The following is a 56,752-nucleotide window of genomic DNA, read 5'->3' on the forward strand; positions in this document are numbered from 1 at the left end:
AGGACGCCCCCGAGCGGCTGCAGTGGGCGATGAACCAGTGCCTCGCCGAGATCGGCATCCACGACGCCTCCCGCCGGGAGCGCGCCATCGCGATCGGCGAGGAGCTCGAGGTGCTGAAGGACTACCCGACCCCGCCGAACTGCACCTCGCCCTTCGCGCCGGCGTGGATCGAGGAGATGGTGCGCCGCGCCGAAGGCCGTACCGCTCAGCGGTCGCGCTGAAGCGAGTCGGCGGCGTCCATGGGGGAGTCGGTGGGAGAGAAGCCGGAACGCCACTGGGTGGTGTTCGGCTCGCCCGTCTGCAGGGTCGAGTGATCCTCAGCGAACCGGCGGGAATCCTCGCTGTCCCCGGGATGCAGGTCTGCGCCGTACAGATCGTCCTCGTCCTCGTCGTCCGCCCACCTCTGCGCGGCACGGGTGGCGGCCTCCACGTCGTCGGGGTGGCGGTAGAGCAACGCTTCCATCACCTCGCGGCGCCGCGCCCACGCCGCCGTCCGTGCCCGTGCGACCAGGAACACCACGAACACGGGCACTGCATAGAGCGCGATGAGCACCATCGGGGAGTCCCGGAACTGCTGCCCGGAATCGCGGGCGATGAAAAAGGCCAGTATGAGTACGGCGCAGTATCCGATCAGCAGGTTCTCGGCGGCGCGACGCAACAGGTCCCAGCTGCCGAGGACCCCATGCCAAGGGAAGTGCTGGGGAATGCCGGAGCTGTGCAGGAGTTCGTCGCCGGCGGCCGTGCGCAGCGCGGCCCGGCCATGTGTGCGGCCCTTCCAATGCTCGGCGGCGATCCACAGCAGGATTGCCGGGATCAGCGCCGTCGGGGCGAGCAGGATCACTTCGATTGGGGCCCAGACCCCGAAGCGCTGGCCGAGGGGTGTGAGTTGCTCCTGGCCGAACGTCGTCATCGCGAACACCACGGCGGTGACTACGCCGAGGGGGATCATCATGAACGATAGGACCGCTGCCCACGCAGAGGGTCGTCGCCCGAGTCCGTCCTGCTGTCGAGCTTCGGCCGTGTACCGCTCGGCGCGCTGCAGCGCCTCAGCGATGTCGAGCCTGTCAGCGTCGGGGATCTCCAGGTTCACAAGAGCCCGGGATGCTTCTTCCACCGACGCAGTTCGTGTCATCAAGAGGGACTCGGAGGGGAAGACTCTGACGAGTCGCCGCGCTTCGGCACGTGCCTGCGCGTCATCGAAGCCGGAGGCGGACAGTGGTGATCGCATTCGTCCACTGTAGAGGGGTTGGGGCGACGCTCCAGGGTCTCTGGGCAGAGAACTCAGGAGCCGGCCGCTCCGTCCCGCCGAACTGCACCTCGCCCTTCGCACCGCTCTGGATCGAGGAGATGGTGCGCCGCGCCGAAGGGCGCTGAGCGCACGCCCACGGGCCCGTGCTCGCGAGGAGCTCCCTCATCCCAGCTGCTGGATGATGCTGATCTTCTGCCACACCTTGCGGGCCATGTCCGAGGTGAGGGTCTCGATCCCCTCGACGGCGTCCAGCACGTCACCGTCGGTGGTGTGCTCGGCGAACAGCGCCGCGCTCTTGCCCACCAGCGACAGCATCTCGGTGCAGTAGTCGAGATAGCGGGTCAGCTGGGCGCGGTCCAGATCCAGCCCGCCGTCCTCGCGCGAACCGCGCTCCAGCCGCTCCGGCACCTTGGTGAGCTGATGCATGTCGATCACGTGCGCCAGCGAGCGCAGGCGGTGCAGGATCCGCAGCACGCGCGCCCGTTCCATCCGCTCGGGGATCCGCAGCAGGAAGAACACCGCGATCCCGCCGAACACGAGGTCGTTGATGATCGTCTCCAGCAGCGGCAGCAGGTCCAGCGGGCCGGTCTGCTCCGGCGAGGAGGCGAGCTCGGCGACCGCGAGCGCGACGGCACCGCCCAGGAAGAGCGCCACGGCGAGCACCGCGAGGCGGGAGAGGCCGCGGGCGAGCCGCACCCGGCGCCGGCTGATCCCGGTCCCGGCGTTGACCTCGTCGACCAGTGCCACCACCTCGCGGCACACCTCCCACAGGGTGCGATCGGGGAAGCGGGACGCGATCCTGTGCTCGAGCGTCGTCGCCGAGCGGCGCACGGCGTCCCCGTCCAGGCGCTGGAAGCGGCTGGAGGAGGGCGGGGCGTCGGGGTGGTCCTCCGGGCGGGGTCCAGAGGGTGCGGAGTCCGGGGCGGGGGCAGGCATGAGGCCGAGGGTAGGTGATCGGGGAGCGGGTGCGCGTCGACGTCAGTCGCGGGTGAGCGGGATGTGCACGGTGGTCGTCATCTCCTCGGGTGGCGCGCCCCAGAGTCGGAGGACGCCGCCCGAGGGGTCGATCAGCAGCACCTCGGTCGGGCGCCCATCGCCGTGTGCGCGCGCCCAGGCGATCGCGTCCTCGACGGAGGCCGCTCCTGTCAGCGTCCACTGCGCAAGGGACCATGCCGCCAGAGCGGTCGCGCCGGGCGTCCACACGCGGATGACGTACTCGGAGACGGGGTCGGGGTCGGCGAGCGGCGACAGGCACTCCTCGATGTGCACGGGGCGGCTCCTTCGAGATGTCGAACGGCGTCGGGACCATGCCGTGCCGCCGAGCGTACGCCGCGGGAGGCGGTGGGGGTGGGCATGGGGCGAGCGTAGGGGATCGAGGTGCGCGAACGGCGACACTGGGGGCATGCCCGCACGCACTGTCCCACCCGCCACGATCCTCGTCGTCGAGGACGAACCTGCGCTCGCCGACGTGGTCCGCCGCTATCTCGACCACGCAGGTCACCTCGCCCGCACCGTGCGCACAGGGCCGACGGCCCTCGACACCGCGGCCGCGCTGGACCCGGACGTGGTCGTCCTCGACCTCGGCCTGCCGGGCCTCGACGGCCTGGAGGTGCTGCGCCGGCTCCGCGAGGTCTCCGACTGCTACGTGCTGATCACCACGGCCCGGGCGGAGGAGTCCGACCGCCTGGTGGGGCTCTTGGCCGGGGCGGACGACTATCTCACCAAGCCTTTCAGCATCCGGGAGCTCGTGGCCCGGGTCGAGACCGTGCTGCGCCGTCCCCGCCGCGGCGCAGCGGCCGACGTCGCCGCGGCCGAGATTCACCGGATCGGACGGCTGGAGATCGACGAGGCGGCGAAGGAGGTGCGCCTGGACGGCGAGACGGTGCCCCTGACCCCCACCGAGCGTGACCTGCTGACCGTGCTCGCCGACCACCGCGGCCAGGCTCTCCGCCGCGACCAGCTGCTCCGTGCCGTCGGACGGGTCGACGGCGTGGGCGACGACCACCTCGTCGACGTCCACATCGCGAACCTGCGCCGCAAGCTCGGCGAGTCCGCCGGGGAGCAGCGCTACGTGCTCACGGTCCGCGGGATCGGGTACCGGCTGGGAGGCGAGGAACGATGAGCCTCCGCCCTCGGACCCGTCCCGTGCCGGGTCTCGCCGCCCGTCTCATGCGGGGTCAGCTCCTGGTGCTGGGCGCCGGTGGGCTGAGCATCGCGGTGCTCACCGTGCTCGTCGCACCGGCGATCTTCCACCGTCACCTGCTGGAGACCGACCTCCCGCTCGACGGGCCCGATCTCGTGCACATCGAATGGGCTCACCGCGATGCCCTGCTGATCGCGCTCGGTGTCGGGCTCGTGGTGTCCCTCCTGGCCGCCGCGGCTGTCAGCTGGAGCCTGTCGCGACGGCTGCGCCGCACCCTCGCTGCGCTCTCCGGCGGGATCGAGGCGCTGTCCCGAGGCCGGTACACGGCCCGGGTCCCTGTGCTCGGCGCCGGCGCCGAGCTGGATGCGCTCTCGCACACGCTCAACGAGATGGCCGCCCGGCTCGATGCGGTCGAGGAGACGCGACAGCGCCTGCTCGCCGATCTCGCCCATGAGCTGCGCACCCCGATCGCGACCCTCGCGGCGCACCACGAGGCGATGGCCGACGGAGTCCTCTCCCCGGAGGAGGCCGCAGACGTCCTCGCGGCGCAGACGGGACGCCTCTCACGGCTCGCTGAGGACCTCGGCGAGGTGTCCCGCGCCGAGGAGGGCCGGGTCCGGCTCGCTCCCCGCGAGGTGGACGTGCACGCGCTGCTCGCCGGTGTCGAGGAGAAGTGGCGCGAGCGGTGCACGGCCTCGGACATCGCGCTGCGTGTCGAGGGACCGGCGGCGGGGCGATGGGAAGTGACCGCCGACCTCGACCGCCTCGCCCAGATCCTCGACAACCTCCTGGGCAATGCGCTTCGGCACACCCCGCGCGGCGGCACGGTGCAGCTCACCGCCACGGACGCGGGCGATCGGCTCCTGCTCGCGGTCGCGGATGACGGGGAGGGGTTCAGCGCGCAGGAGGGAGCGCACCTGTTCGAGAGGTTCTACCGCGCCGACGCCGCGCGCTCGCGGGAGGGCTCCGGCTCCGGGATCGGCCTGACGATCAGCCGAGCCCTCGCCGAGGCCCATGGCGGAGAGCTCGACGCGGCCAGCGACGGCCCCGGCCGGGGCGCGACCTTCACGCTGTGCCTGCCGCGCGGTGCCGCGTCCCGGTGAGCGGAAGGGGCCGGGGCCAGCTCAGTCGGCGGGCTCGATCTCGCTCTCGACGACCCACTTGTGATTGGTCATCTCCATGCCGTCCGCCTCGTAGTCGACCATGTACACGGTCTCCTCGGTGACGCTGTCGACGGTCGCCGTCGCCCCCTCCATGCCGGGCATGTGCGACGCCTCGACCACGACCTCGTCGCCGACCTCCAGCGGAGCGTCGGCCGGGTCCCGCAGCTCTTCCTGGACGACCCACCTGTGGTCGGTCACCGGGTCGCCGCCGTCGCTCGGCGTGTAGCTGATCGAATAGGTCGTGGTGTCGAAGGCGCCGGAGATCGTGGCGGCGGCTCCGTCCATCCCCTGCATGTGGTCGGCGGTGAGCATCACCTCGGAGCCGACGGGGTACGTGGGGTCCGACTCCTCGGCGATGTCCGCCGGAGCCGGGCCGCCGTCCATCGGGTGATCCATGTGGTCGGAGGCCTGGCCGCCTCCGTCGGACGCGGCGGCGCCGCCGTCGTCGGACGCCGCGCCGCCGTGCGCCGAGCTGTCGGTGCCCGGTTCCTCGGGATCGGCACCGGTGCACCCGGCGAGAGCGAGGGCTCCGAGAGCTGCGGCGGCGGCAAGACGGGCGGGGGTGCGATGGACGCGCATGGTCTCCTCCTGGTGGGTGCGGGATGCCGATGCTAGGGAGCGGAGGTCAAGGCGACCTCAAGCTGCACGGCACCGGGCCCGCGCAGTGTTCTGCGTCACGTCGCGGCAGGGCGGGAATACCCGCCACACCCCCAGAGTTGAGTCGGGTGTACTCAAGTTCGAGGGTCTCGGATTGACAACGTCGACCCCCGAGTTCTCTACTTGAGTCCGTACAGCTCAAGTCTTGCCGCCGGCCCCGGCGGCCGGCGGAGCCGCAGGGCCCACCGGGACCATCCCGGCAGGTCGGGCGGCATCGCACGAACCACCTTGCGGCCAACGCGCCGCAGAAAGGCAGGCACCCATGTCCCGTGTCGTCGGAATCGACCTCGGCACCACCAACTCCGCCGTCGCCGTCCTCGAGGGTGGTCAGCCCACCGTCATCGCGAACGCCGAGGGCTCCCGCACCACCCCGTCGGTCGTCGCCTTCTCCAAGCAGGGCGAGGTCCTCGTGGGCGACGTGGCCAAGCGCCAGGCCGTCACCAACGTCGATCGCACCATCGCCTCCGTGAAGCGCCACATGGGCACCGACTGGACCACGGAGATCGACGACAAGAAGTACACCCCGCAGGAGATCTCCGCCCGCACCCTCGGCAAGCTCAAGAAGGACGCCGAGTCCTACCTGGGCGAGTCCGTCACCGACGCGGTGATCACCGTCCCGGCCTACTTCTCCGACTCCGAGCGTCAGGCGACCAAGGACGCCGGCACCATCGCCGGCCTGAACGTGCTCCGCATCATCAACGAGCCCACCGCCGCGGCCCTCGCCTACGGCCTCGAGAAGGGCAACGACGACGAGCAGATCCTCGTGTTCGACCTCGGCGGCGGCACCTTCGACGTCTCCCTGCTCGAGGTGAGTAAGGACGACGAGGGCTCCACCATCCAGGTCCAGGCCACCGCCGGCGACAACCGCCTCGGCGGCGACGACTGGGACCAGAAGATCGTGGACTGGCTGATCGCGCAGGTCAAGAACAAGGACGGCGTGGACCTGGGCAAGGACCGCATCGCCCTGCAGCGCCTGAAGGAGGCCGCCGAGCAGGCGAAGAAGGAGCTCAGCTCCTCCACCTCCACCACCATCTCCCTGCAGTACCTCTCCATGACGGAGAACGGCCCGCTGCACCTCGACGAGAAGCTCACCCGCGCCCAGTTCGAGGACATGACCTCCGATCTGCTCGAGCGCACCAAGGCGCCCTTCCACCAGGTCATCAAGGATGCCGGGATCAAGATCTCCGACATCGACCACGTGGTGCTCGTGGGCGGCTCCACCCGCATGCCCGCCGTGACCGAGGTCGTCAAGGAGCTCACCGCCGGCAAGGAGCCGAACAAGTCCGTGAACCCGGACGAGGTCGTCGCCGTGGGCGCCGCCCTCCAGGCCGCCGTGATCAAGGGCGAGCGCAAGGACGTCCTGCTCATGGACGTCACCCCGCTCTCCCTCGGCATCGAGACCAAGGGCGGCGTGATGACCAAGCTCATCGAGCGCAACGCCGCCATCCCGACCAAGACCTCCGAGGTGTTCTCCACCGCCGAGGACAACCAGCCCTCCGTGGCGATCCAGGTGTTCCAGGGCGAGCGTCAGTTCACCCGGGACAACAAGATGCTGGGCACCTTCGAGCTCACCGGCATCGCCCCGGCCCCCCGCGGCATCCCGCAGGTCGAGGTCACCTTCGACATCGACTCCAACGGCATCGTGCACGTCACCGCGAAGGACCGCGGCACCGGCAACGAGCAGTCCATCCAGATCACCGGCGGCTCGGCGCTGTCCGAGGAGGACATCGACCGCATGGTGAAGGACGCCGAGGCCCACGCCGCCGAGGACGAGGAGCGCCGCAAGAACGCCGACGCCCGCAACACCCTCGAGCAGCTCGTCTACCAGGGCGAGAAGCTGCTGAAGGACAACGAGGACAAGGTCGCCGACGCCGACCGCACCAAGTCCGAGGACGCCATCAAGGAGGCGAAGGACGAGCTGGCCAAGGAGGACGCGGAGACCGCGGACCTCGAGGCCAAGCGCGACGCCCTCAACGAGGCGCTCCAGGCCGTGGGCACCGCGATCTACGCCCAGGCCCAGGAGGGCGCCGACGGTGCCGAGGGCGGCGAGGGCGCCGAGGCGCCGTCGTCCGACGATGACGACGTGGTCGACGCCGAGATCGTGGACGAGGACGAGGAGAAGAAGTGATGACCGAGGACCCCAGCAGCCCCGACGACGCGCAGCGCCCTGAGGGTGAGCCGAGGTTCTCCTTCACCGACAAGCGCAAGGTGAACCCGGAGGACGGTTCCGTCCGTCCCTCCGGGGACGCCCCCGCCGCCGAGGGGCAGGGAGCCGAGGGCGTCGACCCGCTCGACGCCGAGGCCGCGTCCCTTTTCGAGCAGGCGGCCGCGGACGGTCAGGGCGGGGGCTCCGCCCCGGCCGATGCCGGTCAGGTCGCCGCGCTCGAGGGACGGATCACCGAGCTCTCCGAGCAGCTCAAGCGCGACCAGGCCGAGTACGTCAACTCGCGCCGGCGGATCGAGGCCGCCGCCGAGGTGAGCAAGGAGGCCGCGATCGCCGGCGTCCTCGCCTCCCTGATCGGCGTCCTGGACGACGTGGAGCTGGGCCGCCAGCACGGCGACATCGAGCCGGGCACCCCGTTCCACGCCATCGCGCAGAAGCTCGAGGAGGTCCTCGGCTCCCACGGCCTCACCCGCTTCGGCGAGGTGGGCGAGGAGTTCGATCCCGCCTTCCACGAGGCGCTCATGCACGAGGACGCCGAGGACGTCGAGACCACCACCGTCTCGCTCGTCATGCAGCCCGGGTACCGGATGAAGGAGCGCGTGCTCCGCCCGGCCCGGGTGGGCACCAAGGGCCCCGCCTGAGGCACGTCCCCTCTCACGCGGTGCGGGGCCCGTCGGTCTCGCGGCCGGCGGGCCCCGCACCCGTCCCACCCCACGCCCCACGCATCGCAGAAGCATCCCAGGCTCCCGGAAGGAGACGCACATGTCCGGACAGGACTGGCTCGACAAGGACTTCTACGCGGTCCTCGGCGTCTCCAAGGACGCCGACGCGAAGGAGATCAAGAAGGCGTACCGCACCCAGGCGCGCAAGCATCACCCCGATCACCATCCCGATGATCCGAAGGCCGAGGAGCGGTTCAAGGAGATCGGCGAGGCCTACTCGGTGCTGAACGATCCCGAGCAGCGCCAGCAGTACGACGCGATCCGCGCGATGGGCTCCGGCGGGGCCCGCTTCTCCGCCGGCCAGGGCGGTCCCGGCGGCGCCGGCTTCGAGGACATCTTCTCCTCCATGTTCGGCGGCGGTGGCCAGGCGGGTCCCCGGCCGACGGCGGGCGGCGCCGACGCCCCCGACATCGAGGACCTGCTGCGGATGTTCGGCGGCCAGGGCGGCGGCTTCCCCGGCGGGGGCGCCGGGCCGGCGGGGTTCGGCGGCCAGCGCGCCCCGGCCAAGGGCTCCGACATCTCCGCCCGCACCCGCCTCAGCTTCCGCGACGCGGCGCTGGGCACCGAGGTGCGCCTCACCGTGGACGGCCGCACGCTCACCGCCCGCATCCCGGCCGGGGTGCACGACGGCCAGAAGATCCGCCTGCGCGGCAAGGGCCGGCCCGGTCCCGGCGGCGCGCCGGCCGGGGACCTGCTGCTCACCCTCGACGTCACCCCGCACCCGGTGTGGAGCGCCGACGGCGCGAACCTCCGCCTCACCGTCCCGCTCTCCTTCGACGAGGCCGTGCTGGGCACCAGGCTGTCCGTCCCCCTGCTCGACGGCGGCACCGTCTCGGTGAAGGTCCCCGCCGGCACCCCCTCGGGCCGTACCCTGAGGGTGCGCGGGAAGGGCCTGGTCACCGCGAAGAGCACCGGGGACCTCCTGGTCACCGTCGAGGTCGCCGTTCCCACCCATGTGGAGGGGAAGGCGGAGCAGGCGGTGAAGGACCTGCGCGAGGCGCTCGCGGGCGAGGATCCCCGCGCGGGCCTCGCCGAGGCCGCCGCCCGCTGACCGCCGACTCGCTGCCCCGCACCGAGACCACCGGCACGGAAGGAGCCCCGCGATGGTGAATCCTCATCGCCTCGACGAGCGCGCGCCCGTCTTCGTGATCTCGGTGGCGGCGGAGCTCTCGGGCATGCACCCCCAGACCCTGCGCCAGTACGACCGCCTGGGCCTCGTGATCCCGCAGCGCACGCGCGGGCGGGGCCGCCGCTACAGCACCCGCGACATCGCCCGGCTGCGCGAGATCCAGGCGCTCTCCCAGGACCAGGGCATCAACCTCGCCGGCATCAAGCGGATCCTCGAGCTGCAGGACCAGGTGGGTGCTCTGCAGGAGCAGCTCGACGGGGTGCGGGAGACGCTCGAGACGATGACCCCGGCGCAGCGGCGCGTGTTCTCCGCCGACCGCGACGGGGAGATCAGCGCCCTGCGCCGCGGGGAGCGGCCCCGCCGGCGCAGCACCAGCAGCGCGATGGTGCTCTGGCGCCCTACGCGGCGCGGGTGAGGGACCGCGCCTTGGCGTGCGCGCGCACCCCGGCGAGGGTGTGGATCTCCTGCAGTGCCTGCGCCACCTCGGCGAGGTCGACGCCCTCGGCGGCGCGGCGGCCGGCCTCGGTGAGATCCTCCAGCTCCCCGCCCAGCAGTTCGCGCAACCGCGCCGCCGCCTGCGCCGGGAACTCCGGCCCGTCGCCGCTCACCTGGTGCGTGAGCACGCCGTCCGGCATCGCCTCGCGGTACAGCGGGATGCCGCGCACCAGGGTGGGCACCCCGCAGGCCAGCGCCTCCCACAGCACGATCCCCTCGGTCTCCTCCTTGGTGAGGAAGCAGAACGCGTCCGCCCCGCAGTAGGCCTCGCGCAGCTGCTCCGCCTGCACGTAGCCGGGGAACAGGGCGTTCGGCGGGGCGGAGGCGAGGGCGCGCTCGACCTCTGCGGTGAGCAAGCGTGGATCGGTGCGCCCGTACCAGACGAAGGTCACCTCGGGCATCCGGCGGGCCAGCTCCACCCAGTCCAGGATCCCCTTGCGCACCAGCTGCATGCCCACGCTGAGCACCACCGTCGCCTCCGCCTCCAGGCCCAGCGCGGCCCGCAGCCGGGGCCGGGCCTGAGGGTCGGGACGGAAGAACGAGGTGTCCACCCCGTTGGAGAGCACCCGGATCGGCGTGCGGATGCCGTAGGCGGGAGCCGAGATGAGCTGCTTGGCGTAGCCGCTGGGTGTCACCACCGCGTCGCCGAGCCGGTACAGGTGCGCGATCCAGCGGCGGAACAGCGGGGCGAGCGCGTTCGAGCCCGGGAACGAGTCGCGGAAGTCCTCCTCCGTGGAGTGCGCCCACATCAGCACCGGCCGGCGGCGCAGGCGCGCCCAGCGGGCCAGCAGCGGGGTGTCCGGGAACGGGGTGTTCAGGTGCACCACGTCGAAGCCGCGCAGCGGGTTGGTGACCACCTGGTGGCCCAGGGCGCGCACCGCCTTCTCCTGATGGCGCATCGCGGCACCGATCCCGGACTCCCGGGCCAGGGCGGCCAGGCCGCGGGGCATCAGCACGCGCACGGGCGCCTCCGCGCGGCGGCTCATGCGGGCACCGCCAGCCGGGGGAGGAGCCGCGGTGGCCGGCCGCCCTGCGCCTGCCGGTACACCTCCAGCACGCCGCGCCCGAACTCCGTGGCGCCGCACGTGGCACCGGCGTGCGCGAGCGCGGCCCGGACCATCCCGGCGTGGAGCGCGGGATCGTCCAGCAGCGCGTCCAGGCAGGCGGCGAACTGCGCGGCGCTCTCGAACTGCCAGCCGGTGCGGCCCTCGACCACCACGTCGGCGAGGGAGGGGTCGCGCCGGCACAGCAGCGGCAGCCCGCACGCCATCGCCTCGATGAAGGTCAGGCCCTGGGTCTCGCTGAGGGAGGCGCCCACGAACACGTCCCCGATCCGGTACCAGCGCTGGATCTCCGCCGGCTCCACCACCCCGGTGAAGCGCACCCGGTCGCTGATGCCGAGCGCGCGGGCACGCTGCTCGAGGGGGCCGCGGTGGGGGCCGTCGCCCACCAGCACCAGCACCGTGTCCTCACGGTCCGAGGCGGCGATCAGCTCGAGCACCTCGTCGAGGTTCTTCTCCTTCGCCAGGCGGGAGACGGACAGCAGCACCCGCTGCCCGGCGGCGATGCCGAGGGAGGCGCGCAGGGAGCGCACATCGTCGCGCTCGGCCGGGGTGCGCGCCGGGCGGAACCGCTCCAGGTCCAGTCCGGTGGGGATCACCCGCACCGGGCGCCGCACCCGGTACTCCTCCAGCAGGCGCGAGACCTTCTGGGTGGGCACGATCACGGCGTCCGCCGGGGCGAGCACGTGGCGGGAGAACGAGGCGACCACCTTCCGGCCCACGGTGCGGCTGGGGGAGTAGTAGTGCGTGTAGTCCTCGTAGATCGTGTGGTACGTGTGCACCAGCGGGATCGACAGGGTGCGTGCGATCCGCCGCGCCCACACGTAGGTGGAGAACTCGCACTGGGAGTGGACCACGTCCGGGCGCCAGTCCAGCACGTCCCGCAGCACGCGGCGGCTGGCCGGCATGCCGATCCGGGCGCGGTCGTACACCATCGCGGCGGAGACCGAGCCGATCCGGTACACACCCTCCTCCTGCTGGGGACGGATCCCCTGGGCGAGGGTCAGCACCCGCACCTCGCAGCCCAGCGCCACCAGCGCGCGCCGCAGGGTCTGGACCGAGGCCACCACGCCGTTGACCACGGGCTCCCACCAGTCGGTGGTGAGCAGCACCCGCAGCGGGCGCTGCGCGGGCCGGGGACGCGGGACGCGGCGGGGGCGGGGCAGGGACGTGAACGATCGCACCCCTCGAGCCTCGCACTCCGCGCCGCCTGACGCGTCCTCCGAGCGGCGGAGAGGCATCAGACCTGCGTCTGACCCCCGTGCGCGCCGCTCGCCGCGGGCAGTCCTGAGGTTCATGGCTCGAGCCTACGACCGCCCCCGCGGGCCCGGCACGGGGCGCGCCCGACCCGTCGCGGAGAGTTTCCCCCTAGTGCGTCAGCCCGTCACCTGGTAACGGGCGGTGAAGGAGGCGGAGGCCAGCTGCTGGGAGAAGATCGCGAAGCGGGCCCCGATGTGCGGGGCGTCGGGGTCCGCGCCCAGCGTCTCGACCGGCAGGGCGTGGACGGAGAACACGTAGCGGTGCGGCGGGCCGGCGGGCGGCTCCGGACCGTCGTACCCGGCGGTGCCGAAGTCGTTGCGCGCCTGCTTCAGGGAGGGGTCCTCGCGCGGGACCCCGAGCGGCAGCGAGGTGGTGGAGGCCGGGATGTCCCAGGCCACCCAGTGCCAGAACCCGGAGCCCGTGGGGGCGTCCGGGTCGAAGCAGGTCACCGCGAAGGAGCGGGTGCCCTCGGGCGCGTTCGACCACTGCAGGTCCGGGGAGAGGTTCTCGCCGCCGAGGTTCGCGACCAGCTGCTGCGGTGCGACGTCGGAGCCGGCAGGCGTGGCGGAGGAGGTGAGGGTGAAGACGTTCTCGGTCATGGCGGTCACTGTAGGCGGGTCGCGAAGAGACGTCGACCGCGACCCGTCCGCACCTCAGAATCCGTCGGACGAGGGGCGGGGGTAGTGCTGCAGGAACTTCTTGACCTGGTTCGCCATCGCCGCACGCACGTACAGGCGGCGCCGGAAGCCCTCCACCGGGTAGGAGAGCGGGTGCACGGTGCGGCGTCGGCCGATCTCCCGCACCCGCGCGCGCAGATCCGGATCCACGATGTAGCGGCGCAGCAGCGGCCAGGGCACGATCGAGTAGAGGATCTCCTCGCGAGGCACCAGCCGTGCCGGCTCCCGGTTCTCGACCAGATCGGCGACCACCGGCTCGGCGACGTTCGCCCCGGCGGCGGTCATGTAGTAGTTGTTGCGCCCGATGCGGGGGTTGACCTCGAAGAATTTCGCCACCCCGTCGCGCGGGTCGATCTTCACGTCGAAGTTCGCATAGCCGCGGTAGCCCGAGTGCTCGAGGAACCGCACGGACTGCTCGAACACCTCCGGCAGATCGGTGGTGAACATCGCCGCGGGGTTCCCGAGGGCGCCCGGGGTGTGCTCCTCGAGCAGCACCTGCGCGCCGCCCAGCAGCGTGACCGTGCCGCGGGTGTCCACGTACGCGGTCACCGAGAGCATCGCGGTGTCGTCCCCGGGGATCATCTCCTGCAGCACGAAGCGATCCCGGTACCCGGCCTCCGTCAGCCGCGCGACCAGGTCGGTCAGCTGCCGCCGGTCCTCGATCTCGAACACCTTGCGCTTGCCGGGGAAGGAGACCGCGTTGTACGCCGAGGAGCGGGAGGCCTTGGCCACCAGCGGCCAGCCCAGGTCCAGCTCGGGGATCGCCGGGGCGGTGCCGGCGGAGAAGTCGAGCACCTCCGTGCGGGGGGTGGGCACGTCGATCTCGGCGCAGAGCCGGGAGAAGGTGGCCTTGTCCGCCACCGCCTCCAGCACGTCGTCGTCCAGCAGCGGCAGGTGGTAGAACGCGGCGAGCTCCTCCCGCCGGGAGGCCAGCAGCGCCACCAGGAAGTCCGCGTTGGCCAGCAGGATCGGGCGGGTGCCGCCGGGGCGGGCGGCCTTGTCGCGGCCCACCTGCAGCAGCGCCTGGACCATGTCCTCCTCGGAGGCGGACATGCTCAGCTCCACCGTGCGCAGGATCGAGGAGTCCGCCACCGGCCCGGCCACGTGCCGGGTCACCACCGTGGAGATCGTCCCGTACTTCTCGTGGAAGGCGCGGGCCAGGGCGTAGATGCCGATGTCACCGCCGAGCAGCACCAGGTCGACCTCGGGGTCGGGTGCGGCGGGGTAGGGGTGCGGCGGGGTGTCGGGCATGGTGGCGGGGTCCTTTCCGGGCGGGGCCGGGCGAGGGGCGGGGATCAGAAGCCGGTGTCGGTGGGGCGCGGGTACACGGCGCGGTACTTCCGCACGAAGTTCGCGCCGGAGACGACGGAGTAGGCCCGCATCCACAGGCCCTCCGGACCGTACCGGAAGGGATTGCGCAGGCCGCGCCGGGCCACCTGCCGCACCCACGCGCGCAGCGCCGTGTCCCGCACGTACCGCAGCACCAGGCGCAGCGGCAGGATCGTGTAGAGGATCGGGGCGGTCACCACCACCTGCGCGAGGTCGCGGCCGTGCACGCGGTCCTCCACCACGTGCCGGGCCACGCTCTCCCCGGCGGCGGTGACGTAGTAGTTGTTCCGGCCGATGCGCGGGTTGATCTCGAAGAAGCACTCCCGGCCGGTGCGCGGATCCACCTTCACGTCGAAGTTCGCGAAGCCCACGTAGTCCACCGCGTCCAGGAACCGCTGCGCGGCGGCGGTGAGGGAGGGGAAGTCCCCGGTGATCATCGCGGCGGGGCGCCCCAGCGCCTCCGGGGTGTGCTCGCCCAGCAGCACCTGGGCGGCGCACAGCAGCGTCACCTCCCCGCGGCTGGAGCGGTAGGCGGTCACCGAGCGCTGCGCGGTGTCGTCGCCCTCGATGAGCTCCTGGAACAGGAAGCGCCCGGTGAACCCGGACTCGCGCAGGCGCCGCACCAGGTCCTGCTGCTCCGCGGCGGACTCGAGGAAGAACACCTTCTTCTTCCCCGGGAAGTCGACGTGGTGGTACTCGGCCGTGTTGGCCGCCTTGCCCACCACCGGGTAGGACCAGGGCAGCTCCTCGTGGCCGTTCCAGTCCGGCTCCTCGGCGCGGGAGAAGTCCACGATCACGGTGGGGACGGTGTCGATGTCGAGCTCGCGGCAGATCTCCGCGAACTCGGCCTTGTCGGCCAGGCGCGCGAGCAGGGCGGCGTCCACCTGGGCGAGGAGGTAGTGCGGCTCGAGCTCCGCACGGAAGCGGTCGAGGAAGGCGATCAGCGAGTCCGCGTTCGTCAGCAGCAGCGCGGGACGACCGGCCGGCCGCCGCGCCGCGAGGTCCAGCAGCGCATCGCGCATGTCCTCGTCGCTCGCCTCGGCGCCCAGCGTCACGAGATCCGAGGTGACGGTGCGCTCGTTCATCGCCACCGGCACCCGCACCACGGTGGTGCAGCGCATCCCGTACTCCTGGTGGAACGCGATGGTGAGGTTCAGCGAGTTCAGGCCGGCGCCGAGGACGACGACGTCGAACCCGGGATCGACCGGGGCGGAGGGCGAGCGCATGAGCGCGATCCTAGCGGGGAGGCGGGCTCCGGCCGCGCAGGGACGGGCCCTGCGCGGCCGGACGTGAGCACCGCGACTCACCGGCGACCCGCCGGAAGCTGCCGGAGCCCTCCGGGGCGGCTCAGCGCCGACGCAGCCACACGGCGGCGTCGGCCGGGAGCCGGCCGGGCACGGGCTCGGCGGAGCCGACCAGCACCTCCGCGTCCGCGAGGTCGAGGCCGTCCGGGCCGGCGGGCAGGGGCAGCTCCTGCTCCGAGGTGTTCACCAGCACCACCACCTCGCCGCGCACCAGGCCCAGCAGGCCCTCGGGCAGGTCCTCGAGGAATTCCACCGGGGCATCCGGACGGCCCAGGCCGTGCTCCCTGCGCAGCGCGATCGCGGCGCGGTACATCTCCAGCGTCGACCCGGGCACGCCCTCCTGCGCGTCCGCCGCCAGCGCCCCGAACTCCTCCGGCTGCGGCAGCCAGCTCTCCCCGGTGGGGGAGAAGCCGTACGCGGGGGCGTCCGCCCGCCAGGGCAGTGGCACGCGGCAGCCGTCGCGGCCGGGCACCCCGGCTCGCAGGTGGGCGGGGTCCTCGCGCAGCGCGTCGGGGATCTCCGCGACCTCCGGCAGGCCCAGCTCCTCGCCCTGGTACAGGTAGGCGGCGCCCGGCAGGGACAGCATCAGCAGCGTCGCCGCGCGGGCGCGGGCCAGGCCCAGAGCCGCGTCCGGCGTCTCCGCGCGGCCCAGACCCTCGCCGAAGCGGTAGCCGGGCGGGAAGCCGTACCGCGTGGCGTGCCGGATCACGTCGTGGTTGGACAGCACCCAGGTGGTGGGCGCGCCCACGGCGTCGGCCAGGGCCAGCGGCTTCTCGATCGCCGCCCGCATCGTCTCCACGCCCCAGGTGGCCTGGAGGAATCCGAAGTTGAAGGACTGGTGCGCCTCCTCCGGGCCGATGTACAGCGGCAGCCGGTGCTCGGGGATCCAGGCCTCCAGCACCATCATCCGCTCGCCCTCGTAGGAGTCCAGGATCGGCCGCCACTCGCGGTAGATCTCCAGCACCCCGTCGTTGTCGAAGTAGATCGGCACCTCGCCCTCGGGGATGTCCAGCAGCCCCTCGGCGTTGACGGCGGCGTCGGGCAGACCCTCGGGCTTGACCATCCCGTGGGCGACGTCCACGCGGAACCCGTCGGCCCCGCGATCCAGCCAGAACCGCAGCACGTCCCGGAACAGGGCGTGCACGCGCGGGTTCTGCCAGTTCCAGTCCGGCTGGGAGGTGTCGAAGATGTGCAGGTACCACTGCCCGGGCGTGCCGTCCGCCTCGGTGATGCGGGTCCAGGCCTCGCCGTGGAAGATCGAGGTCCAGTTGTTCGGCGGCAGCTCGCCGTGCTCGCCCCGGCCGTCGGCGAACACGTACATGTCCCGCTCGGGGGAGCCGGGCCCGGCGGCCAGCGCCTGCTGGAACAGCTCGTGCTCGCTCGAGGAGTGGTTGGGGACGATGTCCACGATCACCTTCAGGCCCATCGCGTGGGCGGAGGCGATGAGCTCGTCGGCATCGGCGAGGGAGCCGAAGCGCGGGTCCACGTCGCAGTAGTCGGCCACGTCGTAGCCGCCGTCGCGCTGCGGGGAGGTGAAGAAGGGCGAGAGCCAGAGGGCGTCCACGCCGAGGTCCCGCAGGTGGGGCAGGTGCGCGGTGATGCCGGGCAGGTCGCCCATGCCGTCGCCGTCCGCATCGGCGAAGGAACGGGGGTAGACCTGGTAGACGACGGCGTCGCGCCACCAGGGGGTCGTGGCGGCGTCCGCTCCGGGGGCGTGCTGGGCGGGGGACTGTGCGGTCATGGAACTGCTTTCGGTGGTGCTGTCGGTGGTGCTGTCGGGCGGGTGGGGCGCGGAGGGCACGGGCCCGGGCCGGGGGCCGGCGCCGGGCCCGCGCGCCTCAGCCCTTCACGGCGCCGGCGGTGGAGCCGCCGACGATGTAGCGCTGCAGGAACTGGTAGAGGATGATCACCGGGACCATCACCATCACGGACCCGGCGGCGAAGACGCCCAGGTTGTTCGAGCGGTCCGAGGAGAACATCCCGTACATGCCCACGGCGAGGGTCTTCTTCGAGTCGTCGGTGAGGAAGATCGAGCCGATCAGGAACTCGCTCATCGAGCCCACCAGGGCCAGCAGCAGGGTGGTGGCGAGGATCGGGGTCATCGAGGGGACCAGGATCTTGCGGAACGCCTGCCAGTGGGTGGCGCCGTCGATGATCGCCGCCTCGTCGAGGGACCGCGGGATGGTGTCGAAGAAGCCCTTGAGCAGCCACACCTGGCCGAAGGCGCCGCCCATCAGCACCGCGATGTAGCCGGCTAGGGTGTTCAGGCCCAGCATCGGCACCGCCTCGCCGAGATCCGCGATCATCGTGTACACCGCGATCATGGACAGGATCGCGGGGAACATCATGATCAGCAGCACCGCGAGCATGCCGCCGCGGCGGCCCCGGAAGCGGAAGCGGCTGAAGGCGTAGGCGGCCAGCAGGGAGAGGAACACCTGCCCCACGGCCACCACCCCGCACACGATGATCGTGTTGAGGTACCAGCGCAGGAAGTTCGCGCGCTCGCCGGAGAGCATCGCGGCGTAGTGCTCGAGGGTGACCCCGCGGGTGGGCAGCAGCCCCGCGGAGGAGAGCGAGCCGCTCTCATTCACCGAGGCGGAGAGGACGAACATGATCGGGAAGACGGCGAAGACGATCGCCAGCACGCCGACGACGTGCCGCCAGCCGATCTCGGCGAACCAGCGGCCGGCGGGCATGCGGCGTCGCGCCTCGACGCGCGGAGCGGTGGTGGTGCTCATGGGTGACCCCTTCCGCGGGCTCAGTTGACGTCCTCGAGGACGTTGGTGAATCGGAACTGGACCGCCGCCAGCACGCCCGTGAGGACGAACAGGCACACGGAGACGGCGGAGGCGAAGCCGAAGTCCGCCCCGGAGCCGCCGAAGGCGATGCGGTACACCATCGAGATGAGGATGTCGGTGGCGCCGCGGCCGGAGCCGTCGGGGAACGGCCCGCCCTCGGTGAGCAGCTCGATCGCGTTGAAGTTGTTGAAGTTGAAGGCGAAGGAGGAGACCAGCAGCGGGGCCACCGCCACCAGCAGCAGCGGCAGCACGATCTTCGAGGTGGTCTCCAGCCGGGAGGCGCCGTCCATCCGGGAGGCCTCCATCAGCTCGTCGGGGATCGCCTGCAGCGCGCCGGTGGAGACGATGAACATGTACGGGAAGCCCATCCACAGGTTCGTCAGCAGCACGGCCACCTTCGCGAGCGTGGGATCCCCGAACCAGTCCAGGTGCAGTCCGAGGGTCTCGTTGAGCAGGCCGAAGTCGCGGTTGTAGAAGTTCGACCACACCAGCAGGGAGATGAAGCCGGGGATCGCGTACGGCATGATCAGCACCGAGCGGTAGAAGCGCCGGCCCTTCAGACGCTGGTCGTTGAGCACCAGCGCCAGGAAGAAGCCCAGGGCGAAGGTGAGCAGCACGGAGCCGGCCGCGAACACCAGGGTCCACACGAAGGCGGAGACGAACTGGCCGGCGACCACCGGATTGGTGAACAGGCGCTCGTAGTTGGACAGGCCCACGTTCTGCAGCCAGCCCTGGGAGAACGCGCGCGACCCCTCGGAGTCCACGAAGTACTGCGAATCGCCCACGGTCCCCACCGTGTACACCTCGCCGGTGGAGGTGTCGGTGATGGTGTCGGCCGCCTCGTCGTACTGCAGCACGGTGGTGCCCACGAAGGCCTGGTTCACGCCCAGCGGACGCACCGCCGAGGAGTCGTCCACGGGCACGGCGAGCTGCATCAGCTCGTCGTAGACGGCGTTGACCTGCCCGGCATCGAGCACCGTGAGCCCGTCCACCTCGGTGACCCGGCCGTCGGCCACGGTGACGGTGCCGGGGTCGGCCGGCTCGAGGGCGGTCTCGGCGTCGCCGCGCAGCACGGTGCCGTCGGCCGGGTCCACGAGGAAGAGCTCGAACGGGCCCTCGGCGGGGGAGCCGGAGGTGGCCACGGTCATCGCGTAGCGCGGGGAGTCCGCGGACTGCTGCACGGAGCTGGCCACGATCGCGCCGATCGCCTGCTCCTTGGTGCCGCGGGTGCCGTCGCCGTAGTTGGTGAAGGAGTACCCGACGGTGAGGGCGATCGGCAGGATGAGGAACACGGCGAGGAAGAACGTGCCGGGGAAGAGGTACTTCCCGGGCACGAAGCGCTTCGTGGAGTACAGGGCGAAGATCCCGGCCGCGGCGAGCACCAGCACGGCCAGCCACATCCAGGAGGCCTGGGAGATCAGCACCGGGGCGATGAACACGGTCACCGCCAGCGTGATGCCGAGCACCGCGATGCGGGTGACCAGGGCCGGGACCGACGTGGACCGCGTGCGGTGCGCGGGCGCGTGCGTCGAGGTCATGAGGCGACACTGCCTTTCAGGGAGCGGAGGGGCGGGCGCGGCCGACGGCGGCGCGCGGGGAGCGGGAGCACCGTCGCTGCGAGCAGGGGGAGCCGGTCGACGGTCCGGGAGCGGGGGAGCGCGGTGCGGGGTGCTGGTCCGCCCGCCGCCGCGCAGGGCGGCGGGCGGACCGGCCGGAGGATCAACCGATCGCGGTGGCGATCTCCTCGCCGGCGGCCTCCATCGTGGGGTGCGGATCGGCGCCGCCGACGATGTTGGCCTGCGCGATGCCCAGCGGGCCCCAGATCGCGGCCATCGCCGGGATCGCCGGCATCGGATCGGCCGACTCGGCGGCCTCGGCGAAGATCGTCACGTGCTCGTCGCTGGCGGCGATCTCCTCGCGCAGCTGGAGGTTCACCGGGGGCAGCGGGTTCGCCTCGTACATCGCCTTGGCGACGTCGGGGGAGCCGGCCACATCGGTCATGAACTGCTGCGCGAAGCCGGCGTTGGCGCCGTTGGAGGCCACGTAGAAGGAGTTCACGCCCGCGAAGGGCGCCGCCGGCTCCATGCCCTCGAAGCCGGGGATCGGCGAGATGGTGAACTCGATGCCCGAGTCGCGCACGTCCGCCAGGGCCCACGGGCCGGAGATCAGGTAGGCGGACTTGCCCTCGGTGAACAGGGAGATCGAGTTGTCGCCGGTGATCGAGTTCTTCAGCACGCCCTGCTCGCCGAGCTCGGCGATCTTGTCGGCCGCGGTGAGGGAGCCCTCCTGGCCCACGCCGAGGTCCGACGGGTCGAGGTTGCCCTCGGCGTCCCGGCCGAAGAGGTAGCCGCCGGCCGAGGTGTAGAGGGGCTGCATGTGGTACGGGTCGCCGGACTCGCCCACGGGCAGCGAGAGCACGTTCTCGGCGTCCCCCGCCTCCGCGGCGGAGATCAGCTCCTCGAGCGAGCTCGGCTCCGGGGTGTCGGTGAGCGCGTGGTTGGCGTACAGCGCGAGGGTCTCGACCGCGTACGGCACGCCGTAGGTCTGGCCGTCGTAGGTCACGGCCTCGAGGCCGATCGGGGCGATCGTGTCCGCCACGTCCGCCGGCAGCTGCACCGGGGAGATCGCACCGTTCTGCACCAAGTTGCCGATCCAGTCGTGGGCGCCCATGGTGACGTCCGGGCCGTTGCCGGCCTGGTTGGCGGTGATGAAGTTGGCCTGCAGCTCGTCGCCCGGGACCACCTCCACCACCACGTCGATCCCGTTCTGCTCGCCCCAGGCCTTGGCCGAGGGCTCGAGCGCGGGGGCCTTCTCCTCGTCGGCCCAGATCACCAGCTGGCCGCTCGAGCCGCCGGAGCCGGCGTCGCCGCCCGCGTCGGAGGAGCCGCCGGAGGCGCCGTCGGAGGTGTCGGACCCGCCGCCGCAGGCGGCCAGGACGGTCATCGAGGCGGCGACGCCACCCAGGGCGAGGAAACTCTTGCGGCGAATATTCACGTCTTCTCCTTTGAATCGTGGTCGTTCTCGACTGGTACAGGGCGATGCCTGATGCGGACACTGTAGGACGACGGGCCTTCGGTGTGCAAGAATGTGCAAGATCTTGCAGATGACGATTCGGCCACGCCGAGGACGACGGCGTGCCGGGAGGGAGAGCGCGATGCCGCGACTCATCGATATCGCGAAGCGGGCAGGGGTCAGCGAGGCGACGGTCTCCCGCGTGCTCAACGGGCGCGCCGGGGTGAACGAGGAGACCCGCCGCGCGGTGCTGGAGGTGGCGCGGCGGATGGGTCGCGACGTCGGCGCCGCGGTCGCCGAGGACGGCCCGCTGGTGGGCGTGCTGGTGCCGGACCTCGACAACCAGGTGTTCACCTCCTGGGCGGAGCGCATCGAGGCCGAGCTGTTCGAGCGCGGCGCCTCCACCCTGGTGGCCATGCGCGCCCGCACGGTGGAGCGCGAGCGCGAGATCCTGCAACGTTTCCTGCGCTGCGGCGTCGACGCGCTGATCGTGGTCTCCGGTCACCACGCCCAGCAGCGCGCGCCGCTGGACCACTACCGCGAGGTGGTCGACGCGGGCGTGCCGCTGGTGCTGATCAACGGCGTGCGGGAGGATCTCGACGCCGCCTTCCTCTCCACGGATGACGAGCACGCCGTGCACGCCGTGCTCGGCCACCTGCAGGATCTGGGGCATCGCCGGGTGGGGCTCGCGGTGGGCGACGAGCACACCTGGCCGGTGCGCGAGAAGCTCCGCGCCTTCGAGGCGGGCACCGCCGGGTGGGGGCGGAGCCCCCAGCCCGTGGCCTTCACCGACTTCTCCTACGCCGGCGGCTACGAGGCCGCGCGGGACCTGGTGGGCCGCGGCGTCACGGCCATCGTGTGCGGCTCGGACGTGATGGCGGCCGGTGCGCTCGAAGGGGTTCGCTCCCTGGGCCTGCGCGTCCCCCAGGACGTCTCCGTGGTCGGCTACGACGACGTGTTCTGGGCGGCTCTGACGAACCCGCCGCTGACCACGGTGCGCCAGGGTGTCGGCTCGATCGCGCGCGCGGCCGTGCGCACCGCGCTCGGCGGCGGGGAGGACTCCCGCCGGCCCGCCCGCACCGAAGTGGTGTTCCGCCCCCAGCTGATCGCCCGCGGCTCCACCGCGGGAGCACCCGACGAGACGGCTAGCATGGAGCGGTGACCTCACCGAACGACTCCCGCACCAGCTACGACACCGCCCAGGAGCGCAGCGACAGGATCTGGGCCCGGATCGACACCGATCCCTCGGGCCTGCGCATGCTCACCGGCGACCGCCCCACCGGCGCCCTGCACATCGGCCACTACTTCGGCTCGCTGCGCAACCGGGTGCGGCTCCAGGACGCCGGCGTGGAGACCTGGCTGATCGTCGCGGACTACCAGGTGATCACCGACCGCGAGGTGATCGGCGACATCAAGGGCTCGGTGCGCGAGCTCCTCACTGACTACCTCGCCGCGGGCATCGATCCGGAGCGCTCCACGATCTTCACGCACTCCGCGGTGCCGGCGCTGAACCAGCTGATGCTGCCGTTCCTCTCGCTGGTCACCCAGCCGGAGCTCGAGCGCAACCCCACGGTGAAGACCGAGCTGGCCGCCGCCGGGAAGTCCGCCATGGGCGGGCTGCTGCTCACCTACCCGGTGCACCAGGCCGCGGACATCCTGTTCTGCCACGGGAATCTGGTGCCGGTGGGGCGCGACCAGCTGCCGCACATCGAGCAGACCCGCGTGATCGCCCGCCGCTTCAACGAGCGCTTCGCCGGCGGCGAGGCCTACTTCCCCGAGCCCGACGCCCTGCTCTCCGAGGCGCCCACGATCCTGGGCCTGGACGGCGAGCACAAGATGAGCAAGTCCCGGGGCAACACCGTGATGCTGCGCATGGACGCCGACGAGACGGTGAAGAAGATCAAGAAGGCGAAGACGGACTCCGACCGTCGCATCACCTTCGACCCCGAGGGGCGGCCGGAGGTGGCGAACCTGCTCACCATCGCCTCGCAGGCCAGCGGCCGCACGCCCGAGGAGATCGCCGAGGAGATCGGCGATGGGGGTGCGGGCACCCTGAAGCTCCACACCGCCGAGGCGCTGAACGACCACCTCGCCCCGCTGCGCGCCCGTCGCGCCGAGCTCGAGCAGGATCCCGGGTATCTCTTCGAGGTGCTGCGGGCCGGCAACGAGCGCGCGAACGCGGAGGCGGAGGCGACCCTCGCCCGGGTGCGGGAGTACATGGGGATGCTCTACTGAGGCAACGACGGTGACGGGGCACACTCACCCGTCGCACGGTTTATGATGGAGCCAAGAGCATCTTAGAGCCCCGCCCCGGGCGGGAACCCGACCGAGGAGAAGCATGCCTGTCTACGAGAACGTCTCCGAGCTGGTGGGCCGCACCCCGCTGGTGAAGCTCAATCGCCTGGGCGAGGACGTCAAGGCCACCGTCCTGGCCAAGCTCGAGTTCTACAACCCCGCCAACTCCGTCAAGGACCGCATCGGCGTGGCCATGATCGATGCCGCCGAGCAGTCCGGACAGCTCCAGCCCGGCGGCACCATCGTGGAGGCCACCAGCGGCAACACCGGGATCGCCCTGGCGATGATCGGCAGCTCGCGCGGGTACCGGGTGGTGCTCACCATGCCCGAGTCGATGTCCAAGGAGCGGCGGATGCTGCTGCGCGCCTACGGGGCGGAGCTCATCCTCACCGAGGCGGCCAAGGGCATGAAGGGCGCCGTGGAGAAGGCCGAGGAGATCGCCGCCGAGCGGGGTGCGGTCCAGGTCAAGCAGTTCGACAACCCCGCGAACGTGGACATCCACCGCCGCACCACCGCGGAGGAGATCTGGACGGACACCGACGGCGCGGTCGACGCCCTCGTGGCCGGCATCGGCACCGGCGGCACCATCAGCGGCGTGGGCCAGGTGCTCAAGGAGCGCAAGGGCGAGGTGAAGATCATCGCCGTCGAGCCCGAGGAGTCCGCCATCCTCAACGGCGGCCAGCCCGGCCCGCACAAGATCCAGGGCCTGGGGGCGAACTTCGTGCCGTCGATCCTGGACCGCGAGGTGTACGACGAGGTGCTGGACATCGACGCGGAGACCGCCATGGAGCGAGCCCGCGCCGTGGCCCGCACGGAGGGTCTGCTGGTGGGCATCTCCTCCGGCGCCGCGATCGAGGCGGCGGCCCGGATCGGCGCCCGCGAGGAGTTCGCCGGGAAGACCATCGTGGTGGTCGTGCCCTCCTTCGGCGAGCGCTACCTCTCCACCCCGCTGTTCGCCGAGTACGCGGACTGAGCACGGGCGCGCCGGTGCGGACGAGCCCGCTGGACAGGGTGATGGACGCCGTCGCGACGGTCCGGGAGGACCTCGCGGCGGCGCACCGTCGCGACCCCGCGGCCACCGACGACCTCGCGATCCTGCTCACCGCCCCCGGTCTGCACGCGATCTGGGCCCACCGGATCGCCCACCGGCTGTGGACTCGCGGCGCGCGGCTGCCCGCCCTGGTGCTGGCGCAGGGCGTGCGCTCGGTGACCGGGGTGGAGATCCATCCCGGCGCCACCATCGGGCGGCGCTTCTTCATCGATCACGGCATGGGCGTGGTGGTGGGGGAGACCGCCGAGGTGGGGGACGACGTGATGCTCTACCACGGCGTCACCCTGGGCGGGCGCTCGATGGAGCGCGTCAAGCGCCATCCCACCGTGGAGGACGGCGTCACCATCGGTGCGGGAGCCCGCGTGCTGGGCCCCGTGGTGCTCGGCGAGGGCTCCCAGATCGGCGCCAACGCCGTGGTGGTCAAGGACGTCCCGGCCCGGGCCACCGCGGTGGGGATCCCGGCCACGGTGCGCACCGGCGCCGCGCACGCCGAGGAGCAGGTGGACCCGGCGATCTGGATCTGAGCGCCCGCCGGGCTCAGGCGGAGAACGGGTCCAGGAAGGACGTTCCGCCCACGCGGTTCCTGTGCCGCTCCCAGTCGGGCAGCACCTCGTGCGCGTCCTCCGCGAGGACGTGATCGAACACCGTGCCCGCCTCGAGGGGCGGGTCGATGTCCACCAGCACGGTCGTCGCACCGTGCTCCGCCGCCAGGGGCGCCAGGCTGGCGGCGGGGAACACCACCCCGCTGGTGCCGACGGCCACGAACAGATCCGCCTGCCGGGCGAGCCGCAGAGAGAGCTCGAGATCCATCGCCGGCAGCTGCTCGTCGAAGAGCACCACGTCGGGGCGGGTCGGCGAGCCGCAGCGCGGGCAACGGGAGGGCACCCCGTGATCCTCCGGGCGCGGCCCCTCGCCCGGCGACAGCACCGCCGACCAGGCGCACTCCGCGCCCAGGCAGGTGGCGCGCAGCGCGCTGCCGTGCAGCTCGGCCACCACATCGCTGCCGGCCGCCTGGTGCAGTCCGTCGATGTTCTGCGTGATCACGGGCGCCTCCAGGCGGGCGATCGCGCGATGCCCCGGGGTGGGGCCGTGCTCCTGGGCGATCCTCGCCATCCGGCCCCACACCCGCCACAGCTGGGGCAGCGAGTCCGGGAGCCTGTCGGCGTGCATCGCCTGCTCGGTCTCCGGCTCCAGCGCCCACAGCCCGTCCGGGCCGCGGAAGGTGCCCAGTCCCGTGCGGGCGCTCAGGCCCGAGCCGGTGAGGAACACGATCCGGCGATGCGCTGGCCCGGGCGTGAAGCGACCCGCCGCGCTCACCACTCCTCGTGCTCGCGCGAGTCCCAGGCGGCGTCCTCCCCGAGGTCGAGGGAGGCGAGCAGGGCGCGGTCCGCATCGTCCAGCGTCACGTGGCCGAGGGTGGCGTTGTCGCGCTGGCGCTGGGGGTCGCTGGACTTCGGGATCACCACGATGTCCTGATCGATCGCCCAGCGCAGCGAGACCTGCGAGGGGGAGACGCCGTGCCTGCGCGCCACCTTCTGCAGCGCGAACTGGGCCGAGAGCCCCTCGCGACCGCCCAGCGGGCCCCAGGCCTCGGTGACGATCCCGTGCTCGCGGTGGAAGGCCACCGCCTCCGGGCGGGGCATCGCGGGGGAGAGCTGGATCTGGTTGACCTCGGGGGTGACGCCGGTGGCGTCGATCAGCTCCTGCAGCTGCTCGGGGCGGAAGTTCGAGACGCCGATGTGCAGCGCCCGGCCCTCCTCCTTGAGGTCGATGAGGGTGCGCCAGGTGTCCAGGGCCAGGCCGCGGGAGGGGTTGGGCCAGTGGATCAGCACCAGCGCCGCGCGCTCGGCGCCCAGGCGGCGCAGGGATTCGAGGTATCCCGCCCGGGTCGCCTCGCGGCCCTGATCGCCGCCGGCGATCTTGGTGGTGACCAGCACCTGCTCGGGGTCGACGCCGCTGGCGCGCACGCCCTCGCCCACGGCCGCCTCGTTGCCGTACTGGGCGGCGGTGTCGATCAGGCGGTAGCCGGAGCGCAGGGCGGCCGCGACCGCCTCCGCGCCGCCCACGCCCTTGAGGGACGAGGTGCCGAAGCCGATCAGCGGGAACGCGGTCCCGTCGGCGAGCGTGGTGGTGGGGATGGTCAGGTCGGTCGCGGTCACGGGCCCTCCAGGGACGATTGCGGTGCGGACCGTGCCAGCCTACCGATCCCTCGCCGTGCGCCGCCGTGCGCACCGGGGGACTCCGCCCTGACGCGCGTGCACGCTCTGTTAGCGTGCACGCAGTCGAGACGTGGAGGACTCCCCATGGCACTGTCGCCCGCACCCCGCACCGGTGTGCATGACGAGATCTCCGCGCTGCGCCGCGTGATGGTCCACGCCCCCGGCCCCGAGCTGGAGAGGCTCACCCCGGACACCCGCGAGGAGCTCCTGTTCGACGAGGTGCTGTGGCGCGATCGCGCGCAGGCCCAGCACGCCGAGTTCACCTCCTTGCTGCGCGACGAGGGCGTGGAGGTGCTGGAGCTGGCCGTCCTGCTCGCGGACCTGGTGGCCGAGCCCGCCCTGCGCGAGGAGATCCTCCGGCGTGCGCTGGACCCGGCGGTGCTGGGCGACATCGCGGTGCAGGATCTCCACGGGGCGCTCGCCCAGCTGTCGCCGCGGCACCTGGTGGACGTGCTGATCGGCGGGATCACGGTGGGGGAGCTGCGTGCCCTGGGGGTGAGCCTGCGCTCGATCGCGCTGCACGGCGCGCCGCCGGAGCACCTGGTCCTGGACCCTCTGCCCAACCACCTGTTCACCCGCGACCCCTCGGCCTGGATCGGGGACGTGGTCTCGGTGAGCGCCATGCGCCACCCGGCCCGGCGCCGCGAGAGCCTGCACCTGGAGATGATCTACCGCCACCATCCGCAGTTCGCCGGGGAGGCGGCGCCCCGCCGCCTGGTGGGGCGCGACGGCGCCGGGGCGGCCACGGTGGAGGGCGGGGACGTGATGATGCTGTCCTCGCGGGTGCTCGCCGTGGGGATGTCGGAGCGCACGAGCGCCGTGGGGGTCGAGCGGCTCGCCGCGGACCTGCTGGCCGACGGCTCCGTGGAGCGGGTGGTGGCGATCGCGCTGCCGCACCGTCGCTCGATGATGCATCTGGACACGGTCACCACCGTGGTGGACGAGGAGTCGATGCTGCGCTTTGGTCCGCTCGAGCCGCTGGAGACCTTCGAGATCGAGCGGGCGGGGGAGCGGCTGCTCAGCCGGGCGCGTCCGGCCGACGAGATGGACGCGGTGCTGGCCCGCGGCCTGGGCGTGCCCTCCCTGCGGGTGCTCACGCCGCCGCTGGACGCCTACGCCGCGGCGCGCGAGCAGTGGGACGACGGCTGCAACGTGCTGGCGCTCGCCCCCGGGCGGGTGATCGCCTACGAGCGCGCGGCGGCCACCAACGAGTACCTGCGCGGCGAGGGCGTGGAGGTGCTGGAGTTCGCGGGCGACGAGCTGGGGCGCGGGCGCGGCGGGCCGCGCTGCATGAGCTGCCCGGTGGCGCGCGACTGACCCTCGCGCCCGACGCACCGATGTGCCCGCCTCGCCGCCGCGCCCTGCTCAGCGCCGTGTGGGCGGGGGCGGATCCGCGGAGGTCTGCAGGCTCTGCCCGTACTCGGGCAGCGGCTCGCGTAGGGAGCGCTCCATCAGCAGCTGCTGGGTGCCGAACTCCTCGAGCCCGCGTCGCACCGTGAAGCCGAGCCGGCGCAGCAGCGCCACGCTGCGCTTGTTGCGGGTCTGGCTGACGGCGATCACCTGCTCATCGTCCAGGGCGTCGCGCGCCCAGGCCAGCAGGGCGATGCAGGACTCCGCCGCATACCCCCGGCCCGTCCACTCGGGCAGCAGCGCGTAGGAGAGCTCGAGCTCTCCGCGGTCATGGTCCAGAGTGATCGAGCCGATCATGGTGTCGTCCTCGGCGAGGGCCAGCACCCAGCGCCCCCAGGTGAGGCCCAGCGGGGAGAGCTCCAGCGCCTGACGGGAGGCGTAGTCCACGGCCCCGCCCAGGTACTCCCGGGTGACAGGGTCGGTCATCAGGCGGATCAGCGCCGTGCGGTCGGCATCGCCCGGCGGCCGGATCACCAGCCGCGGGCTGTGGATCCGTACCGGCCATTCGGTGGTGCCTTCGGTCGTCACCCGGCCCACGGTACAAGGTCCGGTGCCGTCCTCCCCGGGACTCCCGCGGCCTCGCTCCACGAGCGCGGCGACCCGTCCGCGCGGGGGCGGCGCGGACGGTATGGTGAAGCCGCGGCACGACGAGGTGTCGCCCCTCGCGGCGCGTCACCCCGTGCCGTGGGATGCAGAGCGCGGGGCCGATCCCCCGCCGCCGGAACAGCAGAGGAGCACCATGGTCGATCAGGACCTGCGCAGCACCGCCCTCGAGGCGGTCCACGAGGACCTCGGGGCCACGTTCACCGACTTCGCGGGATGGCGGATGCCGGTCCGGTACGACTCGGACCTCGCCGAGCACCGCGCCGTGCGCACCAGCGCCGGGATGTTCGACCTCAGCCACATGGGGGAGGTGCACCTGCGCGGCCCGGAGGCCGGCGCCGCGCTCGACAACGCGCTCGCCGGGAAGATGTCAGCGATGTCGGTGGGCCGGGCGAAGTACTCGCTGCTGCTCACCGAGGACGGCGGCGTCATCGACGACGTCATCACCTACCGCCTGGCCGAGGAGCACTTCCTGGTGGTGCCCAACGCCGCGAACGTCGCGCCCGACGTGGCCGCGCTCACCGAGCGTGCCGCGGGCTACGACGTCGAGGTGGACGACGCCTCCGCCCGCACCGCGCTGATCGCGGTGCAGGGACCGGCCGCCGAGGAGATCCTGCTCGACGCCCTGCGCGGCGAGGGGTCCCCGATCGCTGGCCTCGCCGCCGAGGACATCACCTCGATGCGGAACTACCGCGCGGCGGCCGGCACGTTCGCGGGCGAGGAGCTGCTGGTGGCGCGCACCGGGTACACCGGCGAGGACGGCTTCGAGCTGTACGTCCCCTCCGCGCAGGCGCCCGCGCTGTGGGAGCTGCTGGCCGCGGCCGGCGGGAACCGCCTGGTCCCCTGCGGCCTCGCCTGCCGCGACACCCTCCGCCTCGAGGCCGGGATGCCGCTGTACGGCAACGAGCTCGGCCGTGACCTGCATCCGGCCCAGGCCGGCATGGCCCGGGTGGTGGCGCTGTCGGCCAAGGAGGACTTCGTGGGCCGCGCCGGCGTCGAGGCCGTCGACACCGCCTCCCTGCCCGTGCTGGTGGGCCTCGTGGCCGAGGGTCGTCGCGCGGCCCGTGCCGGTGCCGCCGTGCGCGACGCCGACGGGGCCGAGATCGGCACCGTCACCTCGGGGGCGCTGTCCCCGACGCTCGGCCACCCGATCGCGATGGCGTACGTCGCGCCCGCCGCGAGCGACGTCGGCACCGGGCTGGTGGTCGACGTGCGCGGCAAGGACCTGCCCGTCCGCGTCGTCCCGATGCCCTTCTACCGTCGCGGCTGATCCCGCCGCACCGGATCCCCCACACCCCCACCCCTCCGAGGAAGGACCGATCCCATGTCCGCAGAGCTCCTGTACAGCAAGGACCACGAGTGGGTCCGCGTCGAGTCCGACGGCGTGGCCGTCGTCGGCGTGACCGACTACGCCGCCGAGCAGCTCGGCGACGTCGTCTACGTCGACCTGCCCGATGTCGACGACGAGATCACCGCCGGCAGCGAGATGGGCGAGATCGAGTCGACCAAGTCGGTCTCCGATCTCTTCTCCCCGCTGGACGGCACCGTCACCGAGGTCAACCAGGCCGTGGTCGACGCTCCCGAGCTGGTCAACTCCTCGCCCTTCGAGGAGGGCTGGCTGCTGCGCGTCCGCTTCGAGTCGCTGCCCGAGGACCTGCTCAGCGCCGAGGACTACGCCGCCTTCACCCAGTCCTGATCGCCCTCGGGGCGGACGCCGCGGCGGCCGCCCCGTCGGCGCCGCCGCGCCGACCCACCCTCCTCCCGACCGCACGCAACAGCCAGGGGCGCCCCTTCATGACCGCATCGTCTGCGCACGCACACGACTCCTTCGTCCGCCGCCACGTCGGCACCGATCCCGACGCGCAGCGTCACATGCTCGAGGTCCTGGGCCACGACTCCCTGGACGACATGCTCCGGGCGGCCGTGCCCGGCACGATCCTGCTGGACGCGGAGTCCGGCGACGGCGCCCGCAGCGCCGCCTCCGCCGTGCCGGAGGGGATCACCGAGCCCGCGGCGCTCGCCGAGCTGCGCGGGCTCGCCGCGCGCAACACGGTGCGCCGCTCCTTGATCGGGCTGGGCTACCACGGCACCCACACCCCCGCCGTGATCCAGCGCAACGTGCTGGAGAACCCCGCCTGGTACACCGCGTACACCCCGTACCAGCCGGAGATCTCCCAGGGCCGCCTCGAGGCGCTGCTCACCTTCCAGACCATGATCTGCGACCTCACCGGGATGGACCTCTCCAACGCGTCCACCCTGGACGAGGCCACCTCCGCGGCCGAGGCGATGCTGATGGCCCGCCGCGCCGTGAAGCGCAACGGCAACGTGTTCCTCGTCGACGCGGACGCCCTCCCCGCCACCAAGGCGGTGCTGCAGGGCCGCGCGGACGGCCTCGGCATCGAGCTGCGCGAGGTCGACTTCCGCACCGAGGGCGTGCCCGAGGGCGAGTACTTCGGCGCCCTGGTGCAGTACCCCGGCGCCTCCGGCCGGGTGTGGGATCCGCGGGACGTGCTCGCCGAGGTGCGGTCCACCAAGGCGGTCGCCGTGGTCGCGGCGGACCTCCTGGCCCTGACGATGCTCGCCTCCCCGGGCTCCCTGGGCGCGGACATCACCGTCGGCTCCTCCCAGCGCTTCGGCGTGCCGCTCGGCTTCGGCGGCCCGCACGCCGGCTTCGTCGCCGTGCGCAAGGGGCTCGAGCGGCAGCTGCCCGGGCGCCTGGTGGGCGTCTCCAAGGACGCCGACGGCAACCCCGCCTACCGCCTCTCGCTGCAGACGCGCGAGCAGCACATCCGCCGCGAGAAGGCCACCAGCGCGATCACCACCGCGCAGGTGCTGCTCGCGGTGATGGCCGCGATGTACGCCGTCTACCACGGCCCGGACGGGCTCACCCGGATCGGCCGCACCGTCGCCGACCGCACCGCGGCCCTCGCCGACCTGCTGCGCCGCAGCGGCTTCTCGCTGGTCTCGGAGAGCTTCTTCGACACCCTCGAGGTGCGCGCCACCGGCACGGCCGCGGATCTCGCCGCCTCGCTCGCCGAGGCCGGGTACCTGGTGCACACGGTCGGCGACGACATCGTCCACCTCTCCCTGGACGAGACCGTCACCGCCGAGGACCTCACGGCGATCGCCGCGGCCTTCGCGCCGCACGCGCCCACCCCGGGCGAGGAGCTCGCCGAGGCCTCCTCCGGCCACGGCTGGGACGCGCTGGTGCGCGAGGACCCCTTCCTCCAGCACCCGGTGTTCACGTCCTTCCACTCCGAGACCGCGATGATGCGCTACCTGCGCCGTCTCGCCGATCGCGACTTCGCGCTGGACCGCGGCATGATCCCGCTGGGCTCGTGCACGATGAAGCTCAACGCCGCCACCGAGATGGCGGGCGTGACCTGGGCGGAGTTCAACGCGCTGCATCCCTTCGCTCCCCGCGAGGACGTGGAGGGCTACCTCGAGATGATCGATCAGCTGGAGACCTGGCTGGCGGATCTCACCGGGTATGACACGGTCTCGCTGCAGCCCAACGCGGGCTCCCAGGGCGAGTTCGCCGGGCTGCTCGCGATCCGCGCCTACCACGCCTCCCGCGGGGAGAGCGGCCGCGACATCTGCCTGGTGCCGAGCTCGGCGCACGGCACCAACGCCGCCAGCGCCGTGATCGCCGGCCTGCGGGTGGTGGTGGTCGCCTCCGACGCGCGCGGCAACATCGATCTCGACGACCTGAAGCAGAAGATCAAGGATCACGGCGACGAGCTCGCCGCGATCATGATCACCTACCCCTCCACCCACGGCGTCTACGAGGAGGAGGTGCGCACCGTCTGCCAGCTGGTCCACGACGCCGGCGGGCAGGTGTACGTCGACGGCGCGAACCTCAACGCGCTGCTGCAGGTGGCGCGTCCCGGCGAGTTCGGCGGTGACGTCTCCCACCTGAACCTCCACAAGACCTTCTGCATCCCGCACGGCGGCGGCGGTCCCGGCGTGGGCCCGGTCGCCGCGAAGGCGCACCTGGCGCCCTTCCTGCCCGGCCACCCCGCCATGCAGCGCGACGAGCACCCGGTGGCCGGCCAGGGCGCACGCTCCCACGGCGGGCCGCCCGTCTCCCAGGCGCCCTACGGCTCCCCGTCGATCCTGCCGATCACCTGGACGTACATCCGCCTGATGGGCCCGGACGGGCTGCGCCACGCGACCGCCTCCGCGGTGCTGGCCGCGAACTACATGGCGCGCCGCCTCTCGGAGTCCTACGAGATCCTCTACACCGGCGAGAACGGGCTGGTCGCCCACGAGTGCATCGTGGATCTGCGCCCCTTCACCGCCCGCACCGGGATCACGGTGGACGACGTCGCCAAGCGGCTCATCGACTACGGCTTCCATGCCCCCACGATGTCCTTCCCCGTGGCGGGCACGCTGATGGTGGAGCCGACGGAGTCCGAGGACCTCGCCGAGATCGACCGCTTCGTGGACGCGATGCTGATGATCGCGAAGGAGGCCGAGGAGGTCGTGGCCGGGACCTGGCCCGCGGAGGACAACCCGCTGGTGAACTCCCCGCACACCGCGGCCTCGATCGCGACGGGGGAGTGGACCCACCCGTACTCGCGCGAGGTCGCCGTGTACCCCGGCAGCTGGACCGCGCTCGAGGACGACTCCGTCCACGACAGCGCGCAGATGCGCATCCAGTCGAAGTACTGGCCGCCGGTGCGGCGCGTCGAGCAGGCCTACGGGGACCGCAACCTGGTCCCCACCTGGCCGCGCGACTGAGCGCCAGCGCCGTGTGAGGACGGGGCCGCCCCGGGAGCCCGGGGCGGCCCCGTCGTGCCTGCGGGCGTGTGAACGGGGATGGCCGCCGACTTCGGCGACGGCACCCGGGCCGCTTACCCTCGAGTCATGACGCAGATCCTCACCACCCACGCCGGCTCCCTCCCGCGCACCCCGGAGCTGATCGAGGCCAACGCCGCCCGCCCCGTCGGCGAGGACGGCCTCACCCCCGCCCCCACCGAGGAGTTCCGCGAGGTGCTGCGCCGCGCCGTGGTGGACGTGGTGGCCCGTCAGCGGGAGATCGGCATCTCGCTGCCCAACGACGGCGAGTACGGGCACCTGATGGGCTCGGCCGTGAACTACGGCGCCTGGTGGTCGTACATCTTCGACCGGGTGAGCGGCCTGGAGATCACCGGCAGCGACCACTTCTCCGCCGAGCCGGTGCGCTCCTCTCCCGGGGACGTGCGCCTGACCACCTTCCCGGACCGTCGCGACTGGACGCTCTTCGCCGAGGCGTACCAGGACCCCACCTCGGGCATCACCGTGGGCTCCCAGCCCACCTTCCCGGCGGCGACCGCGGAGATCGCCTACTCCGCCACGGGGCGGGAGCTGGTCGCCCAGGACATCGCCAACGTGCGCGCCGCGCTCGACGCGGCCGGCTACGAGCACGGCTTCCTCAACTCCCTCTCGCCCGGCTCCGGCAGCCGCATCACCGACGACCACTACGGCGACGTGGACGCCTTCCTCGACGCCTGGGTGGAGGTGATGCGCCCCGAGTACGAGGCGATCGCCGCCGCCGGGCTCACCGTGCAGGTCGACGATCCCTCGATCGCCGAGAACTTCGACCAGATCAACCCCGAGCCCAGCATCGAGGACTACCTCGAGTTCACCCGGAAGCGGGTGGACGCGGTCAACCGCGCCCTGGTGAATGTGCCCGCCGCGCAGACCCGCTTCCACCTGTGCTGGGGCTCCTGGCACGGCCCCCACGCCACCGACATCGAGTTCCGCCACCTGGCACCGCTGCTGCTGGAGATCGACGCGACGTACTACTCCTTCGAGGCCGCGAACGTGCGCCACGAGCACGAGTGGACGGTGTGGCAGGACCTCGAGCTGCCGGAGGACAAGGTGCTCGTGCCCGGGATCGTCTCCCACGCCACCAACGTCGTGGAGCATCCCGAGCTGGTGGCGCAGCGGCTCGAGCGCTTCGCACGCCTGGTGGGTCCCGAGCGCGTGATCGGCTCCACCGACTGCGGGCTGGGCGGGCGCCTCCATCCGCAGATCGCCTGGGCGAAGCTCGAGTCCCTGGTCGAGGGGGCGGCGCTGGCGTCCGCGCGCCTCTGAGGGCAGGACCCCAAGAGTTCACCGGAGCATCATCCGCCCGTGACGCGCTCGTCCCCCGCGCGGCGCATCATCGGGGGCGTGAGGATCCTCTTCGTCTCCGAATCGTTCCTTCCGCACATGAACGGCGTCACCAACTCGGTGCTCCGGGTGGTCGATCACTTCGCCGCCGCCGGTGACGACCTGGGCATCATCGCCCCCGCCTGGCCCGGCGCCGAGAAGCACCTGCGCACCTCCTGCGGCCGACGGGTGCGGGTGCGCCGCATCGCCTCGGCCCCGATGCCCGGCTATGCCGAGGTGCGCATCGCCGCCACCAGCGCCGCGGCGCTGCGGCGGCGCATCGACGACTTCCAGCCCGACGTCATCCACCTCGCCTCGCCGATGGTGCTGGGAGGCCGTGCCGTGGTCGCGGCGCAGAAGCTCGGCATCCCCACCGTCGCCGTCTACCAGACGGACATCCCCGGCTACACGGCCCGCTACGGGATGCCGTTCCTGGAGAGCGCCTCCTGGCAGCTGCTGCGGGACGTCCACAACCGTGCCACCGTGAACCTCGCGCCCTCCCGCGCGACCGGCGACCAGATGCGCGCCCACGGCATCGAGCGCGTGGACCTGTGGCGGCGCGGCGTGGACACCTCGCTGTTCTCCCCGGCGCTGCGCAGCGAGGCGCTGCGTGCCCGCTACGCCCGCCCCGAGGAGCGGCTGGTGGTGTACGTGGGCCGGCTCGCTGCGGAGAAGCAGGTGGAGGATCTCAAGGTCATCCACGACATGCCGGGGGTGCGCCTGCTGATCGTGGGGGACGGTCCGGAGAAGGAGGCGCTGCGCCGGCTGATGCCGCGCGCCCGCTTCGCAGGATTCCGCACCGGGACCGACCTCGCCGCCCACCTCGCCAGCGCGGACCTGTTCATCCACCCCGGCGAGCTGGAGACCTTCGGGCAGACGATCCAGGAGGCGATGGCCTCCGGACTGCCGGTGATCGCGCCGCGCCGCGGGGGACCGGTGGACCTGGTCGCCCCCAGCCGCACCGGCTGGCTGTACACGCCGGGCATGCTCGACGAGCTGCGAGGCGGCGCGAGCGACCTGCTGTTCGACGACGCCAAGCGGCGGGCGTTCGGGCGGGCCGCCGAGGAGTCCGTGCGCAAGCGCACCTGGCCGGTGCTGGCCGAGCAGCTGCGCGGCTTCTACCGGCAGGCCATGCGCGAGCACGGGCGGATCCGCGCCGCGCACTGAGCGCCCCTGGCGCGGCGGCGCGGCCTCGTCGATCGGGCTCCCGCCGCGGCCCGTCACATTCCGCCACACTTCTCGCCCCTGCCCACACCGGTGGGGTGGACTGGGTCCCGTCGTCGACCGGCGGCCCGGCATCACTCTCCTCGGCGGAAAGGACAACATCATGGCGCAGCGCACTCGTCGCCCGCTCATCGGCGTGACCGCGGGGACCCGCACCATGATGTCCGGCGCCTGGGCGGGCCACGAGGCCGTGGTGGTCACCGAGCACTACGTGCGCGCCCTGCGCGAGGCCGGCGCACGCCCCGTGGTGATCGCCCCGCAGGACGAGTGGAGCGAGGAGGAGGTCGCCGAGCTCGACGGTCTCGTGCTCACCGGCGGCACCGATCTCGACCCCGCGGCCTGGGGCGAGGGGGCGCTGCCCACCGACATGACCCCGGACCCGCAGCGCGACGCCTTCGAGACCGCCCTGTACCGGGCCGCTCGTGCGGCCGGTGTGCCGGTGCTCGGCATCTGCCGCGGCCTGCAGATCATCGTGATCGCCGAGGGCGGTGCGCTGCACCGCCACCTCCCCGAGGACGTCCCCGCGCACCCCCGCACCGGCGAGGCGCCCACCCGGGTGGCGGTCGACATCGAGGCCGCCAGCGACCTGGGGCTCGCCCTGGGCACCCGCGCCGAGGTGACCGCCTTCCACCACCAGGGGATCCGGGACGTGGCCGGGGATCTGCGGATCGTCGCGCGCCACGCCAGCGGGCTCCCGCTCGCGGTGGAGGCCGCCACGGGCTCCAGCGTGGTGGGCGTGCAGTGGCACCCCGAGATCGCCGGCACCGGCGGGGAGGCCGTGTTCGAGAGCCTGCTCACGGCGATCCGTCATCGTGAGGTGTCCGAGCGGACCCGCTCGCTGGTCTAGGATGGGGCGTGATCGTCCGCGCCGCAGCGGCGGGCGAGGCGGAACCGAGTCGGAGGAAGAGGCAGCATGAGCAACCAGCATGTCGCGGACGGCGCCCGTGCCCAGGTGCACGAGGACGAGAACGTGACCTCGAAGGGCAACAACGGCCTCCTCTCGGTCGTGCTGTTCGTGGTGCTGTTCGGCCTCTTCGCCGGCGGCCTGTACGTGATGGGGCTGGTCTCCATGGACGAGCCGTCCGTGGGCCTGTTCGTCGGCGGGCTCGGCATGTGCCTGCTCGCGCTGTACTGCACCTTCGACCTGGTGCCCCGCTTCCTGAACAAGTGAGCTCCTGCTGAGCTCCGCTCGTGCCCGGTGCCCTGCGGCGCCGGGCACGCGTGCGTCCCGGGGGCCGCAGGCAGGGTCGGAGGCCGGCCCCCGAAGGAATCTGACCAGTGGGTGGAGTTCGCGGTGGACATGCCCCACAATGGTGACCCGTGAACGCTCACGCATCGTCGCCTGACGCCGCCCCCGCTCCCGTCCCCCTCGAGGTGCGCCGGGCCCGCTGGGCCGTCTCCCTGATCTTCTTCCTCAACGGTGCCTCCTTCTGCGCGATCCTGCCGCGCTACCCGGAGCTGGTGGAGTCCATCGGGCTGAGCAACACCGCCTTCGGTCTCGCCGTGGGGCTGGGGCCGGTCGGAGGGCTGCTCTCCGGGCTGTTCGCCGCACGGCTGATGTCCCGCTGGGGCTCGGCACGCGTGGCCGTGGTGGTGCAGGTGATCGCCTCCACCTCTCACCTGCTGGTCTACCTCGCCGGCTCCTGGGCGTGGCTCGCGCTCTCGCTGGGACTGGCGATGGCCGCCGACGCCCTCACCGACATCGCCATGAACGCCCACGGGATGCGGGTGGAGCGCCGCTATCGACGCTCGATCATGAACAGCTACCACGGGTGGTGGTCCCTCGGCGCGGTCACGGGCGGCCTGCTGGGCGCGGCCGGCGCCCAGGCGGGCCTGCCGCTGTGGGCCCAGGGCCTGCTCTCGCTGCTGGTGTGCGGCGCCCTGGCCATCGGCTCCGCGCGCTTCCTGCTGCCCGGTCACGACGCGACCGAGCGCACCGTCACCGCCGCGCCCGCCGCCGCCTCCGCGGCCGACATCCCCGGCACGGCCGCCCCGTCCGGGATCAGGATCGCGGGCATGGGGCTGCGCGCCCTCGGGCTCGTCACCGCGCTGGGGATGATCCTCGTGTTCGCGGGCTCCACCGAGGACGCCGGGAGCACCTGGGGCGCCCTGTTCATGCGCTCCACCTTCGACGCCGCGCCCTTCCTCGCCGGCCTCGCGTTCGTCGCGCTGCAGGGCGCGCAGACGGTGGGTCGCTTCACCGGCGATGCCGTGGTGGACCGCCTCGGCGACCGCACCACCGCCCGGCTCGGCGCCCTGGTGGGCATGGCGGGCATGAGCCTCGCGCTGCTGGTGCCCACCCCGGCCACCGCCCTGCTCGGCTTCGCCGCGGTGGGATGGGGCGTGGCCACGCTGTTCCCGGCCGCGTTCCGGGCGGCGGACGAGCTGCCGGGCGTCCCGCACGGGGTGGGCATCACCGTGGTGGGCTGGTTCGCCCGCCTGGGCTTCTTCGTCACCCCGCCGGTGGTCGGCGCGCTCGCCGATGCGCTGACGCTGCGGTACGCGCTGTGGATGGTGCCGATGTACGCCCTGGGGATCCTGCTGTTCTCGGGCGTGCTGAGCACCCGCCCTGCGAAGGCCTGATCCCTCCGGTCACCGCTCCCGTCGACGCGCCCTCTCCTCACGGGGCGCTCGTCTCGTCGCTCCGGCGCGCTCCGTCGCCGCCGGGAGGTGCCCGGCAGGTCCGTGCTCAGAAGCGGTCGACGTCCCCGGCGCCCTCGCGCGCGATCACGAGCTCGTCGCCGGAGAGGTCGAGCACGGTGGTGGGCTCGGTGCCCACCTCACCCGAATCGATGATCACGTCGACCTGCTCGTCCAGCCGCTCCTGCACCACCCATCCCTCGGTGGGCGACTCCTCCTCGCCGGGCATCAGCAGCGTGGAGGAGGCGACCGGGGCGCCCAGCGCCTCCACCAGCGCGTGCGCGACCCGGTGGTCCGGGATCCGCACGCCCACCGTGTTCTTCTTGGGGTGGGACATCTTCCTCGGCACCTCCCGCGTGGCGGGGAGGATCACGGTGTAGGGGCCCGGGGTGATGCTCTTGACCAGCCGGAAGGTGGGGTTCGAGACCAGCACGTACTGTCCGAGCTGCGCGAAGTCCGCACACACCAGCGTGAAGTGGTGGTCCTTGCCCACCTGGCGGATGCGGCGGATCCGCTCGAGCCCGTCGGCGTTCCCCAGCGCGCATCCCAGCGCGTAGCAGGAGTCGGTGGGGTAGGCGATCAGGCCGCCGTCCTCGAGCGCCCGGACCGCCTGCGCGATGAGGCGCGGCTGCGGATCCTCGGGATGGATGTCGAGGTAGGTCGCGGAATGCCGTGATCTGGCCATGCTCGATGGTACGCCCGGCCCTGGCGCGACGTCGACGGCGGCGCGGCCGCTCAGGCGACCACCACGAACTCGCGGCCGATCCACTTGGTGCGGCGCAGCCGCAGCACGGCGCCCACCGGCAGCGGGCCCTTCACGTGCGGGTAGCCTCGGCCCTTGCCGTCCACGTCCTCCTCGATGTCCACCGCGATCCCGGCGGCCTCCACCCGGGCCACGTCGATCTCGAGGATCACGAGGTCGTCGGGACGGTCGGGGTAGATGCGCTTGGCGACCTTGGAGACCTGCTCCGGCCAGGAGGCGTGGAGGAACCCCTCCTCGGCGAGGGAGCGGCCCCGCGTGGCCCGGGTGTAGGAGCCCGCCCGGACGGCCGCCTCCCAGGCGGACAGTTCGGTGATGTGCCAGATCAGGGGCGCAGGCATGAGCGGCAGTGTACCGTGACCGGCATGGATGAGACCTCCGCCGGACCGGGCGCGGTGCGCCTGGTCCACGACGACGACCGCGACCGCTACGAGGCACTCGACGGGGACGAGGTGGTGGCCGTCCTCGCGCACGGGGACGAGGACCTCCCCGCCCCCGACGGCGAGTCGCTCGGCCTGCGGGTGCGCGACCTCCGCTCCACGGTGGTGGCCCCGGACCGCTCCGGGATCGGGATCGGCTCCGCGATCGTGCGCTTCGCGCTGGAGGACATCCGCGCGCAGGGCATGAGGGTGCGTCCCACCTGCTGGTTCGTGCGCGGATGGATCGAGCGGCACCCCGAGTACGCGGATCTGCTGGAGTCGCCCTTCCCGCAGGGCGAAGGGAGCGAGGGGCGCGCATGACGTATCGGATCCTCACCGTCTGCACCGGGAACATCTGCCGCTCCCCGATGGCCGAGTACGTGCTGCGCGCGGCGCTGGAGGACGCGGGGCTCGGCGACCGCGCGGAGGTCTCCTCGGTGGGCACCACCGGGTGGGAGGAGGGCAACCCGATCGATCCGCGCGCCGGCGCTCTCCTGGCGCGGCACGGCATCGCCTCCGCCGACCACCGCGCCCGACGGATGGAGGCCCGGGAGCTGCGCGCGGCGCACCTGGTGCTCACGTTGGACCACGACCACGTGGACCCCGTGCGCCGCATGCTCGGGCCCGAGCAGGCCGCGCGCACCCAGCGGATGGTGCGGGACTTCGCCCCGGGGCCGGTGGAGGACACCGGGATCCGCGACCCCTGGTATGGGGACGAGGACGACTTCGAGACGGTCTGGACGCAGCTCGACGAGGCCGTCGACGGGATCGTCACGCACGTGCGCGAGGCCCTCGCGGCGCAGAGCGGCGCCGACTCCGCGGAGCAGAGCCGATGAGCGCCGGGGCGGAGGTGCTCGACGGGCTCGGGACCGCGGCCGCGCTGCGTGCCGGGGACCTCGACGTGCACGAGGTCGCCGAGGAGGCGCTCGAGGCCGCGCGCGGCGTCGGCGACGAGGTGGGCGCCTTCGCGCACCTGCTCGAGGACCTCACCCGGGCCCAGGCCCGCACGGCCGCCGAGCGCCTCGGGGACGCCCGCCGCGTCGGCGCCCGGGATGCCCTCGCCGCGAGCCACCCGCTGCTCGGCGTGCCCCTGCCGCTGAAGGATCTCACGCAGCTCGCGGGCGCCCCCTTCGAGGCGGGCAGCGCCGCGCTCGCCGGGAACGTCGCCCAGGTGACGGACGGGGTCGCCCAGACGCTCCTGGACGGCGGCACCCTCACCGTCGGGAAGACCTCCACGCCCGAGTTCGGCCTGCCCTGCTACACCGAGCCCGCCACCGGCAGGCCCGCCCGCACCCCGTGGGACCTGCGCCGCACCGCCGGCGGCTCCAGCGGCGGGGCGGCGGCGGCCGTGGTCGCCGGCGTGGTGCCGATCGCCCACGGCTCGGACGGCGGCGGCTCCGTGCGCATCCCCGCCGCCTGCTGCGGCGTGCTGGGCCTGAAGCCCTCCCGCGGGCTGATCTCCCCGGGCCCGCACGGCACCGAGGGCACCGGCCTGGTCACCGACGGGATCCTCGCGCGCACCGTGCGTGACGTGGCCGCCGGGCTGGACCTGCTGGCCGGCCCGCGGGTCGGCGACGCCGTCCCCGCCCCCGCCCACCCGGTGCGCGCCCTCGCCCGGCTCCAGCAGGAGCACCCGGTCCCGGCCCCGCTGCGGCTCGGGGTGCTGCGGGAGCCGCTCGCCGCGCACACCGGCATCCACCCGGCGGCGCTGCGGGGCCTGGAGCGCGCGCTGGAGCTGCTGCGCGGCCTCGGCCACGAGGTGGTGGAGGTCCCCGCGCCGTTCACGCCCGAGGACTGGACGGCGTTCATGCCGCTGTGGACCGTGGGCGCGGCGGCGATCCCCCTCACCGAGGAGCAGGAGGGCCGGATCCTGGAGCTCACCCGCTGGCTGCGCGAGCGCGGCAGGGAGTACAGCGGGGTGGACCTCGCCCGTGCGATCGCAGGGGTGCAGTCCCTCGCGCGGCGCACCCTCGAGGGCTTCGCGGCGGTGGACGTGGTGCTCACACCCACGCTCTCGGGGCCGCCCGCCCTGCCCGAGACGCTGCAGCGCGCCGACGGCGGCGACGACTTCGACGCCCAATGCGCCTTCACCCCGTGGACCAGCACCTGGAACATGCTCGGCACGGCCGCGCTCTCCGTCCCGCTGCACCGCGAGGAGATCGACGGGGTCGAGCTGCCCTTCGGCGTGCAGCTGGGGGCGACGCGCCCCGGCGACGACGCCCTCCTGCTCGCCCTCGCCGCCCAGCTCGAGGCCCACGACCCGTGGCCCCTGGTGCGCGCTCCCCAGCACGCATGAGCGCTCGACGGGACGAGCCCCCGCCCTCGACGGTGCGCCTGGACGTGTGGCTGTGGAGCGCCCGGCTGATGCCCACGCGGTCCGCGGCCACCGCCGCCTGCCGGGGCGGGCACGTGCGCCGCAACGGCGAGCCGGTGAAGGCCGCGCAGAAGATCGTCGTGGGGGACGAGCTGCGGGTGCGCTTGCCGGGCAGGGAGCGCATCGTGGTGGTCACACGGATCCTCACCACCCGGGTGGGGGCGCCGATCGCGCGGGAGAGCTACGAGGACCACAGCCCGGAGCCGGCACCGCAGCTCGCGGCCGCGCCGCCGCGGCGAGAACGCGGCACGGGCCGGCCCACCAAACGGGAGCGACGGCAGTTCGACCGCCTGCGCGGCCGCGACGCCGCCCGGCACCCGGGGCTGGACGACGACCAGGACCGCTGACCACCCCCGACCGGGCGTCGGCCGTCGGCCGCGCTGGCTGCGCCGTGCGGCGGACGCGGCGCGCCGTCCTGCGTCCCAGGAGGCGGGCTCAGCGCGCCGCCGCGAGCAGCTCCTGCCGGTTCCGGGACAGACGCTCCAGCAGGGTCCGCTCGATCTCGGCCACCTTGGGGTTCGCGCCGTCGGCGAGCAGTCGCTGACGGATCGAGGCGAGGTCCGCGCTCTCGCGGATGAACCGCTTCATCACCGGCTTGGCGCCGATCTGGGCGGCCCACCGCTTCCCCTCGCGCCGGCCCTTCCAGGTGGCGAGCATGTCCACCTCCTCGTGGGTGAGCCAGCCCTGGTTCGCGTAGTCACCCAGGCGCACCCGGGTGAGGCGGGACTCGTCCCACATCAGCACGCCGATGAGGATCAGCCAGCACAGCGAGATCAGCGCCTGCACCGCGCTCATCACCAGCAGCACCACGAGGCCGCCGCCGAGCGTGGCGGCGAGATTCCATGCGCTGTGCAGGAGCATGCCGGGGATGAGGGCGGGGAGGAACACCAGGAATCCCATGATCGAGCCCCATTTGCGCACCACGTACCCCACGATCACGCCGGTGAGCGAGACGTAGATGGCGTGGCCGAAGATGTTCAGGACGCCGCGGATCACGAAGAGCAGCGCCACGCCGAAGGCACCGAACTCCTCGAGCTGCCGGGAGTAGTAGAGGATGTTCTCGGTGAAGGCGAAGCCGCCGCCCAGCAGGGCGCCGTAGATCAGGCCGTCCAGCGGGCCGTTGAAGTAGCGGCGCGCCAGTAGCATCAGCAGCAGGAGCCCCGCGCCCTTGGAGGTCTCCTCCACCAGCGGGGCGCTGATCACCGCGCCGGCGAAGTCCGCCGCGGAGTCGCTGCCGGTGACGGCGTAGACGAGCTCGCGGTTCACGGTGTTGAGCACGTAGCTGATGCCCACGGCGATGGCCGCACCCCAGAACACCGCGATGAGCAGCAGGGGGAGGGGCTGAGGATCCCAGCGGTCCGCGATGAGCATGGTGAGGGCGATGACCGTCAGCGAGATCCCGGCCAGGAAGGCGGTGACCGGCCACCACACGGGATTCGCGCTCGAGAGCACCACGAACTGGAGGAAGAAGAGGCCCAGCACCACCAGCAGGGCGAAGCCCAGCGCGATCAGCGCGATCCACACCAGGATGCTCACCGTCGGGGGCTTCGCGGCGACCTGCGTGACCTCCTGGGCGCGGCGCATCTGCGTGGACCAGGCGGACTGCGGCTGGGCCGCCTCGGGCCGGTGGATCTGCGCCGGGGCGAAGCGGGCGGCGGTGAGGCCGGAGGCGCGGCGCACCGAGGTGTCGTAGGCACGCGGGTTCCCGTAGTCCTGGAAGCGGGGCCGGGCCTGGAACTCGGGCGCATCGGCGGCGGGGGCCGCCGCGCCGGGGCGCGGTCTCGCACGGGGCGTGGAACGGTCGCCGTGCGGCGACTGCGGCGGAGGAGGGGGCTGGGACATGAGGCCTCGCTCAGGGCGTCGGAACGGTGCGGCGGAGCAGGTGCCCGCCGTCGGTTCCCCGGGACGGTCGTGGCATGCTCTCGGTGGGATGCTACAGGTGTCCCAGGGCACACGGAGGGCGCTGTGGACAGCGCCTGCGGGGTGCAGCGGCTCGTCGCGACGGCGAGGCGCCCGGCCGTGCGGGCGCGGCTCACGGTGCGTCCTCCGCGTCCGGACGGCCCGGCGCCCCGCCGGGCCGTTGCAGCACGATCTCGTCAGGTTGAGCGGAATAGACTCAACTTGTCTGCCGTTGTCTCTGGTGCACGCCGCGGCATCCCGCCTCCGGCGCCCGAGTTCGAGGAGAGGAGCCCCGTGGAGTTCCAGTTCACCACCCGTTCGCAGGAGGCGGTCACCGCCGCCGCGGAGAAGGCCGTGGAGCGCGGCAATCCGCAGATCAGCTCGCTCCATCTGCTCTCGGCGCTCGCCGCCCAGCGCGACGGGATCGGCCGTGCCGCCCTCGAGGCCGTCGGCGCGTCGGCGGACGACGTGCTCGCCCGCGCCGATGCCGCGATCGACGCGCTGCCGCGCACCACCGGCGGGGCGTCCCCGACCTTCGTGGGCACCGGGTACGACGCCCTGGAGGCCGCCCGCCGCGAGGCCGACGCCGCCGGCCGCACCTACCTGTCCACCGAGCATCTGATGATCGGCATCGCGCTCGGCAAGGACGAGGCCGCCCGACAGCTCGCCGCTGTCGGCGCCGCGCCGAAGGCTCTGCGCGATGCCGTCCAGTCCCTGACCCCAGGAGAAGATCGCATGAACCAGATGGACTCGCAGAACCCCGAGGGCACCTTCCAGAGCCTCGAGAAGTTCGGCGTCGACCTCACCGAGATGGCCCGGGAGGGCCGCCTCGACCCGGTGATCGGTCGGGACGCGGAGATCCGCCGCGTCGTGCAGGTGCTCAGCCGTCGCACCAAGAACAACCCCGTCCTGATCGGCGAGCCGGGCGTGGGCAAGACCGCCGTGGTCGAGGGACTCGCCCAGCGCATCGTCGCCGGGGACGTCCCGGATTCGCTGCGCGGCAAGCGACTGATCTCGCTGGACCTCTCCTCGATGGTCGCCGGCTCCAAGTACCGCGGCGAGTTCGAGGAGCGCATGAAGGCCGTCCTCGACGAGATCCGCACCAGCAACGGGCAGATCATCACCTTCATCGACGAGCTGCACACGGTGGTGGGCGCCGGTGGCTCCGGCGACGGCTCGATGGACGCCGGGAACATGCTCAAGCCCATGCTCGCCCGCGGCGAGCTGCGGATGGTGGGCGCGACCACGCTGGACGAGTACCGCGAGAACATCGAGAAGGATCCCGCGCTCGAGCGCCGCTTCCAGCAGGTGCTGGTGGGGGAGCCGAGCGTGGAGGACACGGTGACGATCCTGCGCGGCCTGAAGGACAAGTACGAGGCCCACCACAAGGTGACGATCACCGATTCCGCGCTGGTCGCCGCGGCGACGCTGTCCTCCCGGTACATCTCGGGGCGCCAGCTGCCGGACAAGGCGATCGACCTGGTGGACGAGGCCGCCTCCCGCCAGCGGATGGAGCTGGACTCCTCGCCCGAGCAGCTGGACATCCTGCGCCGCCAGGTGGACCGCCTGAAGATGGAGGAGCTCGCGCTCTCCGGCAGCGAGGATCCCGGCTCCCTGGCCCGCCTCGACTCGGTGCGGGCGCAGCTGGCCGACCGCACCGAGCAGATGGACGAGCTCTCTGCCCGCTGGGAGCGGGAGAAGGCCGGCCTGAACCTCGTGGGCGACCTCAAGGCGCAGCTGGAGCAGCTGCGCATGCAGGCCGATCGCGCCCAGCGCGAGGGCGACCTCACCGCCGCCTCGAAGATCCTCTACGGGGACATCCCCGCCCTCAAGGAGCAGCTGCGCGAGGCCGAGGAGACGGAGGCCGGCGCCGAGGGCGGGACCGAGCGGCCGATGGTCGCCGATCACGTGGGTGCGGAGGACATCGCCGAGGTGGTGGGGGCCTGGACCGGGATCCCGGCCGGGCGCCTGCTGCAGGGCGAGAGCGAGAAGCTGCTCCGCATGGAGGAGATCATCGGCCAGCGCCTGATCGGTCAGCGGCGCGCGGTGGCGGAGGTCTCCGACGCGGTGCGCCGGGCACGGGCCGGGATCGCGGACCCGCATCGTCCCACCGGCTCGTTCCTGTTCCTCGGGCCCACCGGCGTGGGCAAGACGGAGTTGGCCAAGGCGCTCGCCGAGTTCCTCTTCGACGACGAGCGCGCGATGATCCGGATCGACATGTCCGAGTACGGCGAGAAGCACACCGTCTCCCGCCTGGTGGGTGCCCCTCCGGGGTACGTGGGCTACGACGAGGGCGGTCAGCTCACCGAGGCGGTGCGCCGCCGGCCCTACTCGGTGGTGCTGCTGGACGAGATCGAGAAGGCGCACCCGGACGTGTTCGACGTGCTGCTGCAGGTGCTCGACGACGGCCGGCTCACCGACGGTCAGGGACGCACGGTGGACTTCCGCTCCACCATCCTCATCCTCACCTCGAACCTGGGCGCGCACGTCCTGCAGGACGCCGCCCTCGCGGAGCAGGAGAAGCACGAGCGGGTGATGCAGGTGGTGCGGGCCTCGTTCAAGCCGGAGTTCCTCAACCGCCTCGACGACGTCGTGATGTTCGAGGCGCTGGATCGCGAGCAGCTCAGCCGCATCGTCACCCTGCAGGTGGAGGAGGTCGCCGAGCGGCTCGCCGAGCGCCGCATCACCCTGGACGTCTCCGAGGCGGCGACGAGGTGGCTCGCCGCCGAGGGCTTCGACCCGCTCTACGGGGCGCGCCCGCTGAAGCGGCTGGTGCAGAAGGAGATCGGCGACGGCCTGGCCCGGCTGATCCTGCGCGGCGAGGTCGAGGACGGACAGCGGGTCCGGGTCGATGCCGGACCGCAGGGCGGGGGGCTCGCCCTCACCGTGCTCGACGAGGAGGCCTCGCCGGTGGACACGCCGGCGTACGCGGCGACGGCCGCGGGGGAGGCGCCGGCCGGAGAGCCGACGGACCAGCCCTCCTGAGGGCCGGCGGGGCCGAGGCGTGCCATCGCACGCATCGGCCCCGCCGCGCCGTCGGCCGCGGCGGGGGCCCTGCTGCGGCGTCGGCAGCGCCCGCCCGACGGCTCAGCCCCGGGCGTCCCAGGGCATCGGCATGTGCTCGCGGCGCATCGCGTACAGCCTGCCCGTGTCTGTGAGGTCCTCGCGGCCCGCCTCCCAGTCGGTGCCCAGCTGCTCGGCGGCGTGCTGCGCCTCGCGCAGCGGCCCGGCGGCCCCGGGAGAGAACAGCTCCGTGGTGTCCGCGCCGACGTCGAGCACGTCGGCCGTGGCACCGGCCAGCGCCGGCACGCTGGTGGTGGTGAGGAGATCCCCGAACACCTCGGTGTGGCGGTAGGCACCGCGCTCCAGGGCGCCCGCGGCGCCGCCGAGGTCCCCCTCGCCGATCGCGGTGGAGACCTCGTCCCCCGTCTGGAGCAGGTTCCCGATGCTCCGGTCCACACCGTCGAGCGTGTTCACCAGCACGGACTCCTCCCCGACCGCGACGCTGGAGAACGCATGGGAGACGCGGAAGGGTGCGAGCACCGGAGCGAGGCGGCCCAGGCCGTGCTCCTCGAGGCCCCGCTGCGCACCGTCCAGCACGCCCCCGACGCTCTCGTGCAGGCCCGGGAGCGCCTGGATCGGCCCTCCGCCGGGGATCATGCGGACCAGGCCGCGGCGGATGCCCGCGCCGTCCTCGACGGCGGCAGGGTCCAGCAGCAGATCCTCGCCGTCGGGCAGCGGCGGGAAGGGCTCCCGCTCCCACGGCGCAGGCCCCATGAGCGGCCCGCCGACCCAGGGACCCCAGTGCGAGGGGAAGGAGGGGTCGCCGCCCTGCCCGGAGGGATCACCCTGCCGGAGCTTCGGCGGGCCCAGGAAGGGCCAGGGCGAGTCCGCGAACGGGGAGTCCGGGGACGTCGGGCCCGTCGGCGCCGCGCCGCCCTCCTCCGGGGCGGAGCAGCGCTCCTGCTCCTCCGCCTCGCCCTCCAGCAGCTCGCCGAGCCGCCGCAGGGCCTCGACCACCCCGATCGCCGTCTCCGTCCACTCCTCGGCCTGCCGTCGGAACTCCTCGGCGTCCGGCCCGACCCACATCACCGCGCGCACGGCCACGCCCACCTCGCCGATCCGCCGGCGCGTGCTCTCGGCGCGCCGGCCGAACACGGCCCCCAGATCGCTCAGCGACTCCGTCTGACTGCCCCAGAAAGTATCCATGCCGCGACCGTAGGCACGGGGCCCGATGCCTCGCGCGGACCGGGCCGGCGCTGTGGACGAACCGGCGGTGGGGAGGGGGAGTGGCGGGCGGTGTCGACGCCCGGGCCCCCGCCCCCCACAGCCCGACGGCCCCGGCACCTCCCGCTCGTGGTGCGGGGGTGCCGGGGCCGTCCTCGGTGCGGCGGGCTCAGACCACCAGGTTCACGATCTTCGGCGCGCGGACGATCACCTTGCGCAGGGTCTGGCCCTCCAGCAGCTCCTGCACCCGCGGCTCGGCCATCACGGCCGCCTCGAGATCCTCCGCGGAGATCTCCGGGTCGACCTCGAGCCGGTGGCGCACCTTGCCCTTGACCTGCACCACGCAGGTGACCTGCTCGGCCTTCAGCAGCTCGGGCTCCGCGACCGGGTAGGGGATGCGGGAGACGCCGCCGGTGTGCCCCAGCCGCACCCACAGCTCCTCGGCCAGGTGCGGGGCGAGCGGCGCGACCATCAGCACCAGCGGCTCGACGGCCTCGCGCGGCACCGTGCCGGTGGCGGTGAGCTGCTTGGTCAGGTGGTTCACCAGCTCGATGAGCTTCGCGATCGCGGTGTTGAACTGCATCCGCTCCATGTCGCGGCCCACGCCGTCGATCGTGCGGTGCACGGCCTGCGTCGTGGGCAGGTCCGCGGGCTCGTCGGTGACGGTCAGGCGCCCGGTCTCCTCGTCCACCACCAGGCGCCACAGGCGCTGCAGGAAGCGCTGTGAGCCCACCACGGCGCGGGTCTCCCAGGGGCGGGAGAGATCTAGCGGGCCCATCGACATCTCGTACACGCGCAGCGTGTCCGCGCCGTACTCCTCGTACATGTCGTCGGGCGCGACGGCGTTCTTCAGCGACTTGCCCATCTTCCCGTACTCCTGGGCGACCGGCTCGCCCTGGTACGTGAAGGTGCCGTCGGCCTCCTCGACCACGTCCTCGGCGGGCACGTGCACGCCGCGGGCGTCGGTGTAGGCGAAGGCCTGGATGTAGCCCTGGTTGAACAGGCGGTGGAAGGGTTCCTGGCTGCTCACGTCCCCGCGGTCGAAGAGCACCTTGTGCCAGAAGCGGGCGTACAGCAGGTGCAGCACCGCGTGCTCCACGCCGCCCACGTACAGGTCCACCCCGCCGACGCCGCCGTCCTCACGGGTGCCCAGCCAGTACTTCTCGTTCTCGGGGCGCACCAGGACCTCGTCCTCGGTGGGATCGATGTAGCGCAGGTGGTACCAGGACGAGCCGGCCCACTGCGGCATCGTGTTCGTCTCGCGACGGTAGATCTTCGGGCCGTCGCCGAGGTCCAGCTCGACGTCGACCCAGTCGCTCGCCCGCGACAGCGGGGTCTGCGGCTCGGTGTCCGCGTCCAGGGGGTCGAAGGTCTTCGGGGAGAAGTCCGCGACCTCCGGCAGGTCCACGGGAAGCATCGAGTCCGGCACCGGGATCGGGGTCTCCGGATCGGCCGGGTCGTAGACGATCGGGAAGGGCTCGCCCCAGTAGCGCTGGCGGGAGAACAGCCAGTCCCGCAGGCGGTAGGTGGTCCGCGCCCGGCCGAAGCCCTTCTCCTCGGCGTGCGCGGTCGCGCGCGTCTTCGCCTCGTCCTTGTCCAGGCCGTTCAGATCCAGGTCCGCGGAGGCGGAGTTGATCTTCTCGCCCTCCCCGGTCCAGGCCCCGCCCTCGAAGTCCTCCGGCGGGCGGACGGTGCGGATCACCGGCAGGTCGAAGCGGTCCGCGAAGGCGAAGTCCCGCTCGTCCTCGGCGGGCACGGCCATGATCGCGCCGGTGCCGTAGCCCGTCAGCACGTAGTCGGCGGTGAACACGGGCAGCGCACGGCCGTCCATCGGGTTGGTCGCGACCAGCCCGGTGAACACGCCGGTCTTCTCGCGCCCCTCGGCGGTGCGCTCGTCCTCGTCCAGGGAGGCGGCGCGCGCCTGGTAGGCGGTGACGGCCTCGCGCGGGCTCGCCGCCCCGCCGGTCCACGCCTCCTTCGTGCCCTCAGGCCAGGCCTCGGGCAGGGCGGAGGCGTCGGCCAGCAGGGAGTGCTCGGGGGAGAGGACGCAGAAGGTGGCGCCGAACAGGGTGTCGGCGCGCGTGGTGAACACGTCGAACGCCGCGTCGGAGCCGTCGGACAGGCCGGAGACGGGGAAGGTGATCTCGGCGCCGTGGCTGCGGCCGATCCAGTTGCGCTGCATCGCACGGATCGATTCGGGCCAGTCCACACGGTCCAGGTCGTCGATGAGGCGGTCGCCGTAGGCGGTGATGCGCATGTTCCACTGGCGCAGGCGCCGCGTGAACACAGGGAAGTTCCCGCGCTCGGAGCGGCCCTCGGCCGTGACCTCCTCGTTGGCCAGGACCGTGCCCAGGCCCGGGCACCAGTTCACCGGGGTCTCGGAGATGTAGGCCAGGCGGAAGGAGTCCGCCAGCTGCGCGATCTCCGCCTCGCTCGCGGCGGGGACCTCGGCGGCGTCGCGTCCCTGCCAGGCCTCCGGCAGCTCCAGCCCCTGCCGATCAGCCAGCGCGAAGGGGTCGATCGTGCCCGCACCCAGGCCCTCGCGCAGCTCGGCGATCGGCCGGGCGCGCCCGGTGATGCCGTCGGCGTTCGGGGCGTCCGGGTCGTACCAGGAGTCGAAGACGCGCAGGAAGATCCACTGCGTCCACTTCACGAACTCGGGGTCGGTGGTGGCCAACGAGCGGCGGGCGTCGTGGGACAGCCCCAGCCGGTGCAGCTGCCGGCGCATGTTCGCCACGTTCGCCTCGGTGGTGGTGCGCGGGTGCGTGCCGGTCTGGACCGCGTACTGCTCGGCCGGCAGGCCGAAGGCGTCGTAGCCCATCGTGTACAGGACGTTCCGGCCCAGCATCCGCTGGTGGCGGGCCACCACGTCGGTGGCGATGTAGCCCAGCGGGTGGCCCACGTGCAGCCCCGACCCCGAGGGGTAGGGGAACATATCCATGATGTACATCTTCTCGCGGACCTCCGCGGAGGCGGCCTGCTCGAGGGACTCGGCCGCGCCGCGCAGCGCGCCGACGGGGTTGTCGGCGTGGAAGGTGCCCTCCTCGTCCCAGCGCTGCTGCCAGCGCAGCTCGATCTCGTCCGCCATCGCCGCGGTGTACCGGTGCGGGGCCTCGCTCATGGGTGAATCGTCCTCCGAAGGATCAGTGCGGCCGAAGCCGCCAGGCGTCTCGTGACATGAAAAAACCCTCGCGCAGGCGAGGGGAGCCGCGTCGGTGCCTCACGTGCGCACCGGGCGCGCTCTCAGGAGCGCGGGGTGGGCGCGGGCCTTGTCCGACGCGGCTGCATAAGCAGGAGCCGTCGAGTCACGGGCCCATCCTAGCGCGCCCCGCTCTCGGGCACGGGCCTCTCCGGCGCGTCCCGGGCGGGCTCGCTCCGCCCTCACACCCCGAGCACGCCGGAGAGGAGCAGGAGCACCAGCACCGTGCCGACGGTGGTCAGCAGCACCGTGTCGCGGGCGAGGTTCTCGGAGGCGCGGTAGCGGGCGGCCGCCACGTAGACGTTCTGCGCGGTGGGCAGCGCCGCCATCACCACCACCTCGTACAGCGAGGCGTCCCGCAGCCCCAGCAGCAGCCCTACCCCGAGGGCGATCACCGGCATCAGCAGCAGTTTCGAGGAGGTCGCCACCGCGATCAGGCCGCGGTAGCCGTCGTCCTTCGCCAGCGGGCGGGAGCCGTGCAGGGAGAGGCCGTAGGCGAGCAGCATCGCGGGGATGGCCATGTCCGCCAGCGAGTGGACCGGCTCGAGCACCACGGGCGGGACCTTCACACCCGCCAGCACCAGCGCCAGGCCCACGCCGGAGGCGATGATCACGGGGTTCGCCACGATGCTGCGCAGCACGCCGGTGGCCCCCGGGGCGTCGTCCTGGGTGACGCGGTGCAGCACGAACAGGTACAGCGGGGTGTAGACCGCCTGCTGGAAGAGGATCACCGGAAGGGCGTGGGAGATGTCGCCCAGCACGTAGGCCGCGATCGGGAAGCCCATGTTGGCGCCGTTGACCACGGAGCCGCTGATCGCGGTCACCACCAGGTCCGGCCCGCGGCGATCGGTGAACAGCGCCACGCCCGCCAGCACCAGGGCGCCGGTGACGAGACCGGAGATGCCGGCCACCGCCATCGGCAGCGAGAGCACCTCGCGCACATCGGACTCGAGCAGTCCCACCAGGATCAGGGCGGGGGAGGCGATGAAGAACGTGGCCCGGTTGAGCACGAAGCGGGCGTGCGGCCCGAGCACGGCGGTGCGCCCGGCCACCCAGCCCACGCCGATCATCGACCAGACGATGAAGAACCCGGCCAGGACCCCGGTCACAGCGGCGAGGAGGAGCGCGAGGAGTTCACGTCAGACATCCTCCACGATTCTCGGGAAAGGGGGTTCCCGCGTCCGACTGCCGGACGGCGGAGGAACCCCGGGCGTGGGCTGCGTCGCGGGGCGTCGCGGGGACGCCGCGGGGGAGAGGGCCGGTCAGCGCAGGCCGTGGGAGGTGCGGCCGTCGATCTGGTCGCGCATCCCGGGCACCGGCTCGGCGCCGTCGCTGCCCAGCGCCACGATGCGGTTGTCCGCATCGACGTGGACCACGCGGGGACGGTGGGCGGCGATCTCGCTCGCGTCCAGCTGGCCGTAGGCCATGATGATCACGAGGTCCCCCGGGGCCACCAGGTGCGCGGCGGCACCGTTGATCCCGATCACGCCGCTGCCGCGCTCGCCCTCGATGACATAGGTGACCAGGCGGTGACCGTTGGTGATGTCCACGATCGAGACCTGCTCGTTCTCCACCAGACCCGCGGCCTCGGTGAGGTCGGGGTCGATGGTGACCGAGCCCACGTAGTGCAGGTCTGCCTGCGTGACCGTGGCCCGGTGGATCTTCGAGGTCATCAGAGTGCGCAACATCGCCCCCATTCTCTCACTGGTGCCGCATGCTGGATGATGGGGGCGTCCGATTCGTCAGGAGGATCACCATGCCCAAGGCCCGTCGCCGCTCTGCCCACCGCTCCGAGCGGTTCGAGGACATGGCGCTGCCCGACGAGGTCCTCGCCGTCCTCGCGGAGCAGGGGCTCGAGCGCGCCTTCGAGATCCAGTCCGCGATCCTGCCCGATGCGCTGGCCGGGAGGGACGTCCTGGCCCGCGCCGAGACCGGCTCGGGCAAGACCCTCGCCTTCACACTGGCGATGACCTCCCGCTTCCGCGGCCGCAAGGTGCACCGTCGGCGCCCGCTGGGTGTGGTGCTGGTGCCCACCCGCGAACTCGCCGTGCAGGTCGTGGACACGATCCACCCCTTCGCCCGCGCCGTCGGCACCTCCGCCCAGCTGGTGGCCGGAGGCATGAACATCGAGAAGCAGGCCGACGCGGTCGCGCGGGGCGTGGGGATCGTGGTGGCCACCCCGGGCCGCCTCATCGATCTCGCCGAGCGCGGCGCGCTGCAGCTGGACCTCGTGGAGAGCACCGTGATCGACGAGGCGGACCACATGGCCGACCTCGGCTTCCTGCCGGACGTGCGCGACATCCTCGCGGCGATCCCGATGGGCACCCAGAAGATGCTCTTCTCCGCCACCCTCGACGGACAGGTGGAGCAGATCGTGGACTCCTTCCTGGTCGATCCGGTGAGCCACGAGACCACCCCCGTCACCGCGGCCGTGAAGAGCATGGACCACCACGTGCTCGAGATCGCCCCCGCCGCCAAGCGGGAGGTCACCGCGCAGCTCGCGGCGCGCGAGGGGCGCACCCTGCTGTTCACCCGCACCCAGCTGGGCGCCGAGCGCGTGGCCCAGGAGCTGATCGAGGTGGGCGTGCCCGCGGCGGCCCTGCACGGCAGCAAGCAGCAGGGCCTGCGCACCAACGTGCTGGCCGGCTTCCGCCAGGGCGCCTTCCCGGTGCTGGTCGCGACCGACGTCGCCGCCCGCGGCCTGCACATCGACGACGTGTCGATGGTGGTGCACGTGGATCCCTCCGACGATGTCAAGGAGTACGTGCACCGCTCGGGCCGCACCGCCCGGGCCGGCGCCGCCGGCAGCGTGGTCACCCTCGCCCTGCCCCACCAGGTCTCCTCCACCCGGCGCATCCTCGCCGGTGCGGAGGTGGAGCCGCAGCGGGCGGAGGAGGTCGACTCCGCCTCCCACGAGGCCCTCGCCGCGCTCGGCGGGCGCACCCCCGCCGGGGAGCCGGTGGAGGATCCGGCCACCGTGAAGTACAAGGGCGCCCCGCGCAAGCTGGATCTGGGCGGCCGGCGGGGTGCGGACGCCCGACGGGCCGAGGAGCGCCGGGCGAACGAGGAGCGCCGTGCCTCCTGGGAGGACGGCGCCGACGAGCGCCCCGGCCGCGGCGGTCCCGGAGGCGGCGGCGGGGCGCGAGGATCCGGCGGGTCGCGAGGATCCGGCGGGCGCGGTGAGGGCGGTCGCGGGGCCGGCGGCCGTGGGGCCGATGGCCGCGGAGGCTCGGGCTCCGGCGCTGCCGGGTCGACGGGCCGGAAGGACGCCGGGGCCGGTCGCGGCCGCCCCGGGTCCGGCGGAGCCGGGAAGGGGCGCGGGCGCTCCGGCGCGCCGCGCCGCCGCGGCGGCCGCTGAGGGGACGATGGGATCATGACCGGCCGTTCGACGAGGAGCGGCCGCGACGCGAGGAGGCACAGCACCGGATGAGCATCAGCACCTTCGACATGTTCAAGATCGGCATCGGGCCGTCGAGCTCGCACACGGTGGGCCCGATGCGTGCCGCTGCCCAGTTCGCCCGCGACGCGCTCGCCGATGCGGACCTGGGCCCGCGGATCGCGGACGTGGCGGTGCACCTGTACGGCTCGCTCGCCGCGACCGGCGAGGGCCACGGCACCCTGGACGCGGTGGTGATGGGCCTGGAGGGCGCGGACCCGGAGAGCGTGGACCCCGTGGCGGGGCGCGAGCGGGTGCGGACGATCGAGGCCGAGGGCGGGCTGATGCTCGACGGGACCCTCGAGGTGAGCCTGCGTCCCTCCACGATCGTGCTGCATCCGCTCACCTTCCTGCCCCAGCACTCCAACGGCATGACCTTCCTCGCCCTGGACGCGGAGGGCGCGGAGCTGCTGCGGCGCCCGATGTTCTCCGTCGGCGGCGGCTTCGTGGTGGACGAGACGGACATGGACCGCTCGATCGCCGAGGTCGCCGCCGAGGACGAGGGCCGCACGATCTTCACCACCGGTGCCGAGCTGCTGCGGGTGTGCGAGGACCGCGGCATCTCCGTCTCCGAGGCGATGCTGCTGCGCGAGCGGCAGTGGCGCAGCGACGAGGAGATCCGCGCGGGCCTGCTCACCATCTGGCGCACCATGGCCGACTGCATCGAGCGCGGCACCCGCACCCCGGGCGTGCTGCCGGGCGGGCTCGAGGTGAAGCGGCGCGCCGCCTCCTGGCGCGATGCGCTCGTTGCGGAGGACCCGGCGCGCCTGCCGATGAACGCGTTCGAATGGGTCTCCCTCGCCGCGCTCGCCGTGAACGAGGAGAACGCCGCCGGGGGCCGCGTGGTCACCGCCCCCACCAACGGCGCCGCGGGCATCATCCCGGCGGTGCTCCACTTCGCCACCACCTACATCGAGGGCGTGGACCCGGACGAGATCGCCGTGCGCTTCCTGCTCACCGCCGGCGCGATCGGCTCGCTGTATAAGGAGCACGCCTCGATCTCCGGCGCCGAGGTGGGCTGCCAGGGGGAGGTGGGCTCCGCCTGCTCGATGGCGGCCGCCGCCCTGTGCGAGGCGATGGGCGGCAAGCCCGCCCAGGTGGAGAACGCCGCGGAGATCGCGATGGAGCACAACCTGGGCCTCACCTGCGATCCGGTGGGTGGCCTGGTGCAGGTGCCGTGCATCGAGCGCAACGCCATGGCGGCGGTCAAGGCGATCACCGCCGCACGCTTCGCGCTGCGCGGCACGGGCGAGCACTTCGTCTCCCTCGACACCGTCATCGAGACCATGCGCCAGACAGGCAAGGACATGAACGAGCGCTACAAGGAGACCGCCATGGGCGGGCTCGCCGTCACCGCCGTGCCGGTCAGCGTCCCGGACTGCTGAGCAGCACCTCGCCCGGCACCGCCGCGGCGCCCAGCTGGTCCCGCACCATCGCACGCAGCGCCTCGGGGGTGGGGGCGGCGGCGCCCGTGGCGGTGACCCCCAGCTCCACCTCCGCGACGGTCCGCACCCCCGTGGGCGCGGCGGGCACCATCCGGATCGTCACCCGTTCCACGCCCGGGTGGGTGCACAGCACCCGCACCACCTCGGCCGGGTCGTGGAGGATCCTGTCGGTCGGCGGGTCCTCGATCCGCCCGCGCAGGTGCACCGTGCCGTCGGGGGTGATCTCGCCGCGATCGGTGGCCACCTCGCG

At 72.8% G+C, this 56,752-nt stretch carries 51 protein-coding genes (2 of these 51 cut by a window edge); 27 read left to right on the top strand and 24 right to left on the bottom strand.

The window, feature by feature from the left end; translation table 11 throughout:
* On the top strand, positions 1-221 hold the 3' portion of the coding sequence (locus DWV08_RS03315; RefSeq protein WP_115412504.1) for a DNA alkylation repair protein. 523 nt of this gene lie to the left of the window's left edge; 221 of the gene's 744 nt are visible here — the last part of the coding sequence; its start codon lies beyond the left edge, outside the window; the stop codon is at positions 219-221.
* Here DWV08_RS03315 and DWV08_RS03320 read toward each other — a convergent pair.
* The 3 genes from DWV08_RS03320 to DWV08_RS03330 form a co-directional block, all read right to left on the bottom strand.
* The gene (locus DWV08_RS03320) at positions 206-1,228 is read right to left on the bottom strand and encodes a hypothetical protein (protein WP_127097493.1); all 1,023 of its coding nucleotides are present in this window, start codon (positions 1,226-1,228) and stop codon (positions 206-208) included. The genes DWV08_RS03315 and DWV08_RS03320 overlap by 16 nt on opposite strands.
* A gap of 183 nt (positions 1,229-1,411) precedes the next feature.
* The gene (locus DWV08_RS03325) at positions 1,412-2,185 is read right to left on the bottom strand and encodes a hypothetical protein (protein WP_115412506.1); all 774 of its coding nucleotides are present in this window, start codon (positions 2,183-2,185) and stop codon (positions 1,412-1,414) included.
* Positions 2,186-2,227: 42 nt separating this feature from the next.
* Positions 2,228-2,518 carry a hypothetical protein gene (locus tag DWV08_RS03330; protein WP_115412507.1) on the bottom strand — a complete coding sequence of 97 codons (291 nt, stop codon included), beginning with the start codon at positions 2,516-2,518 and terminating at the stop codon, positions 2,228-2,230.
* 133 nt (positions 2,519-2,651) lie between these two features.
* Between DWV08_RS03330 and DWV08_RS03335 the strand changes: the two genes are divergently transcribed.
* Positions 2,652-3,371 carry a response regulator transcription factor gene (locus DWV08_RS03335; protein WP_115412508.1) on the top strand — a complete coding sequence of 240 codons (720 nt, stop codon included), beginning with the start codon at positions 2,652-2,654 and terminating at the stop codon, positions 3,369-3,371.
* Complete coding sequence (locus DWV08_RS03340; protein ID WP_241237309.1) at positions 3,368-4,495, top strand: sensor histidine kinase; 1,128 nt, start codon at positions 3,368-3,370, stop codon at positions 4,493-4,495. Before DWV08_RS03335 ends, DWV08_RS03340 begins: the two co-directional genes overlap by 4 nt.
* Positions 4,496-4,516: 21 nt before the next feature.
* Here DWV08_RS03340 and DWV08_RS03345 read toward each other — a convergent pair whose 3' ends face one another.
* Positions 4,517-5,134 (bottom strand): YdhK family protein, encoded by a 618-nt coding sequence (locus tag DWV08_RS03345; RefSeq protein WP_115412509.1) that lies wholly within the window; start codon positions 5,132-5,134, stop codon positions 4,517-4,519.
* Positions 5,135-5,474: 340 nt separating this feature from the next.
* Between DWV08_RS03345 and dnaK the strand changes: the two genes are divergently transcribed.
* The 4 genes from dnaK to DWV08_RS03365 all read left to right on the top strand — a co-directional run bounded on the left by dnaK (position 5,475) and on the right by DWV08_RS03365 (position 9,642).
* Positions 5,475-7,340: a molecular chaperone DnaK gene (gene dnaK, locus DWV08_RS03350; protein WP_115412510.1), complete on the top strand. Its 1,866-nt coding sequence runs from the start codon at positions 5,475-5,477 to the stop codon at positions 7,338-7,340.
* The gene (locus tag DWV08_RS03355; protein ID WP_115412511.1) at positions 7,340-8,017 is read left to right on the top strand and encodes a nucleotide exchange factor GrpE; all 678 of its coding nucleotides are present in this window, start codon (positions 7,340-7,342) and stop codon (positions 8,015-8,017) included. The genes dnaK and DWV08_RS03355 overlap by 1 nt, the downstream gene beginning before the upstream one ends.
* Before the next feature lie 121 nt (positions 8,018-8,138).
* On the top strand, positions 8,139-9,149 hold the full coding sequence (locus DWV08_RS03360; protein ID WP_115412512.1) for a DnaJ C-terminal domain-containing protein: 1,011 nt from the start codon (positions 8,139-8,141) through the stop codon (positions 9,147-9,149).
* 52 nt (positions 9,150-9,201) lie between these two features.
* Positions 9,202-9,642 carry a heat shock protein transcriptional repressor HspR gene (locus tag DWV08_RS03365; protein WP_115412513.1) on the top strand — a complete coding sequence of 147 codons (441 nt, stop codon included), beginning with the start codon at positions 9,202-9,204 and terminating at the stop codon, positions 9,640-9,642.
* Here the strand turns inward: DWV08_RS03365 and DWV08_RS03370 are convergent.
* The 9 genes from DWV08_RS03370 to DWV08_RS03410 form a co-directional block, all read right to left on the bottom strand.
* On the bottom strand, positions 9,626-10,708 hold the full coding sequence (locus DWV08_RS03370; protein ID WP_115412514.1) for a glycosyltransferase family 4 protein: 1,083 nt from the start codon (positions 10,706-10,708) through the stop codon (positions 9,626-9,628). The two genes, DWV08_RS03365 and DWV08_RS03370, sit on opposite strands and share 17 nt — an antisense overlap.
* Positions 10,705-11,967: a glycosyltransferase gene (locus DWV08_RS17270; RefSeq protein WP_277601779.1), complete on the bottom strand. Its 1,263-nt coding sequence runs from the start codon at positions 11,965-11,967 to the stop codon at positions 10,705-10,707. Before DWV08_RS17270 ends, DWV08_RS03370 begins: the two co-directional genes overlap by 4 nt.
* 192 nt (positions 11,968-12,159) lie before the next feature.
* Positions 12,160-12,642, bottom strand: a complete 483-nt coding sequence (locus tag DWV08_RS03380; RefSeq protein WP_115412516.1) for a YbhB/YbcL family Raf kinase inhibitor-like protein — start codon at positions 12,640-12,642, stop codon at positions 12,160-12,162.
* A gap of 54 nt (positions 12,643-12,696) precedes the next feature.
* A complete protein-coding gene (locus DWV08_RS03385; RefSeq protein WP_115412517.1) occupies positions 12,697-13,971 on the bottom strand; it encodes a carboxylate--amine ligase in 1,275 nt (424 codons plus the stop codon).
* A 44-nt stretch (positions 13,972-14,015) separates the two neighbouring features.
* The gene (locus DWV08_RS03390; protein WP_115412518.1) at positions 14,016-15,275 is read right to left on the bottom strand and encodes a carboxylate--amine ligase; all 1,260 of its coding nucleotides are present in this window, start codon (positions 15,273-15,275) and stop codon (positions 14,016-14,018) included.
* 121 nt (positions 15,276-15,396) lie between these two features.
* Complete coding sequence (locus tag DWV08_RS03395) at positions 15,397-17,094, bottom strand: glycoside hydrolase family 13 protein (RefSeq protein WP_115412519.1); 1,698 nt, start codon at positions 17,092-17,094, stop codon at positions 15,397-15,399.
* A gap of 97 nt (positions 17,095-17,191) precedes the next feature.
* Complete coding sequence (locus tag DWV08_RS03400; protein WP_115412520.1) at positions 17,192-18,091, bottom strand: sugar ABC transporter permease; 900 nt, start codon at positions 18,089-18,091, stop codon at positions 17,192-17,194.
* 20 nt (positions 18,092-18,111) lie between these two features.
* A complete protein-coding gene (locus tag DWV08_RS03405; protein ID WP_115412521.1) occupies positions 18,112-19,689 on the bottom strand; it encodes an ABC transporter permease subunit in 1,578 nt (525 codons plus the stop codon).
* A gap of 181 nt (positions 19,690-19,870) precedes the next feature.
* Positions 19,871-21,145: a sugar ABC transporter substrate-binding protein gene (locus DWV08_RS03410; protein ID WP_115412522.1), complete on the bottom strand. Its 1,275-nt coding sequence runs from the start codon at positions 21,143-21,145 to the stop codon at positions 19,871-19,873.
* A gap of 160 nt (positions 21,146-21,305) precedes the next feature.
* Between DWV08_RS03410 and DWV08_RS03415 the strand changes: the two genes are divergently transcribed.
* The 4 genes from DWV08_RS03415 (at position 21,306) to epsC (ending at position 25,033) form a co-directional block, all read left to right on the top strand.
* A complete protein-coding gene (locus tag DWV08_RS03415) occupies positions 21,306-22,325 on the top strand; it encodes a LacI family DNA-binding transcriptional regulator (RefSeq protein ID WP_115412523.1) in 1,020 nt (339 codons plus the stop codon).
* A complete protein-coding gene (gene trpS / locus DWV08_RS03420; protein ID WP_115412524.1) occupies positions 22,322-23,398 on the top strand; it encodes a tryptophan--tRNA ligase in 1,077 nt (358 codons plus the stop codon). The genes DWV08_RS03415 and trpS overlap by 4 nt, the downstream gene beginning before the upstream one ends.
* A gap of 103 nt (positions 23,399-23,501) precedes the next feature.
* Positions 23,502-24,431 carry a cysteine synthase A gene (gene cysK, locus DWV08_RS03425; protein ID WP_115412525.1) on the top strand — a complete coding sequence of 310 codons (930 nt, stop codon included), beginning with the start codon at positions 23,502-23,504 and terminating at the stop codon, positions 24,429-24,431.
* Positions 24,432-24,472: 41 nt separating this feature from the next.
* A complete protein-coding gene (gene epsC, locus DWV08_RS03430; RefSeq protein ID WP_162801487.1) occupies positions 24,473-25,033 on the top strand; it encodes a serine O-acetyltransferase EpsC in 561 nt (186 codons plus the stop codon).
* A 13-nt stretch (positions 25,034-25,046) separates the two neighbouring features.
* Here the strand turns inward: epsC and DWV08_RS03435 are convergent, their stop codons facing one another.
* Positions 25,047-25,826, bottom strand: coding sequence for an SIR2 family NAD-dependent protein deacylase (locus tag DWV08_RS03435; RefSeq protein ID WP_115412527.1), 780 nt, complete (start codon positions 25,824-25,826; stop codon positions 25,047-25,049).
* On the bottom strand, positions 25,823-26,668 hold the full coding sequence (locus tag DWV08_RS03440; protein WP_115412528.1) for an aldo/keto reductase: 846 nt from the start codon (positions 26,666-26,668) through the stop codon (positions 25,823-25,825). Before DWV08_RS03440 ends, DWV08_RS03435 begins: the two co-directional genes overlap by 4 nt.
* A 144-nt stretch (positions 26,669-26,812) precedes the next feature.
* Here DWV08_RS03440 and DWV08_RS03445 point away from each other — a divergent pair, with 144 nt between their 5' ends.
* Positions 26,813-28,045 (top strand): arginine deiminase, encoded by a 1,233-nt coding sequence (locus DWV08_RS03445; protein ID WP_115412529.1) that lies wholly within the window; start codon positions 26,813-26,815, stop codon positions 28,043-28,045.
* Positions 28,046-28,093: 48 nt separating this feature from the next.
* On the opposite strand, the gene DWV08_RS03450 is transcribed toward DWV08_RS03445, so the two are convergent.
* On the bottom strand, positions 28,094-28,666 hold the full coding sequence (locus DWV08_RS03450) for a GNAT family N-acetyltransferase (RefSeq protein ID WP_241237310.1): 573 nt from the start codon (positions 28,664-28,666) through the stop codon (positions 28,094-28,096).
* A gap of 211 nt (positions 28,667-28,877) precedes the next feature.
* Between DWV08_RS03450 and gcvT the strand changes: the two genes are divergently transcribed.
* The 8 genes from gcvT to DWV08_RS03490 all read left to right on the top strand — a co-directional run bounded on the left by gcvT (position 28,878) and on the right by DWV08_RS03490 (position 38,686).
* Positions 28,878-30,011: a glycine cleavage system aminomethyltransferase GcvT gene (gcvT, locus tag DWV08_RS03455; RefSeq protein WP_115412530.1), complete on the top strand. Its 1,134-nt coding sequence runs from the start codon at positions 28,878-28,880 to the stop codon at positions 30,009-30,011.
* A gap of 54 nt (positions 30,012-30,065) precedes the next feature.
* The gene (gene gcvH, locus DWV08_RS03460; protein WP_115412531.1) at positions 30,066-30,437 is read left to right on the top strand and encodes a glycine cleavage system protein GcvH; all 372 of its coding nucleotides are present in this window, start codon (positions 30,066-30,068) and stop codon (positions 30,435-30,437) included.
* A 98-nt stretch (positions 30,438-30,535) separates the two neighbouring features.
* On the top strand, positions 30,536-33,484 hold the full coding sequence (gene gcvP / locus DWV08_RS03465; protein WP_115412532.1) for an aminomethyl-transferring glycine dehydrogenase: 2,949 nt from the start codon (positions 30,536-30,538) through the stop codon (positions 33,482-33,484).
* 126 nt (positions 33,485-33,610) lie between these two features.
* A complete protein-coding gene (locus DWV08_RS03470; RefSeq protein WP_115412533.1) occupies positions 33,611-34,822 on the top strand; it encodes a cobalamin-independent methionine synthase II family protein in 1,212 nt (403 codons plus the stop codon).
* Positions 34,823-34,900: 78 nt separating this feature from the next.
* On the top strand, positions 34,901-36,046 hold the full coding sequence (locus DWV08_RS03475; protein WP_115414892.1) for a glycosyltransferase family 4 protein: 1,146 nt from the start codon (positions 34,901-34,903) through the stop codon (positions 36,044-36,046).
* 160 nt (positions 36,047-36,206) lie between these two features.
* Entirely contained in the window at positions 36,207-36,950 is a 744-nt protein-coding gene (locus DWV08_RS03480; protein WP_115412534.1) for a gamma-glutamyl-gamma-aminobutyrate hydrolase family protein, read from the top strand.
* A gap of 66 nt (positions 36,951-37,016) precedes the next feature.
* Entirely contained in the window at positions 37,017-37,274 is a 258-nt protein-coding gene (locus DWV08_RS03485; protein WP_115412535.1) for a hypothetical protein, read from the top strand.
* Between the two features lie 149 nt (positions 37,275-37,423).
* Positions 37,424-38,686: an MFS transporter gene (locus DWV08_RS03490; RefSeq protein WP_115412536.1), complete on the top strand. Its 1,263-nt coding sequence runs from the start codon at positions 37,424-37,426 to the stop codon at positions 38,684-38,686.
* Between the two features lie 106 nt (positions 38,687-38,792).
* Here DWV08_RS03490 and DWV08_RS03495 read toward each other — a convergent pair whose 3' ends face one another.
* Both DWV08_RS03495 and DWV08_RS03500 read right to left on the bottom strand, forming a co-directional pair.
* On the bottom strand, positions 38,793-39,428 hold the full coding sequence (locus DWV08_RS03495; protein ID WP_115412537.1) for an L-threonylcarbamoyladenylate synthase: 636 nt from the start codon (positions 39,426-39,428) through the stop codon (positions 38,793-38,795).
* Positions 39,429-39,478: 50 nt separating this feature from the next.
* A complete protein-coding gene (locus tag DWV08_RS03500; RefSeq protein ID WP_115412538.1) occupies positions 39,479-39,844 on the bottom strand; it encodes a DUF952 domain-containing protein in 366 nt (121 codons plus the stop codon).
* Positions 39,845-39,868: 24 nt separating this feature from the next.
* On the opposite strand from DWV08_RS03500, the gene DWV08_RS03505 reads away from it, so the two are divergent.
* The 4 genes from DWV08_RS03505 to DWV08_RS03520 are packed head-to-tail and all read left to right on the top strand — an operon-like array spanning position 39,869 to position 42,643.
* On the top strand, positions 39,869-40,243 hold the full coding sequence (locus DWV08_RS03505; RefSeq protein WP_115412539.1) for a GNAT family N-acetyltransferase: 375 nt from the start codon (positions 39,869-39,871) through the stop codon (positions 40,241-40,243).
* Entirely contained in the window at positions 40,240-40,758 is a 519-nt protein-coding gene (locus DWV08_RS03510) for a low molecular weight protein-tyrosine-phosphatase (protein ID WP_115412540.1), read from the top strand. Before DWV08_RS03505 ends, DWV08_RS03510 begins: the two co-directional genes overlap by 4 nt.
* The gene (locus DWV08_RS03515; RefSeq protein ID WP_115412541.1) at positions 40,755-42,218 is read left to right on the top strand and encodes an amidase; all 1,464 of its coding nucleotides are present in this window, start codon (positions 40,755-40,757) and stop codon (positions 42,216-42,218) included. Before DWV08_RS03510 ends, DWV08_RS03515 begins: the two co-directional genes overlap by 4 nt.
* Positions 42,215-42,643, top strand: a complete 429-nt coding sequence (locus tag DWV08_RS03520) for an RNA-binding S4 domain-containing protein (RefSeq protein WP_115412542.1) — start codon at positions 42,215-42,217, stop codon at positions 42,641-42,643. Before DWV08_RS03515 ends, DWV08_RS03520 begins: the two co-directional genes overlap by 4 nt.
* Before the next feature lie 88 nt (positions 42,644-42,731).
* Here DWV08_RS03520 and DWV08_RS03525 read toward each other — a convergent pair whose 3' ends face one another.
* Positions 42,732-44,138 carry a PrsW family intramembrane metalloprotease gene (locus DWV08_RS03525; protein WP_115412543.1) on the bottom strand — a complete coding sequence of 469 codons (1,407 nt, stop codon included), beginning with the start codon at positions 44,136-44,138 and terminating at the stop codon, positions 42,732-42,734.
* Positions 44,139-44,489: 351 nt separating this feature from the next.
* Between DWV08_RS03525 and DWV08_RS03530 the strand changes: the two genes are divergently transcribed.
* Positions 44,490-47,180 carry an ATP-dependent Clp protease ATP-binding subunit gene (locus DWV08_RS03530; protein WP_241237311.1) on the top strand — a complete coding sequence of 897 codons (2,691 nt, stop codon included), beginning with the start codon at positions 44,490-44,492 and terminating at the stop codon, positions 47,178-47,180.
* Between the two features lie 102 nt (positions 47,181-47,282).
* Here DWV08_RS03530 and DWV08_RS03535 read toward each other — a convergent pair whose 3' ends face one another.
* The 4 genes from DWV08_RS03535 to panD all read right to left on the bottom strand — a co-directional run bounded on the left by DWV08_RS03535 (position 47,283) and on the right by panD (position 53,309).
* Positions 47,283-48,404: a hypothetical protein gene (locus DWV08_RS03535; protein ID WP_127097494.1), complete on the bottom strand. Its 1,122-nt coding sequence runs from the start codon at positions 48,402-48,404 to the stop codon at positions 47,283-47,285.
* A gap of 187 nt (positions 48,405-48,591) precedes the next feature.
* The gene (leuS, locus tag DWV08_RS03540) at positions 48,592-51,543 is read right to left on the bottom strand and encodes a leucine--tRNA ligase (RefSeq protein ID WP_115412545.1); all 2,952 of its coding nucleotides are present in this window, start codon (positions 51,541-51,543) and stop codon (positions 48,592-48,594) included.
* A gap of 260 nt (positions 51,544-51,803) precedes the next feature.
* Entirely contained in the window at positions 51,804-52,730 is a 927-nt protein-coding gene (locus tag DWV08_RS03545; RefSeq protein WP_115412546.1) for an AEC family transporter, read from the bottom strand.
* 153 nt (positions 52,731-52,883) lie between these two features.
* Entirely contained in the window at positions 52,884-53,309 is a 426-nt protein-coding gene (panD, locus tag DWV08_RS03550; RefSeq protein ID WP_115412547.1) for an aspartate 1-decarboxylase, read from the bottom strand.
* A gap of 68 nt (positions 53,310-53,377) precedes the next feature.
* On the opposite strand from panD, the gene DWV08_RS03555 reads away from it, so the two are divergent.
* A complete protein-coding gene (locus DWV08_RS03555) occupies positions 53,378-54,979 on the top strand; it encodes a DEAD/DEAH box helicase (protein ID WP_115412548.1) in 1,602 nt (533 codons plus the stop codon).
* A gap of 68 nt (positions 54,980-55,047) precedes the next feature.
* Positions 55,048-56,442 carry an L-serine ammonia-lyase gene (locus DWV08_RS03560; protein WP_115412549.1) on the top strand — a complete coding sequence of 465 codons (1,395 nt, stop codon included), beginning with the start codon at positions 55,048-55,050 and terminating at the stop codon, positions 56,440-56,442.
* Here DWV08_RS03560 and DWV08_RS03565 read toward each other — a convergent pair.
* Positions 56,423-56,752, bottom strand: the end of a protein-coding gene (locus DWV08_RS03565) for an AMP-binding protein (RefSeq protein ID WP_115412550.1). It continues 777 nt past the right edge of the window; 330 of the gene's 1,107 nt are visible here — the last part of the coding sequence; its start codon lies beyond the right edge, outside the window — the gene reads right to left on this strand; the stop codon is at positions 56,423-56,425. The two genes, DWV08_RS03560 and DWV08_RS03565, sit on opposite strands and share 20 nt — an antisense overlap.

Origin of the sequence: Brachybacterium saurashtrense (genome assembly GCF_003355475.1) — a bacterium.
Lineage (GTDB): Bacteria > Actinomycetota > Actinomycetes > Actinomycetales > Dermabacteraceae > Brachybacterium > Brachybacterium saurashtrense.

Coding starts and splice junctions, on each gene's coding strand:
- gcvH (WP_115412531.1), top strand. CDS start 30,066: ATGTCCGCAGAGCTCCTGTACAGCAAGGACCACGAGTGGGTCCGCGTC.
- DWV08_RS03500 (WP_115412538.1), bottom strand. CDS start 39,844: ATGCCTGCGCCCCTGATCTGGCACATCACCGAACTGTCCGCCTGGGAG.
- DWV08_RS03515 (WP_115412541.1), top strand. CDS start 40,755: ATGAGCGCCGGGGCGGAGGTGCTCGACGGGCTCGGGACCGCGGCCGCG.
- DWV08_RS03525 (WP_115412543.1), bottom strand. CDS start 44,138: ATGTCCCAGCCCCCTCCTCCGCCGCAGTCGCCGCACGGCGACCGTTCC.
- DWV08_RS03405 (WP_115412521.1), bottom strand. CDS start 19,689: ATGACCTCGACGCACGCGCCCGCGCACCGCACGCGGTCCACGTCGGTC.
- DWV08_RS03345 (WP_115412509.1), bottom strand. CDS start 5,134: ATGCGCGTCCATCGCACCCCCGCCCGTCTTGCCGCCGCCGCAGCTCTC.
- DWV08_RS03535 (WP_127097494.1), bottom strand. CDS start 48,404: ATGGATACTTTCTGGGGCAGTCAGACGGAGTCGCTGAGCGATCTGGGG.
- epsC (WP_162801487.1), top strand. CDS start 24,473: ATGGACGCCGTCGCGACGGTCCGGGAGGACCTCGCGGCGGCGCACCGT.
- DWV08_RS03470 (WP_115412533.1), top strand. CDS start 33,611: ATGACGCAGATCCTCACCACCCACGCCGGCTCCCTCCCGCGCACCCCG.
- DWV08_RS03370 (WP_115412514.1), bottom strand. CDS start 10,708: ATGAGCCGCCGCGCGGAGGCGCCCGTGCGCGTGCTGATGCCCCGCGGC.
- DWV08_RS03335 (WP_115412508.1), top strand. CDS start 2,652: ATGCCCGCACGCACTGTCCCACCCGCCACGATCCTCGTCGTCGAGGAC.
- DWV08_RS03480 (WP_115412534.1), top strand. CDS start 36,207: ATGGCGCAGCGCACTCGTCGCCCGCTCATCGGCGTGACCGCGGGGACC.
- panD (WP_115412547.1), bottom strand. CDS start 53,309: ATGTTGCGCACTCTGATGACCTCGAAGATCCACCGGGCCACGGTCACG.
- DWV08_RS03355 (WP_115412511.1), top strand. CDS start 7,340: ATGACCGAGGACCCCAGCAGCCCCGACGACGCGCAGCGCCCTGAGGGT.
- leuS (WP_115412545.1), bottom strand. CDS start 51,543: ATGAGCGAGGCCCCGCACCGGTACACCGCGGCGATGGCGGACGAGATC.
- DWV08_RS03325 (WP_115412506.1), bottom strand. CDS start 2,185: ATGCCTGCCCCCGCCCCGGACTCCGCACCCTCTGGACCCCGCCCGGAG.
- DWV08_RS03365 (WP_115412513.1), top strand. CDS start 9,202: ATGGTGAATCCTCATCGCCTCGACGAGCGCGCGCCCGTCTTCGTGATC.
- DWV08_RS03495 (WP_115412537.1), bottom strand. CDS start 39,428: ATGGCCAGATCACGGCATTCCGCGACCTACCTCGACATCCATCCCGAG.
- DWV08_RS03360 (WP_115412512.1), top strand. CDS start 8,139: ATGTCCGGACAGGACTGGCTCGACAAGGACTTCTACGCGGTCCTCGGC.
- DWV08_RS03560 (WP_115412549.1), top strand. CDS start 55,048: ATGAGCATCAGCACCTTCGACATGTTCAAGATCGGCATCGGGCCGTCG.
- DWV08_RS03485 (WP_115412535.1), top strand. CDS start 37,017: ATGAGCAACCAGCATGTCGCGGACGGCGCCCGTGCCCAGGTGCACGAG.
- DWV08_RS03390 (WP_115412518.1), bottom strand. CDS start 15,275: ATGCGCTCGCCCTCCGCCCCGGTCGATCCCGGGTTCGACGTCGTCGTC.
- DWV08_RS03415 (WP_115412523.1), top strand. CDS start 21,306: ATGCCGCGACTCATCGATATCGCGAAGCGGGCAGGGGTCAGCGAGGCG.
- DWV08_RS03320 (WP_127097493.1), bottom strand. CDS start 1,228: ATGCGATCACCACTGTCCGCCTCCGGCTTCGATGACGCGCAGGCACGT.
- DWV08_RS03555 (WP_115412548.1), top strand. CDS start 53,378: ATGCCCAAGGCCCGTCGCCGCTCTGCCCACCGCTCCGAGCGGTTCGAG.
- DWV08_RS03510 (WP_115412540.1), top strand. CDS start 40,240: ATGACGTATCGGATCCTCACCGTCTGCACCGGGAACATCTGCCGCTCC.
- DWV08_RS03380 (WP_115412516.1), bottom strand. CDS start 12,642: ATGACCGAGAACGTCTTCACCCTCACCTCCTCCGCCACGCCTGCCGGC.
- DWV08_RS03340 (WP_241237309.1), top strand. CDS start 3,368: ATGAGCCTCCGCCCTCGGACCCGTCCCGTGCCGGGTCTCGCCGCCCGT.
- cysK (WP_115412525.1), top strand. CDS start 23,502: ATGCCTGTCTACGAGAACGTCTCCGAGCTGGTGGGCCGCACCCCGCTG.
- DWV08_RS03445 (WP_115412529.1), top strand. CDS start 26,813: ATGGCACTGTCGCCCGCACCCCGCACCGGTGTGCATGACGAGATCTCC.
- DWV08_RS03520 (WP_115412542.1), top strand. CDS start 42,215: ATGAGCGCTCGACGGGACGAGCCCCCGCCCTCGACGGTGCGCCTGGAC.
- DWV08_RS03400 (WP_115412520.1), bottom strand. CDS start 18,091: ATGAGCACCACCACCGCTCCGCGCGTCGAGGCGCGACGCCGCATGCCC.
- gcvT (WP_115412530.1), top strand. CDS start 28,878: ATGGTCGATCAGGACCTGCGCAGCACCGCCCTCGAGGCGGTCCACGAG.
- DWV08_RS03395 (WP_115412519.1), bottom strand. CDS start 17,094: ATGACCGCACAGTCCCCCGCCCAGCACGCCCCCGGAGCGGACGCCGCC.
- dnaK (WP_115412510.1), top strand. CDS start 5,475: ATGTCCCGTGTCGTCGGAATCGACCTCGGCACCACCAACTCCGCCGTC.
- DWV08_RS03385 (WP_115412517.1), bottom strand. CDS start 13,971: ATGCCCGACACCCCGCCGCACCCCTACCCCGCCGCACCCGACCCCGAG.
- DWV08_RS03505 (WP_115412539.1), top strand. CDS start 39,869: ATGGATGAGACCTCCGCCGGACCGGGCGCGGTGCGCCTGGTCCACGAC.
- gcvP (WP_115412532.1), top strand. CDS start 30,536: ATGACCGCATCGTCTGCGCACGCACACGACTCCTTCGTCCGCCGCCAC.